We start from the raw sequence: 57671 nt of genomic DNA, 5'->3' as shown, positions 1-57671 counted from the left end.
TTGTTGTAACAGGCAGAAACTGTAAATCTTCAAGCGTTTTAATTTTTGAAACATCAATATTCTGTCCCGCAAAAAGTCTTTTATAAAAAGGAGAATTCTCGCTGATGTAAGCTAAAAGTTCGGCTAATTTTTTTTCCTGAAAAATTTTAATGTCTTCTAAAGAATCTTTTTCTATTGCTGGAATCATTGTAACTTTCTTTTGATTTTTTTTAAATATTTTTCAATTTGTTCTTTTTCAGGCAGAGTGGTAATTTCTTTGGTCAAAGCTTTTTCAAAATTAAGCTTTGCCTGACCGAATTCTTTTATTTGGTAAAAGTACAATCCTGCTTTATAATACACAACCCAATAATCAGGGTTTAATGATTGATAATTATGAAGAAATTCTGGCGAAATCTTTTCTTTCTTTTCAAGGAGAGAGTCTATTTTATGATTTTCAATTCTAAAATTTTGATAATCACGATAAGCCGTTGTTTCTAAAAAAGGATCTTTTGCAATATTTAAATTTTCTTTTTGAAAAGAAACCACAGAATCATTTTTTCTGTTGCCAAAAATTGAATTTAAATCATAACACACAAATTCGCCTAATTGATACGGATTTGCCGAAACCCAGACTAATTTTTCTTTTGGTTTAAAGATAATTCCGTGATGTGCCATTAACTGATTCAGAGCTTTTTCTGAACCATAACCCAATTCGATATCTTTTAAACCGTTTTTATTTCGAAGAATTTTTGATGCAATTTCAGGATTCACTTTTGGGTTTTGCGACAAAAGTTCCTGCATTCTTTCAAAACGGTATTCAGAATGGCTGTTTAAAATCTGTTCCTTATTTCGTTTGTCGGCTGCAAAAGCTTCACCCTGAAAATGGTTCGAACAAATTAATTGATCGCTGTTTGGAACATCGTAAACGTCCATTTTTGTTGGAGAAACCTCAATCAAAATAGCTTTGTTATCATTGGCACTTCCCACCATAATAGATTCAGAAACAAATACTTTTCTTTTTTTTGCAATGGCAACGGCTTCGTCAATATTCTTGGCGTGTTGTAAAATTTCGCGTGTCAAAATTGAAATTGGTGTTTTGGCAATCAGCGGAATTTTAGATTTCGAAGCGTTAATCGTTACCGTTAAACCTTCCTGATTCATTCCCGAAACCGCGCCCACCATTCCCGGCCAGGTAACCATCATAAACGGATAACCCTCTTTTGGATTTATAAAAGCAGCAATTTTATTTTCCGCGAAAGCGTCATTTACATAAAAATCAAAATTGCGTCCCAGAATTAAACTGCCGTCTTCTGATTTTTCATTCCACGCCGCAAAAGAAGAACAGCCAACTAAAGCCAGATCTTGTAAAGCGTGTCCAATATCGTGCGCACCGTGCAGATATAAACCTCTTTGATATTTTGGTGCTATAGTATTAAATTCATCCGATGTATATTCAGAAACGCCGTAAATTTCGGTTTGATATTCTTCGGGAACATTCAAATATAATTTTCGGTTGTACCATCTTAGAAACTGGCGAAGCAGTTTTTGCTGAAAACTTGACGGAATAAAATCGTTTATTTTAGAGAAGAAAATCTGCTGTTGTTTTTTTAAAAGAGAATCTGTTAAAGCTCCGGTGTTTAAACCAATTTCCAGCGGATCGCCTTCGGCGTATAATTCCCAAAGACCTTGTTTGTTTTTTAAAAGAGAATTTTTTCCGGAAACAAAAACCGAATCTGATTTTTTTACGACAATTGGTTTTTGAGAATTGTAACCTGAAAGATCAGGTTTATGACGCATTGATTTTGATGTACCGCAAGAAACGAACAGTTGCAAAAAACCGATAAATAAGAAAAATAAAATTCGGTTTTTCATGACCCTCTATTCAGATTCCGTATTAATTTTAGTTAAGAGATATTCTTTCCCAACAATTTCAGAGCATGTATTTACGGCTCCAATGGTAACACCCAGAACCCCGTGCATGTTAGTACTTTGGCCCGTAAGATACAGATTTTCCAGCTTAGTTTTTACCGGAATCATCGTTTTCATCGGATTATTAGAATCTTTAACATATCCGTACATATTTCCATTATGTCCGCCAATATAATCACGATAGGATAATGGAGTAGAAGTGTGAATTGATTTTATGCAATCTCTAATTCCCGGAAATTTGATTTCGATTTCTTCCAGAAATTTAGCAGCTTTTCGGTTTTTGAAATCTTCATAACTTTCCCCGCGGTCATTTTCTTCGGCAGTTGTGTTAAAAGTATCGGCCCAGGGTTCGACATCTTTGTATTTCATGTACGTTAAAAAAGTCATTCCTTCTGCCCAGATTTCTTCTTTTTTAGAAGCATTCATGGATGCCATATAACTTTTTGGCCACGAACTTTCATCATATTCCTGAGCCGTCCAGACATCATCATTTTTTTTGAAATGATAAAAATTATGATTGATGTATTTAAAACTTTCCGGTTTAAAAACGATATACAAACTAAAAGCCGAAATGACATCTTCGAGATCCTGAATTCGGTTAAAAAAAGCTTTTCTAAAGTTTTCTGAACCCGCCATTTTTAAAGTTGTTTTAGGTTCAATATTCGAAATAAAAATCGAACCCGAAACTTGTGTTCCGTCTTTTAAATCTACAGAAACGACTTTGTTTTCTTCAACATTAAAACGGGTAACTTCTTTGTACTTATAGAATTCTCCGCCGTATTTTTTGAGTTGTTTTAAAAGCTGTTTCGTAATCTGGCTGCCGCCGTTTATGCAGCGCCACGAACTTTGAATATAGGAATTAACAGAAAGTGCATGAACATAAAAAGGCGATTTATCCGGAATTCCTGCGTACAGAAAATTAGATCCGGCAAGCACCGCTTTTAGTTTTTCATTTTCGGTAAATGCATCAATAGTTTCTTTTGCATTAAGCTCCAGAATTTCAGGATCGTATTTTCCTTCCCAGTTTAAATTGTACAGCGGAAAAGCATCGCAGACTGTTTTTAATTTTTCGCAGTAGTTGTAGAGATTTTCTTTTTCCTCCGGAAAGAAAACAGCAAGCTGATTCACGAAATTTTCATAACCCTGTGCATGCGGATATTCGTTTGGATCGTTTTCAAAAGAAATCATATCGAAGCGGTCTTCATCTAATTTTTTTAAATTAAGATGATCGATAATGCCGAGATATTTGAAATATTGATAGAGATTTTGTCCTTTTTCTAAACCTCCGATATAGTGAATCCCAGTATCAAAAATAGTTTTATCGCGAACAAAAGTCTGGAGATTTCCTCCATATTGATTGTTTTTTTCGAGTACACAAACGCTGTAGCCTTCCTTAGCCAAAATGATAGACGAAACCAAGCCGCCTAAACCACTGCCAACAATTACTACATCGTATTGCTTTTTCATTTACTTTTTGTTTAAAACAATTATTCCGTTTTCTTCTGAAATAATCTCAAAACCAGAATTAAGCAGCTGTTTTTTTAAACCGGAACAATTTACTAAAATAACAGATGAAATATTTGCAAAGGCTTTTTCAATTGCAGCAGCATAACTTTCATCAGAAATTAAAAGTACTTCGTGCTGATTTTCAAATGCAGATTCTAATTGATCTACATAAAATATTTTTCTCTTTTTGAGGAAATAATTTGTTTTGGCAACCGATAATTTTTCTTCGTCATTAATAAAAGAAACTATTTTTCGCTGCGGTTCCTGAAGTGTCAATAAAACATCTAATTGCCCGTAATCACTGCTAAGATGTAAAATTTTAGCCTTTGGATTCAGGTGTTTATTTAAGTTGTAATAGATTTCTAAATTCTGTTTCAGATCTTTTTTTACACTGTCGCCAATTTCAATTTCTTTGTAATCGTAACTATTGACCACCATTTTTTTGAAATAATCCGGACCTTCAAGTTCTTGTCTTATCCTGCGGTATTCTGCTTTAAAGAAAGTACTTATTTGTTTCGTTCTTTCGGCATAATTATTTCCAAAAGAAAGATTATCAGGTGCAATTCTTTCTAAAATCGAAACGGTAAGAGCGCTTTTGTGAATTACAAAATCGCCTTTTGGAATGGCCTCTGACGCGCCGTGAATAACAACAGGAATAATATCCAGATTGAATTCTTCGGCTAAAAAGAAAGCGCCTTTATGGAATCTTTTAATAACATTGTTTTCTGAACGTGTGCCTTCCGGAAAAACCATTAAAGAATAGCCTTCGTCTACTTTTTTGCGTAAATGTTCTACACCGCCTTCTAAACCTTCAGAAACGGGATAAAATCCTGCTTTTCTAACAATACCGCCAAAAATAGGAGAGTTGTAAACCCAGTCGCTTACCAAAAAGATAATTTTTGGACTCAGCATTCCCATTGCTAAAATATCAACAAAAGAAGAATGATTGGCAATGATGACAGCTGGTTTTTCGAAAGTTTCGTTATAATTATTAATGACTTTTTTGCGAATAAACGGATTCGAATACAATACTGATTTCATTAATTTTGAAACCACATATCTAAATCCTTTCATTTTTGTTTTGGCGCTCAGCGGTATAATCGGCATAAGCGTAAAACTGAAAACCGACATAACGAAACCGCCTAAACCATAATAGGTAAACGAAATTACACCATGAATAAACGTGCGGAGTTTAAATGGCGGATTTCCTTTTTTAGGACGATTCGATAAAAAGACTTTAAAGAGGATCGGGTAAAAAATAAAGGTGATAATTAACGCGGCAAAAACTCCAATTAAGGAAACAGATGAAATAGATCGCAATGCCGGATGTTTGGCAAAAATCATGGCGCCAATTCCTAAAATGGTAGTAATTACTGCCAGAATAATTGAAGTTCTGTAAATCGCGATTTCATTTTTTCCGTTGGTATATTCCTTTTGCAATGCGCTTGTCATGAAGATGCTGAAATCAACTCCGTGACCAAAAATTAAAGTACAGACAATCATGCTGAAAATATTCATTTGAATGCCAAAAATGCCCATAATTCCTGCCGTTACAATTCCAGTTAAAGCAATAGGAATACAGCTGATGATAACCAATTCGATCCTTCTGAAAAAGAAAAACAGAATTAAAATTACGGCAACAAAAGAATAATTTACAAGCGAATTAAAATCGGTTTTCAGAGTACTGAAAAAAGTTTCATTCATCTGCTGGCGGTCGATTGCAATAATATTTTCTTTGGCGGAAGCCGATTTTACAAAATGATCACGCTGTTCCGGCGTAACTTTTACTAAAGTAGAAATCGTATAAAAACCATTTTTTTCGGTTACAAATTCTTTCAGCTGCAATGCCTGAACTTTTAAATAATCTTCAGTCGAAATAGGTTTAAAATCAAAATCTAAATGATCAAAAAATAAAGAATACGTGCTGGGCTTAAATCCTAGTTTTGAACCTTCGGCAATTAATCCGGCTTTTAAAATTTGTTTTTTATCTGAACTCCAGAATGAATTCCATTTCTGTATTTTTTGCTCTTGTTCTTTCTGCGAAAGCACAATACCGCCAACTGAACTGAAATTCAAGATTTTGTTTTGTTGTTTTTCTTTTGATAAATCGTTAAAAAGCCTGCTGTTGTTTTGAAGCACTTCTTCCATGCTTTTTCCATACGACGCCACATAAATGGTTTTAGAAGTTAAGCTGGTGCTTTCTTCCAATTGCTTTTCAGCCGCTTTAATATCTTTTGGAACAAAATTTAACTGCGACAAATCGTTGTTGAAACCTACATCATTATAAGTAAAACAGCAGATAATGGTAATGATAACGCAAAACCCAATTAAGAATTTATTATTGTGAAATGAAAAATGAGCCAGTTTATCGATTGCATTTTTCTTGTGTTCGAAATTGTTTTCTTTTGGTTTGTATAAATGCGGAACAATCAAAAGCGAAAAAATTCCGGTTGCCATGACAATAACAGCAGCGAAAATTCCGAGATCGTTCAACGCATCCGATTTTACAAAAAGCAGACATAAAAATGCAACGGCAGTAGTAGAACTGCTCATAATTACCGGCATTGTAATGTCTTTGTACAACGTTTTGATGTCGCTGTTGTGTTTGTAATGCGTAAGAATGTGAAGCGAATAATCGATCGTGATTCCTAATAAGATAGAACCAATTCCGAGTGAAATAGCAGAGATTTGTTCTTTAACGAAATATAAAAATGCTACGGCAAATAAAGCCCCAAAAACCGTTGGAAGAAAAATAATTAACGGAATAAATATTTTTCGGTAAAACAAAATCAAAATCAGCATTAAGGTAAACATCGCGATTGAAGTTGTCAATACAATATCACTTTTGATTTGTTTTGCATTGGCTGCCGCAATTAAGGCTGAACCAAAATAGCTTACCGAAGTTTTACCTTTAAACTGGGTATTTAAATTTTCCTGAATCGATTTTAGCTTTTCGGCAAAAATGCTGTTTTTTTCGGTTTCACTCGATGAAATATCTGAAGTTATAAAAAGCAGTAATTTCTTTTTATCCTTTGTCATTACAAAACCATTGTCGAGCGTAAAATCGTCGCCAATATTTAATTGCTGTAATTTTTTTAATGCAATAAAAGAAATCCCAAGCGGATCCTGCAGAATAAAATCTTTTGTAATAAATCCGGATGGAGAAATAATCGATTTATAATTTCCCTGAACCGTTGCGGCAATACTGTCTTTTTGAAGTTTTTCCTGAATTAGGGCATAATCTTTATCATCCAGAAAAAGAGGCAGATTGTTGTAGACAAAATCAATAGTTTCCTGAATATTTTCTTCGTCAATTTTTCCCTGAATTCCTGAAATGTATGGTTTGCAGGATTTAGAAACGCTGTCTGAAAAAACAGAAGCCATTTCTTTTAAATCTTCCGCAGAGCCGTTTTTTTCGAGTTTAAAAATTACGGTGGTTTTATCGGCAAAGTTTAATTGTTTTAAAACTTTTGCAGTTGCGTCGGCTTTGTCGTTTGTTGGAATAAGTTTGGTAATGTCTTCTTCAAACTTAATCTGCGAAGCGAAAAAGCCAAATACCAAAAGCATCAAAACAGCCAGAAAAACCGAAAGTGATTTTCTTCGATTTACAAATAAATGAATGGCGTAGAAATATTGATGCATGGTTATTTATTATTGTTTTTTTGCCACAGATTAAAAGATTAGCTTTAGTTTGTCACCCTGAGCGAAGTCGAAGGGCGTTCCAATTGGATGTGGGCTTCGACTTCGCTCAGCCTGACAAACTGGATGTAAAAATCCTTTAATTAGTGGCAAAACCTTATTTACTATTCGTTTTATTTTTAGAACTAAAAGTGGTTAAAAGCAAATAACTTATTACTCCGGCTGATAGTGCTAAAACGGTTGCTAAAATAAGACTTCCAACGATATATTGAGCAGCATTTTTTTGAATATCGTCGAGTGTGGCCGAACTGTCTAAAATTAACGGCGCATCACTGGATACAAAAAGGCTTCCGGTTTTTAAAGAACCGTAAATTATAAGCGGTATAAAGGGAGGGAAACTAACATTTGACGACAAAAAAGCAATGACTTTATTGAGCCTGAATAAAGCAGCGAAAGTAAAAAGCAGGATGGTTTGAAATCCCCAAAAAGGCGAAATCCCGATAAAAATTCCCAAAGCAATCGCAGCCGATTTTTTGAAATTAGAATCATTGCTTTCTAAAATATCTTCAAGGAAGAATTTTTTAAAACCTTTTTTTTTTGCCCGCCTAAAAAAATCGCGAGGTTTGATATACAATAAAGCATTAGTTACCAAAACGGTATTTAAAATACTGATTCGGGTAAAATCTCTAAAAGGACGGAAATGCGAAACACGTTCAGCCGGATCGTACAAAATTTGAATTGGAATATTTTTTACAACAATTCCTTTCCAGGCAGAACGAACTATGACTTCGATTTCAAACTCAAATTTATTGGTGTAAAATCGTTTTGGAATTAATTTTAAGGGATATAATCTAAAACCTGATTGGGTATCTTCAAGAACAATTCCGGTTTCAAACTTGAACCAGAAATTCGAAAATTTGTTTCCAAAACTGCTTTTCTTAGGAACATTTTCCTGAGTCATGTTTCGGCTTCCAATTAAAAGCGAATTTGGTTCTTTTTGAATTTCTTCAATAAAAATGGGAATATCAGAAGCGAAATGCTGACCGTCAGAATCTATCGTAATGGCATATTCAAAATTTAATTCAATTGCTTTTCTAAAACCATTTCGCAGCGCTCTTCCTTTTCCTAAGTTTTTAGGATGGTGAATTTGAGTCAGCTGCGAATATTGTTTTAAAATCTCGCTGGTTTCGTCTGTAGAACCATCGTTTACGATAATGACATTTGAAGTGAAATCTAAAATAGAATCCAGTACTCTTTTTAATGTTTTCTGGTTATTGTAAGTTGGAACAATAACACAAAAAGAAGTTGAATCGAGCAATTCCTGCTTTGATATAATAGGTTTCATTGAGAATTTTTCATGAGCTTATTTTACAAACTGCTTCTCTTTTTCAGAGAAACTTTTAGATTGTAAAACAAAATCTTTTAGATATTCTTTTAAAGCACCACTCTGTGATGGATAATAAGTAGTGATAAATTTTTTATCTTCTTTAATATTTTTTTTATAACCCGTAATAGCCGGAACATCTTCCTGAATACTCAGTCTGATCATTCGCATTTCAATATTACTCGGATCACTTTTAATGGTTGCTTCAAGAAGTTTCGCGCCTTCTTTAAAGCGTGAAATTTTACTTCCCATTATACTTTCAAATTTAGAATCTACTAAGATTGAAGCGGCTTTGTAAGCCACTAAAATTTTCTCATCGTTGTTAGAAACGCTGGAAAGTTTTTCTGTAAATTCTTTAGCTTTAGCTTCTGATTTTGCAACATCAGGGTAGATTTTTCGGATAGAAGCCAAATCTGGTGTGTTGGCAAAATTTATCCATAGAAGTAGTGATACTAGTAATTTCATAATTATAATTTTTTATACGTATTGCTTAATTTAAGCGCTACGGTGTCGTTAAAATATGTGGTGTTTTTCACCTTTACCAAATCATCTTCTGTGGTTGTAATGTCAAGTTCTAAACGAAGTTCTGGATTCGTTTCCGGATTAATTAATGCCATGAATTTTACATTCGAAAGCGTTTGTATCATCAATGAACTCTGAGTGATAGACTCTGTAAGTTCTTTAATAATCTGAATCATGCAAACACCCGGCATAATTGGGTTTCCAGGAAAATGACCTTTAAAAACCTCATGATTGGCATTAACTAATATACGAATATTAAATTTAGTATCGCCAGTTTTTTCTTGTGAAAGTACTTTGTAAAAGTCTTTTAGAACCATAATTTTATTTTTTTATTTCGTATCAAAAGAGTACGAAACACCTATTTGAAAATTGATATTTGTATTATAATCACCAAATAAATAATGATTATTAGAATCGTTTGTATAATAATCGCTGTCCAGAATATCCAGAAAACCTTTTTTAAATCGAACATCAAAAGCAAGACCCGAAGGCATTCGATAACCAAGACCTAAGTTAAAAGCAAAGTCGTTATAATTTTTTCTTCGAACTAAATTGTCAGTTAAGCGAACATCTAAAGAGGGACCAAATAAAACCTGAAAACCCTGCCCGAATGTAAATTTGTTTATCATCGAAAGAGATAAATAATCCAGTCTTAAATCCTGATACGCCACTTTATTTGTTTCTGAAACAGGGTCATAATAATTTCGTGCAACATTATTAGATCCTTGTATGACGTAAGTTATTTCGGGCTGTAACGCATATTTTTTAGTTAGGTTTATTTCACCAAAACCGCCAAAATAAAAATCAGGCCTGTAATCGGCGTGCATTTCCGAAATTGTCGAAAGGCTTAAACCACCTCTTAAACCGGGTTTAAAAGTTACTTGGGCTTGTATGTTTACGATTGCAAAAAAAAGCAATATGGCAATCGCTGCTTTCTTTTTATACATTATTTTACTTTAAAAGTGTAGCTGATACCAATTTGAAAAACCTGATTTAATATAACATCATTATAGTAATAATTATCATCATTATTAATTCCGTCATAACCATAAATGTCTATCAATCCTTGTTTGATTCTGGCCTCAAATGTTAATCCGTTTGGCAGTGTATAACCAACACCTCCAACAATAGCAAGGTCAAAATTTTCAGGACTGCTGTTTATATAATTGTCATCAATTTTAAAATCTAAAGACGGACCGCCTAAAATGTGAAAACCTTTTCCACCAATATTAAATTTTGCAACCGCACCAACCGTTAAGTAGTTTAATTCATAATTTACATAACGATAATTATAGCCGTTTCCAAAATATTCTCTTCCTTCATCACCTTGTCTTGAATACGTTAACTCAGGCTGCAGCGAAAAATATTTGTTAAACTTAATATTTACCAATCCACCAATATAGAAATCTGTTTTAGATCTATTATCATCAATATTGGTTAATGTTGATACATTTAATCCTCCTCTTAAACCCGGACTAACTTTTACCTGGGCTTGCGATTTTACAAGACCGATAAATAAAACGAATGCAATTAAGGTTATTTTTTTCATTTTTTGATTAGTTTAATTTTATGGTTAGTTTAATATTCTACTCAGACTTGAAATAATTCAACTCAATTTTAAGCTTAATATTTTGATGGATAATCTGAATCTTCTCAGCAAAAATATTGTTTTCTGAATTGAAATACAGCGTAATTTTTTCTTTTGTTTTAGACGAGTGAACGATCTTCTCTAATTTCTGATCTTTTTTGGAGATAAAAATATAATTGTCTCGTTTACCGTCTGCCGATTTATAAATTTCTGCTGATTCGTTTTCAAACTGTTCCTGAATCAAATATTCTTTTTTTAGAAGAAGACGAAAATCTTCTTTTAAAGTATTAATCAATATTTTTCGGTCTAATTCTGAAACAATAGAATTGACTTTAAAGTCTGTTTCAGAGATTTCAAAATCCATTAATTTGTTTCCGAATTCGGTTGTAAAAACGATTCGGTGCGTGGTGTCGTTTATTTTTTTGGCAATAAAAATTCCTGATAATTCATTTCCGTAAACGCTTATGTTGGTTTTATAAACATAATCGGTTTTTGAATCTGAAAAATACGGAACCGCATAAGACGTTTTGTCTAATTTTTTTGGCGTATAGTTTTTTGTGACCGAGCCGCAAGAAACCAAAACAATTGCCAGAAAGCAATTAATTAGTAAAAACTGAATCGTCGATTTTTGCATTGATTACTTTATTTTTAAGTACAATTCTGGTATAATCTTCAGATGATTCTAATAATTTTACCTGAACCACAGTTGCTTCTTCCTTGTCAAAAGTCAGTTCAATTTGTTTGATGTATTTTTTCAAAGTAGCATCTTTCGGAATAAATTTAGCAAGGTTCTGACCTTTCAATTTAAAATACGAAATGGTAAATTCTTTGTCGTCAAACATATTACCGCTCACGCTTCCTACGATTAATTTATTGATTCGAGCAAAAATTTTACTGTCGCCCATATCAACTGCACTTTTCTTTCCTTCGTCGTTAATCAGGATTTTTCCATTTTTAAAAGTAATACTGTAATTGTATGGTTTTTTATACTGCCATTGCAAAAGCGAAGGTTCTTTAAAAACCATTTTTCCCGAAGTTTCAATATCTTTTGATAAAAAATCCAAATGTTTGTACTGAACAAAATCAGTACTTAAGGTTTTGATTTTTTTAGATACAACATTTACGTCTTCTTTAAATTGTGCTATTTCGGCAGCGGTCATTTTTTGTTCCTGAGCAAACAAACCGCCTGAAATAAATAGAATTAGTAGTGCTATTTTAGTTTTCATATTTTAAGATTGTGCTTTAATTTTTTTGCCGCAGATTAAATGATTTACACAGATTTAATAAAATCCGTTTTTATCCGCGTCTTCGCTTTAGCGAATCCGTTTCATCCGCGTTCAATTTCATAAGCATTAAGATTCAAAAGTTCTTCAATTGAAACGACCTGATAATTATTTTGCTGTAAAAATTGCAAAAACTGTTCCAAGACCAAAACAGAGTGCTCGCCTGTATCATGCAAAAGTACAATTCCGCCGGGAGAAACTCGTTTTGTAATTCGGTTTAAAATTAATTCCTGATTTTTGGTCCCGCCATCAAGAGAACGAATATTCCAGCCAATTGTTTTATGTCCGGTTAATTTTAAAGCTCTCCGAATAGAAGGCGTCGTAACTCCGTAAGGCGGACGAAAAAAGTTTATTTTTTTTGAAGTGAGTTTTTCCAGAAGTGCATCGGTTTTTTCGATTTCTTCTTGTATTTGTCCGGCATTGTAAAAATCAAAAAATTTGGAATGACTGTACGAATGATTTCCAACCAAATGACCTTGAGCAATAATTTGTTTTACGATTTCAGGATGCTTTTCAATATTTTTTCCAATGCAGAAAAAAGCCGCTTTGGCATTGTATTTTTTTAGAAGTTCTAAAACCTCTAAAGTAAATTCACTTGGGCCGTCATCAAAAGTCAGCGCAATTTTTTTCTCTTTTTCTAATGGATTATTACAGAACGCTTTTACATGATAATTAGACGAAATTCTCGAAGAACCAAAAGCGTTTATTCCAATCCAAAGAAAAATTACAGCCAAAAAACACCATACATGTATTGCGATATAAAGATTCAGAAGAAACAGTAAAAGCAATAAAAGGATAAAAAATATCGAGATGTTTTTATGCGTTATCATTTTGACAGTAACGTAAAACTATGATTTTTTCCGCTTAATTGGTTGTACAATAAAATGGTTTTGTAAGCCGGTTTTACAGCCTGATTTACTTTTATGATTTCAGGAACTTCCTGTGTTTTTAAAATTTTTGCAGCCATCCAAAAAGCAAAAGCCGAAGCAGTATCATATTCGCCGCTCAAATGTTTGTAATACAAAACAGGAGTTTGTGAGAATGCATTTTCGGCCAGATTTCTATAATAATTTTCGAAATCTGCATTTCCGTCAAAACCTAAAACCAAAGCATCAATATCTGAAATTTCTAAGTTATTAGATTTTAGAAAAGATTTGATTTCAGTTTCAACTTCATTTGCTTCCAGCGTATTTACAATAGCAACATCTAGAAGTTCAGCATAGGTATTGTCTTTTCTTTCATTTTCTAAAACAAAAAAACTGGCACCTTCACCATAAACGGCACCGCTTGTTTTAGAAGTTAACACGTCATAAGGAGACTGATTATCTGCTTTAATGCGTCCGTTTAATTTGAAAAGTGCTGTAGTATAATCACCGTTTTCATCAACACCGCCTACTAAAATTGAATTGGCTTCGTCTTCTTCGATCTGCATTTTAGCATCTAAAAGTGCCGATTCAAAAGAAACCGCACCGTTTACATACGTAAAATTATAACCTTTACATTGCTGTAAAAGTGCAATCTGCGCACCAACTGTATTATGAGTCGATTGAATGAAAGAAGTAGGAGTAAGGAACTCTTCTTTATTATCTAAAATACTTTTCAGGAATTTTTCAGAATCTTCGATGCAGCCTAAACCGGTTCCGGTAATAATGGCATCGACTTTTTCGACATTTGCATCTTTCATGGCTAAGGCCGAAGCTACAATTCCGTTTTTTACACCTTTTGCCATTCTTCGGCTTGCAGCCGGAGAAATATATTCTTTGTATGCCGGCGAAACAATTGCCAGTACATTTTCATCGTGATTAACATTGGCCTCTTCTAAAAAAACAGTATCAAATGTTTTTTGAGTCGAAATACAGCCTACTCCATTTATATATGTTTTTTTCATTTTAGCTTTTTGAAAATATAAGTGTTGAACAGTTTCCTCCAAATCCGAAAGAATTAGATAAAACGTGTTCGATATTTTTATTTATTAAAGAAGTCTGTGGTGTTAAGTCAAATTCTTCCATCTGCGTTTCGAAATTCAAATTTGGATAAACAACATTATTCTGAATTGCCAAAACGCTGTAAACCGCTTCAATTGCCGCTGCCGCTGCTAAAGTATGACCAGTAAACGGTTTTGTAGAACTAAAATCCGGAACTTTTTCTTCTTCGTAAATACGGCGTAAAGCTCTTCCTTCAGATAAATCGTTATTTGGCGTTGCAGTCCCGTGAACGTTGATGTAGTCAATTTCAGAAGGTTTTAAACCCGAAACTTCAAAAGCTTTTTTCATCGCCAGAAAAGCACCGTCTCCATTTTCAGAAGAAGCCGTCTGGTGAAAAGCGTCATTGGCATTTCCGTAACCCGAAACTCTTGCCAGTACTTTTTTATTTTGCTTCTCGACAATTTCATCCGATTCTAAAACCAAAAAAGCAGCAGCTTCACCAAGATTTAATCCTTTTCTGTTATTGTCAAAAGGTTTGTTGTAATCGTCAGATAAAATCATCAAAGTCTTAAATCCGTTGATGGTGAATTTTGACAAAGCATCAGCTCCGCCAACAATAACGCGATCCAGTTTTCCGGTTTTGATTAATCTCGCACCCAGCATAATTGAATTGGCTGCAGACGAACAAGCGGTACTGATTGTCGAAACCATTCCTTTTAAACCCAGTTCTTCGGCAATCTTTTCAGCAACATCGCCGCCGTCGTGACAGGTAATATATTTAACCAATTCCGGTTTTTCGAAATAATCGTAATAATGTTTCTCTGTCATATCCATTCCGCCTACACTAGTAGCCGAAATAAGTCCGGTTCTAAATTCGTTGATAGAGGTAATGCCGGCATTTTCAACAGCTTGTTTTGCTGCCAAAGTACCAATCATAGCGGTTCTCGAAAAATTATTATCGCTGTTTAATTCCAGTTCGCTGATCAGTTCATCGTTGGTTTTTTTAATTTCCCCCACTTTAATAACATCTGCATGAACTGTAGAAATATTGGAGATACGGGAAATCCCGATTTTATTTTCGATTAATGAATGGTAGTTTTCCTCAACCGAATTCCCGATTGCGGAGATAATTCCCATTCCCGTTATTGCAACACCTTTTGCCATTTTAGATTTTAGAGTTTTGATTTTAGATTCTAGAACTTTGTCAAAGTTTCAAACTTTGACAAAGTTGACGGATTTTAAAACAGGTTAGATTTTAGATTTCCTATTGGAATCTAAAATCTGAAGTCTAAAATCTAAAATTATTTCGTTCTGTTAGCGCTGATATACGCAGCCATAGTCTCAATAGACTGGAAAATTGTTTTTCCTTCTTTCGGATCTACTAATTTAATTCCGTAATCTTTATCTAAAATCACGATCAATTCAAGTGCATCAATCGAGTCTAAACCTAAACCATCTCCAAACAAAGGATCATTATCAGCAATGTCTTCAATTGTTATATCTTCAAGGTTTAGAGTTGTGATAATTTTGTTTTTCAATTCTTCTTTTAATGCTTCCATGATTATTTATTATATAATGTATTGATAGTTTCGTTTGTATATTTTGTGTTTTCTTCTTTGCTTATAGTGCAGAGGAAAGCTTTATAATTGTCATTAAAAAATTCTACCCAGCCGCACAAAACGATATCTGCTTTATTCGTATTCAAAAGAATATTAGAATAATTCGACATGAATTCGGTATTAAAGGTGTCAAATATAAAGAAAGAATTTTCACTTTTCAGCTGATGACGGATACTTATTTCGCCCAGACAGATATTTGGCAGCGTATAAACGAAAACCGCCGGACTCGGAAAATAGTTTTCTTTGTCTGAAATGGATTCCTGATATTTTACATCAGTATCTAAACTCGACGATTTATTGGCTAAAACCAAAGCGATATTATTTTCTTTTTCTTCTGAAGTTATCGGACTCAAAAGCAATTCAGATCCTAGAAAAGCCAGTTTGCTCAAAGCATCCATTTTAAAAAACTTTGGATACTGCATTTCAAAACTACGATACGCTTGTTTAGAGAAATCAGCAAAATCTGTCGGTTCAATTTTGAATACAGAAGTTCCGTTCAAAACAATTTCGTTGTTTTGGATGGTGATGTAGGATTGTATGTTGGTTTTATTTTGAGTCATTTAATTAAGTAATGAAAACACCTTGTTTATTTTCTGATTTTCTTTATTTCTTTATCAAAATCTGAAATTATTTTTTGAGTTTTATTGAACTCATCATATTCTTTAATTGCTTTTTTATCTGCTTGGATTTTGGATATTTTTCCTTTTCCTTCTAATATTTTGTATTCATTGAAAGAAAGAAATTTATTAACACTTTCAGCCAATTGTTCCATCGTAAAAGTGTTTTCTCTTTCAATTAAACCTTCTATATAGTCAAAGTAACCTGTAACTGTTCTTTCTAATTGATTAATTTCTTTCTCTTGTAAGTAATTTTTAGCAACAATTACATCTGATTTTATAATTCTTCCTTCTGGAGCATTTTTCCAAGTAGTAAGTCCCATATTATCTTTGGTTTTATTTGCATTATTATGGATAATTTCTGCAGCCGTATTTCCTGTTATAGCAAAATGAAATTTATTTTGAACCATAGCATAAAAACTTTTGGTAACTTCTGAGTTTTTATCATAATCAATACTACATTCTGCAAAAATATCACTTACTTGTTGGTAAATTCGACGTTCGCTAGCTCGGATTGAACGTACTCTACGCAATAATTCTTTGAAATAATCTTTACCGAAAACTGTTTGTCCTTGTTTTAGACGTTGATCATCTAAAACAAAACCTTTGATTATATATTCTTTTAGGGTTTGAGTTGCCCAAATTCTAAATTGTGTGGCTTTCGCTGAATTTACGCGATAACCAACTGAAATTATTACATCAAGATTATAATATTCTAATTCTCTATTAACTAATCTTTCACCTTCTTTTTGAACTGTTCGGAAATTCCGAACAGTTGCTTCTCTTTGTAATTCGTTAGATTCAAACGTATTTGTAATATGCTCACTAATTGTCGATTTTACTACACCAAACAATTCACCCATTGCTTTTTGTGTAAGCCAAACTGTTTCGTCTTGCACAAAAACATCAACTCTGACTTCTCCATTAGGATTGTCGTAAATAATAAATTTAGTTTCCTTATTTTCCATTTCATTTCATCTTTTCAAAAACCACAGCCGTATTACAACCTCCAAATCCAGAAGCTGTTTTCAAAAAATATTCAATATTAGCATCTTCATTTTTTTCAATAACATTTACGGTTTCACTAACTCCAATTTCATCATAACCTTTTGATTCAAAAAGCCTATTTTTATTAGCAGATTCTATTGCAATTACCGTTTCCAATAATCCCGAAGCGCCTAATGTATGACCGTAAAATCCTTTTAAACTATTTACAGGAACATTTTGCAGCCCTAAACGATTTAAAGCAATGGCTTCCATTTCGTCATTATAAGGCGTTGCGGTTCCGTGGGCAGAAATATAATCTAATTTTTCGGCTTCGATTTTTGCCTCTTTCAAAGCATTTTGAATACTTCGAAACAAACCTTCACCAGTTCTTGACGGACCCGAAATATGATTCGCATCGTTTATCGAACTGTCGCCAATCACTTTTATTTTGGCGTTTTTGGCTTCCGCCGAAACTAAAACTGCGGCTGCTGCTTCGCCTAAACTTACTCCGGTTCTGTTTTTAGAATACGGTTTGCAAGGCAGTTCGCTCATCGCTTGGAAAGCATTAAATCCAGACAAAACAAATTCTGAAACTTCGTCGCCTGCCACTACAAAAATATTGTCGTAAAGTTCAGACTGAATCATTCTTTTGGCAATTGAAACTGCTAAAATTCCGGAAACGCAGGCATTTGAAACTACAATGGGCTGTGTTTTGAATCCGAAGAAATCTGAAATGTTTTTAGCTAGAACATCTAAATGTGCGTTGTTGAAACTTTCTTCAGAATCATTTGCTAAAGCCGTAACATTTCCTTTTGTGGTAGAAAGTATAAAAGCTGTTTTTGAATTTAGTTCAACTCCTGATTTTTTGATAATTGGCTCTAAAGCCAAAATCATCATTTTCTCTAAACGGGAATATTTTGTCTCATTACTGATTTTTGAGAAAGCACTGTTTATCTTTTCATTATTAATAATTGAAGCATAAAATGAATTGGGCATTAAAGAAATATCATTATGAAGCTGAATGCCAGAATCACCGCGAAGAATCGCTTCAACATTTGATTCGACATCAAAACCTAATGGCGTGATACAATTGGTTTCTGTAATGTATATTTCTCTTAACATTTTATGATTTTATTCCAGCGTGTTTTTTATGGCACGCAGATTTAACAGATCAAACGGATTTACACAAATTATTTATTTTTAATTCGTGCTAATTTGTGCAATTCGTGTTTTATTTCAACAAGCCGACTTTTCGTTTCCATTCTTCATAAAATGGCGGATTGGTCAGCATTAAATTTCCTTCTTTATCTAAAAAAACCTGAGTCGTCTCGCCAGTACAGGCTACTTCTCCGTTATCGTCAATAATTTTAAAACGGTAAATCATTTTGGCTGCGGGCGTGTCAACAACTGTTGTTTCAATTGTTACTACATCGCCGTAACGCAGAGATAATTTATGTTCGCAGGTCGATTTTACAATTGGCGTTGTATATCCGGTTTTGGCAATATCCAGATAGGTCAATCCGTGTTCACGTCCAAAAGCTTCACGTCCATCTTCAAAATAGGTAATGTAGTTGCCGTGCCAAACAATTCCAAGCGGATCAGTTTCGTTAAAACGAATTCTGATTTCGTGTGAAACGGTTAAATTTTCAGCTTCTTTAAACTGCTCTTTTCTTTTTATCATAAAATAATGCGATGGCTGTTGTGAGAATGAAAAACAAAAATAACAAACTTATTTTTGGGATAATTTCAAGGAAAGAAACGTTGCGTAACAAGACGTCATAAAAAGCATCCAATCCCCAGTTCATTGGAGACGATTTGGCAATAATCTGCATAATGTTGGGCATGGCAAAAACCGGAACCCAGATACCGCCAATTGCCGCTAAAATGATAACACTAGTTGCACCAAACGGAGCCGATTGCTCTTGTGTGCTTGCAATGGTTCCTAATAAAATTCCAAATCCAATGGCAGCAAAACCTGAAAATAAGGCAACGACGCTCATCAATGCTAAATGACCTTCGATGTTTAAAGACGGCAGTCCGATGGATGGAAATAAAAATACTGCAACGGCAACCATCATATAAAACTGAATCATACAGATTACAGAATACGTGATAGTTTTACCAATAATCACTACTAAATTTGAAACTGGATTGGTTCTTAATCGAACAAAAGTTCCCTGTGATTTTTCTTTTACAATATTAATCGATAACGGAATTACAATGAAAAATATCGCAAAAAGTGTCCACGCGGGAACGTTATGCTGCACCGAATTTGGACGAATTTCTTTGTTGTTTATCTTTGGAATTATCTCTTTAAAAGAAATGAAATTTTTCTGCTCAAAATTGGTGCTTCCTTCTCCTAATTGTTTTTCGAAAGTGGTGTAAATTGATTTGGTTTCGATCTGCGAAATCATTTTGTCAATCGAACTCATGACCGCATTTTTGAAACTCATCTGCACTGCCGGATCAAAATACAGTTTTACTTCTTTTTCTTTGATAATGCGCTGCGGTTCGCTTGCCGCTGTACTATCTGCAAAACCTAAATTGCTGACAATTTTTTCGACATTTTGATCTACTTTGGCTTGTAAATCAGAGCTTAATTTTTCGGGAATTATAATTGCCAATTGAAATTTTCCTTTGAAAACATTTTCTCTGGCAACATCTTCACTAATTGTTTTATTATCGATTTGTGTTACAACACTAAACAGATTGCTTTTTTCTAAATTTTCAAAAACAGTTTTCGAAACAGAACCTTTGTCGTTATCCACCAATAAAATTGGAATTTTAGAATCGCTTACGGTTTTAAAAGTGCTGTCCTGAATTAATGTAACGGTAATAACCAAAACCAACGGCATTATAAACAGAATAATCAATCCGCCTAAATCGCGTTTAAGCAGTAAAAATTCTTTTACGATCGACATCCAAATTTTATATAGCATCTCTCAAGTCTTTACCGGTTAATGAAATAAAAACGTCTTCGAGATTGCGGGCATCTTTAACAGAATTAATTAAGGTTGAAGGTGTTCCTTTTGTATAAATCTGGCCTCTGTCAATAATCGCAATCGTGCTGCAGAAATCTTCGGCTTCAGCTAAATGATGCGAAGTATAAATAATAGAGGTGCCGTTTTGGTTTAATACTTTTAAATAATCCATAATCGCATTTTTAGACTGTACATCAACTCCAACAGTTGGTTCGTCTAAAAATAAAACTTTTGGATTATGCAGAATTCCGGCTATCAAATTCACACGGCGTTTCATTCCGCCGGAAAAAGTTCCAACAGGTTTGTCGGCAAATTTTAATAATCCCAAAAGGTCTAAAGTTTCGATTACTTTATCTTTTAAATCTGAACCTTTTAAACCGTACATACTTCCAAAATAATGCAGGTTTTCTCTCGCTGTAAGAGTAGGGTATAAGGCATATTCCTGAGGAACAACGCCTATTATTTTTTTAATTTTTGAAGAATGATGCTGATAGTCTAGACCATTTATGGTAAAATGTCCTGATGTTGGTTTTACCAATCCGCAGAGCATTGAAATCAGGGTTGTTTTTCCGGCACCGTTTGGGCCTAATAAACCAAAAACTTCTCCTTCGTTTATATCCAGCGAAACATCGTTCAAAGAATACTGATCTGCTTCTTTGTACTTTTTCGAAAGGGATTCTATTTTAATTATAGGCTGCAAAATATGTTTAGCTGATCGCTTTTTTTAATTTTTTAAAAAAGATTTCTTCTCTATTGGCAATATCCAAAAGTTCATTGGCAATAGTATTGTAAGCGTCTTCCTTGGCACTTCTGTTTTTATAAATTCGCGAAGCTTCAACGGCAAAATCTCGCCATGAATCGCCAATTTTTGTCATTTCTTTAGAAAGTTCTTTTAGTTCTTCATTACCTAAAACAACCGAAGCTTCCTGTAAAAATGCGGCATAAATAAAACGGAAACCTCCGCCTCCGGTTCCTATTTCTTCCTGCATACGAACCATTTGCGCCAGATAATGATTGGCTTTTTTAGTACCGTGTTTTATAGGCCATTTTCTAATCTGCTTAGAAACAAATTTGATACCGCGAACACCTACAATTGGCATTGGCGCCAGCATATCGCGGCAGGTATTTTTTATTCCTTTAATGATGGCACTTTTTAAATCGACATCTTTTGGAACTTGAATTGGATAATACATTTGGCCGCGCGGTGCAAAAGCACCTTTAGCAAAACGCACTTTGTCTAATTCTTCGTGTGTTAAAGTTGTAACGGTTTCCATTACAGGATCACTCACTAAATAATCTTTATCGGTTTTTCCGTAAACTACTAAATTGTGCGCGTTAAAATGAAAACGGTATTCGTCTGGGAAATAACTTAAATTGTAAACACCGACTTGTAATCCGGTTGGAATATTATTTTTTAAATTTTCGTCCAATGCTTTATTTGCATTTGATACCGATGAAAATTTTTGTCTTTTTATTTTTAGGTTTAAACGGGTTGCTACTTTATTAAAGATTTGTCCAGGCAGAGTTCTGTAGCTGATTGCCGGAGCATAATTCACTTTTATAAAAGGCAGGTATACAAAAAACAGCCCAGAGCCAATACCAAAAACCATCGGTTCGCTGATGTTTAGTCCGCTGTTTTTTAGCAGATTCGACGCTACTCCATTCTCACAATGAGCAGACTGATGATGTGTGAAAGTTAATTCCATTTATTTGGTAATGCTGTTTTTTAATTCGTCAATTGAAATTTCAAAAGTGTCGGCATATTTCTGCAGCACTTTATCGCTTAATGAGGCAAAAACACTTGGTTTAAAATGTCTTTTTACACGCCATTTCCAGAATCCTACATAGCTTGATAAAATAGTAAGATCCATTTTGTTGATTTCCATAAAATAAACAATCGGACTTACTTCGCCATCTAAAACCTGTTGTCTGGCCTCGGCAATACGTTCGTTTATTTCATCGATAGAATTCGATAATGCAATTGTTTTGGGTTCCCAGCCTGTACTTAAGGTTGTGGTATAGTTGCCATTTTCGTCGGTTGCGTATAAAAGCTCTTTGACGTTATTTTTGGTTAAATTGCTGGTGTCTTGTGGTACTTTATCTTTTTCCATATTGCTAATTTAATTTATTAGAAACATACAGACTGAAACTATACATAAACTAATTATTAAAAATCCCAGATTGGCGAAAGCCAGAGTTCGTTGTTTTTTTACAAATAAATAAATCATTTCGATCAGCATTCCTGCATAAAACATCTGGGTTATTATAAACCCCATGATGAATAATCCCAATCCGCCATCGACATGTTTGTGTCCGGTTTCATCGCAAAACTTATGAGGATCATAGGTAAAATACCAAAATGCGAAAAGTAATGCAAGTAAAAGAATCAAAATTCCGATTCGGATTACGAGATGTAAAATGATTTTTTTTGAATTACCCAACCGAAACTGTTTTTTGAATGAACAAGTTAATTTCGCATTCTAAGAGTATCTGGTCTTCGACAGAGCTGCTGCAGCTCATCGTGCATAAAGTGTAATCGTCGCCAGCGAATTTTGAAACTAAATCTGCTTTGGTAATTATCGTGTCGCCGACTTTTGGCAGCGAATGAATTTTTACATTTTTTAAGGCACTGATAAATCCAATTACATTTACGTTTTCATTTTCTGTTCCGTCTTCATCAAAAAAATATTTTTTCCCAACAATAGACGAACAAGTCTGCGCCGTGTTTTCGATTAAACCCGCTTCAATAAAAACATTATCCTGAACAAAAATATTGTCTTCTTTTATCAAAAAAATGGTCTCTACAAAGTTGGCATCAATTTCCAGAATTAAATCTACCATAAGCAATGGTGCCCGGTGCGGTAAATAATTTTGTATGTCAACTACGGGATTCAAAATTCTATATTATTTAGCTAAAACGGTTTTCATCTGTCCGTTTGCAATTTCTTCATTATTTAATGTCGTAACAATATTCACCAAAGTTATTCCTGCAAATTCCTGCAGAATAGTAACTTCAGATTGAATGGTATTGTTTAATTGAGGCAGTTTTTTAATTTCAATTTCTTTAATAGAACCTATATAGCCTGTTGGTGCTGTTTCGTTTCTTAAAAAATATTGATATCCGGTATGTAATGCCACAGATTGTGCCATATGCTCAATTAAACCTGCTTCTAAAAAAATATTGTTTTTTACAAAAATATTATCCTGCTGAATTTTTAAACCAGAAACTAAAGAAGTCTCGGTATAAGAATGCATGGCATCGACCATCACAAAAGGGAACTTTTGCGGCAGTAAATTTTCTACCATTTCTTTTTCTAAAGAAGCCATTGTTTCCATTAGCAAACTGTTAAATAGGCATAAGCGAAAGAAAATCTTCCGCTTTCCGGAACTGATAAAAGAATGTGATCTCCTTTTTTCAGGTTTCCTGAATTCATTAATTCTTCTAAAGCCAGGTAAATTGAGGCAGAACCTACGTTACCTACTCTTGAAAGATTCATGAACCATTTTTCGTCACTCATTCCAATTCCTTTTTCGCTTAATCCTTTTTTTAATCCTTCAACAAAGAAGTTAGATGAAACGTGAGGAATGAAATAATTAATATCTTCAGATTTGATGTTGTTTTTATCCATTGCCTCTTTCATGCTGTCTGCACCTTTGGTAAGGATAAATTCATCTAATAATTTTACATCTTGTTTAATTGAGAAAACAGATTCGTTTAACCATTGTTCTGGTGCATAATCGCTCCATCCTTTGATTTCTCCATTTTCTTGTTTATCTCCTCCGGCGTACATACAGGTTTCTAATTCGTAAGCATACGAAAAAGCTTCCATCCATTCTATTTTAAGAGAGATTGGCCCTTTGGGTTTATTCTCTAATAAAAATGCACCGGCACCGTCAGATAACATCCATCTTAAGAAATCTTTTTTGAATGCAATGATAGGCTGTTCTTCAAGACTTTTTAAGTTTTCGGTTTCGTGATTGTATTTTTGAGCATTCAGCCAGGTTGAAACTTTTTCAGATCCTGTACAGATTGCATTTTTTGAATTTCCAGATCGTACCGAAAGAAAACCAAATTTAAGTGAGTTCATTCCGGCACAGCAGACTCCCGTTGAAGAGTTTAATTCTACTGATTTATTTTTTAGCAGACCATGAACCATCGCAGCATGCGAAGGCAGAAAAATATCAGGAGTTGAGGTCCCGCATGAAAGTACTTCTAAATCCTGAGGCGTAAAATTTTCGTCGAATAACGGTAAAATAGCATTTCGCGTTAATTCGGCATTACTGTGTGTGCTTTTTCCTGTTTTGTCAACAGCGTAATAACGGCTTGTAATTTTGTTATTGCGCAAAATAATACGTCTTGCTTTTGAGGCAGTATCATTGATCAGACCTAAATAGGCTTCCATTTCATCATTCGAAACAGCTTCGTTTGGCAAATATTTTGCAGCTTTTGTGATATATACTTCAAACATAATCTAAAAATAGTCTTCTAAACTCCTTGATAATATTGAGTTTCTCTTTTTATGGTTTTTAACTTAAAAGGGTAGGAAATAAAGTGCAATATATACACTATTGGTGAGATTAACCAAATTGCCAAGAATAAATAAACATTAAATACTTTTAGAAGCTTTTTTCGGTTTTTTTGATTTTTAAAAATAAGGTTTGACCATTTATTGAAAATTTTATTGGCCGTTTTGTCCACCGTCACTAAATACGGACTGATCTTTACTGCCCCAATTTCTACTAATTTTGGCTGTAAATGCTCTAAATTATTCTCGTTAAATGCAGAAAGTATTACTTCTCCAAATTTTGGAGATTCTTGTATGTCTTTTTCTGAAACTCCCGGAAGCGGAAAAATACCTAAATATTTTTTCTTAACTCCAGAGAACATCCATTCTACAATTGTAATTACACTGATTAAATTTCCAACACGATCTACTAAGGCAACATTTCCCACTAATTGTGCGTTTGCTTCTTTTAGTAATGTCTTTATTTTTTCCTGCGCCATAATCCACATGTTTCTTGAACCGCTTATTGTAATTACAGGCGTATTGTTCAGGATTTTTTTGGCTTCGTCACTTTTCAAAAATGAATTGATTGGAATTGACGGCGATAAATACCAAACTTGATAATGGAAAAGAATTAAATCAAATTTTGTATTTAAAATTGCTTCAGGAACTGGTTTTAATGTTGTTGGAATTTGTAAAAACGATTCTGGAAAGGCATCAAAAAACGCATCCTTATTCCACGGAAAGGGAAAAGGCTTCTCGAGCTGGATTTCGTGAAAAGTTACATTTATATTCTCTGAGTTTAAAAACGGTTTTGCGATGTTTTGCGCAATCGTTTCTAACTGTCCTGATTGAGAATAGTAAATAACGAGAACATTTTTCATTTAGGTTTTACTGCTTTGGTTGCGGACAAAAGTAAGTAAATTTATTTAAACGAATTTTCTTGTTTAACGCATTAATGTTTAGGAGTTTTAATTGCCCGCGATCTAAAGGATTAAAAGGGTTTTCACAGGTTTAAAAAAAATAATAACGTTAAACAGAAATACAATGAAGCTCTTATATTCTTACAGATTAAATGGGTTTTCGATGAATGTTTTAAGCAGTTTCTTAAAAAAGCAGATAAGATGCATTATTTATATTGCGTAAATCTATTCCATCAGTTAAATATGTGATTAATTTAAATCATTCCAAAAGTCGAAATAATTAAACCATTGCAGCGGATATTTTTTTACAATGCTTTCTACGCTTGTCACGTATTCTTTTAAAAGTGCTTTTTCGTCGCGGTGTTTTACTGTAGCTTTTCTTGCATAAAGATGATAATGCAGATTTGGTTCTTTCATTACATACACAAACACAACCGGAACTTTTAATCTTGAGGCGATTAAAAATGGCCCTGCCGGGAAATTGGCTTCTTTGCCGAGAATATTTTCAGAAAGAGATTTTGTACCTTCAAAATAACGATCGCCGGTAAAACAAACCAGTTCATTATTAGCCAAAGCTGCATTGATCTCAAAAATATGAGACAAGTCTTCTTTAATAATAATAAATTTTACGGTTGGTTTTTGGGTAACGCTTTCTAAATAATTTTTGATTGCCGAATGTTCTAAATCTGTAGTAACAAGATTGATTTGAAAATCAAGATCGATATCGCCTAAAAAGTGTTCTGCGATTTCAAAATTCCCAACATGCGCGCTGATTAAAACGCCGCCTTTTTTTTCGGCTAAAAGATTTTTTAGAATTTCGATTCCGTCAAATTCATAGGTGAATTTATTTCGCATTCCGGCCGAAATGGAAATTTTATCAATAATGGTCTGCCCAAAAGTATAGTAACTTTTGAAAACCATTTTTTTAGATTTAAAAGCGGAATATTGAAGCCTTTCTTTAAAGTAATAAAAAATCGCGCGGTTGCTTTTTTTTAGAAACAGGAAATAATAAGAAGCAACAAAGTAAAGTAAACCATAAGCAGATTTAACACCCGCTTTCTTTATCAAAAAAACGAATATTCTATAACCTAAAACAGTTCCTTTTGATTTACCATCCCATTGACTCATTAAGCTGTTTTGGCTTTTAATTTGGTTTCAATAAGATCGTAGAAACTTTGGAAATCAGAAATTCCAACAAAATCTGCCTCAACTAGTTTTACGCCAAAGTTAGATTCAATTGAAACTACTAAATCAACATAATCTAAACTGTCTAATCCAAGCGTATCTTTTAAATTAGCATTTGGTTCAATGTCGTCATTATCAACTTCAAATTCATCAACTAAAAAACCATTAATTTTTGCTATAATCTCTTCTTTATTCATCGTTCAATTTAAACTTTTTAACCACCAATGCAGAGTTGGTTCCTCCGAAACCGAAAGAATTGGACAAAAATATGTCAAATTTTTTGTTTAACGTAGTTTTAACTAAATTTAATTTTGAAGCATCTTCGTCTGGATTTTCTAAATTGATGTTCGGGGCAATGAAATCGTTCTGCATCATGATGATAGAGTAAATAATTTCACTTGCTCCAGCCATCCAGCATTCGTGTCCTGTCATTGATTTTGTAGAACTTACGTAAGGATTTTTCTCACCAAAAACTTCAAAAATCGCCTTGGCTTCGTTTGCATCACCAACCGGAGTTGAAGTTGCGTGTGCATTTATATACTCAATATCTGATGCTTTTAGTTTAGCATCATCTAATGCTCTCTGCATTGCTGTAGAAGGACCTTCGACATTTGGTGTCGAAATATGCCCGCCGTTTGATGAAAATCCGTAACCTGAAACTTCGGCGATAATATTGGCACCGCGCGCAATAGCAGATTCGTAACTTTCGAGAATTAAAGTTGCACCGCCGCCACTCGGAATCAATCCGTCGCGTCCGGCATCAAAAGGTCTTGACGCTTTTTCGGGATCGCCTTCACGGTTAGAGAAAACACCCAGTCCGTCAAAACTGCTCATGGCATATTTGTTTATTTCCTGCGCTCCTCCGGTTATAATAATATCCTGAAAACCACTTTTAATTAAAAAATAAGCCAATCCAATAGAATGTGAACCACTTGCACAAGCGGCACTAACGGTTAAATTAATACCACGAAGTTTAAAAATTGTTGAAAGATTCATGGTAACGGTAGAATTCATCGATTTAAAAATCGCACCAGAACCAATAAGAGCAGTGTCTTTTTTCTCGCGGACAATATCTGTAGCATCAATGATAGCTTTAGAAACACTGTCGTTTCCGTACATGATTCCCACTTCGCGAGTTTCAAAAAAAGCATCATCGATATTGGCATTTTTCAATGCTTCGATAGTTGCCATATAAGCATACTCGGTTTCTTCACCAATACTCATACGCTGTCTGCGGGTCAGTAAATTTTTTAAATCAGCTTTAGGAACCATTCCCGTTAAGGCTGATTGAAAACCAAATTCTTTTCGGTCAGAATCAAATTTTATCCCTGATTTTCCATTATACAGCGATTCTTTTACTTCATCTAAAGAAGTTCCGATACAAGAATAAATTCCCATTCCAGTAATTACAACTCTCTTATTCATCGTCTTTCAAAGTAATTTTTTAATCCTTAAAGTGTAATTTTTTTAAACAAAGGCACATAGGTTTTTATCTATCTTTTATTTTTAATCCTGCAATACCAACAATTGTCAGGATTGCAAGTAATTTTCAATGTTAAAAAAAACTTAAAAATAATATCGCAAACATAATATTCTTAAGAATATATTCCGCCATTTATATTAATAATTTCTCCGGTAATGTAACTTGATTTTTTTGAAATCAAAAAGCTTACCAAATCTGCTACTTCTTCGGCTTCGCCAAAACGATTTACTGGAATCAGTTTTAATAATTCTTTTTCATCCAGTTCACTTGTCATATCGGTTTTAATAAAACCCGGTGCAACAGCATTTACTGTAATGTTACGTTTTGCTACTTCTTGTGCCAATGCTTTTGTTGCAGCAACAATAGCACCTTTTGCTGCTGAATAATTGGTTTGTCCTGCAGTTCCTTTTACACCAGATACTGATACAACATTTACAATTCGGCCATATTTATTGCGAAGCATTTTTTGAATAAAAAACTGCGTTACATTAAAAAATCCGTTTGCACTTGTATTCATAACACTATTCCAGTCCTGCGGTGTCATCCACATAAAAAGACCATCTTTTGTAATTCCGGCATTATTTACAATCGCTTCTACTAATTTTTCAGGATTTGCTTCCTGCCATTGTGTAAGAACGTCTTGCACCTGCTCAAAATTGGCAACATCAAAACCTAAAATTTCTCCGGTTGCGCCTAATTTTTGTATTTCTTGTAATGTTTCTTCGGCGGCAGTTTTGTTTGAATGATAATTAATCAGAATATGATAATTAGATTCAACGGCTAATTTTTTACAAATAGCACTTCCAATTCCTCTGGAACCGCCTGTTACTAATACACACTTCATAAGTGAAATTTATTTCTTTTTCTTAGCTGCTGGTTTTGCTGTCGCTTTAGCTGCTGGTTTGGTTGTTTTTGTTTCTTGTTTTGGAGTTTCAACAGGAGCTGCTGCAGGCTGAGGTTTTTCGGCTGATTTTGAAAATAATTCAGCATTTTCAAACCATTGGTTGCTTAATACAGTTCCGTCTGGTTTAAGAAAACCCCATTTTCCTTCATTTTTTACCCTTGCTACTCCATCAATAAAGCCTTTGTCCTGTTGTACAAACATGGCAATAATAGCATTTGTAGTAATGCCGTATTGTGTTGGAATTATTAGTTTTCCTGACTCGTTAATGAATCCCCAGTTGCTTTCTTTTACCGGTGCTAAACCATTTGTACTGAAAACTTCGGCATCATTGTAAGTAGGTTCAATTACAAATTTTCCTTCAGGATTGATGAATCCCCATTTTTTTCCAACTAAAACAGGAGCTAAATTTTTTGAAAAAGCTTTTCCTTTATCATATATAGGTAAAATAGCCCAGTTTCCTTTTAAATCGATATAACCAATTTTTCCATTTTTTTTAGCAAAAGTCAAATCCTGAGTTTCAAAATCCCAGATTTTTTCGGCTCCGTCAACTGGAGTAAATTTCCCGCCGCTTACCAATCCGAAGGTTTTGTCTTTTCTTGCCCAGGTTGTTCCTTTAAAGTAGTTTCCAATTTCAGCATAAGCAGGCTCCACTACTTCTTTTCCTTCTGTATTTATGATTCCCCAGTTTTTGTTAAGTTCTACTCTTGCATAACCATTTTCAAAAGATTTAATCTGATCGTATTTTGGTTCTAAAACAACGGCCATTTTATTGTTAATCAAACCTACTTTATTGTTTTGTCTGATAAAAGCAACACCGTTATTAAAATCGAATAGTTTTTCTGAAGCAGGAGCTTTTTGAATTTCACCTTTTTTATCAATATAAACCCATTCCTTATCTTTTTGTACTACGGCAATTCCGTTGTTAAAATCTTTGGCATCTTTAAAATCTGCCGGAATTACCCAGCTTCCTTTACTGTCAATAAATCCCCATTTTCCGCCGTTTTCTACAGCAGCCAAACCGTCAGAGAAACTTCTGGCCGATTTGTATTGAGGTTCGATTTTAAATGATCCGTCTTTGGAAATATATCCAATTTTAGAATTCTTTTTAACTAAAGCCAGTTCTTGACTATTAACAAATTGAATACTTGCCAGCAGCAAAAAAATAAGTGTCTTTTTCATGATTTTAAAATTCAATGTTTAATGATTAAAAAACTAAAACTCTTTGGGGCGTATTGGTATATCAATTTTTAATTGTTGATCAAATGATCTTTTACTTTTTGAACGAAAGGATACATTACCTGATCTTCCTTAAATGTTGGAATTATATTTCTAATTTCATCGTACCATTTTTTAGAAACAGATGAAATTTTATCTTTTTGTCCTAAATAATCAATTGCCTGAACGATAGTGATCATTTCGATAGCCAGAACTTCAAAAGCATTTTCGATTACTTTTGAGGTAATTACTGCCGAGTTAGTTCCCATACTTACGATATCCTGATTGTCGTTGTTGTTTGGAATACTGTGAACATACATTGGGTTCGACAGCATTTGGCTTTCTGCCGTTGTAGATGTTGCTGTAAACTGAACACCCTGCATTCCGAAATTAAATCCTAATGTTCCTAAGTTTACAAACGGAGGAAGTAATTCGTTGATTTTTGAATTTAATAAATAGTTCAACTGACGTTCTGCAAGCATTGTTAATTTGGTAATAACAATTTTTAGTTTATCCATTTCAAGCGAAATATAATCTCCGTGGAAATTTCCGCCGTGGTAAACGTGCTGGTTTTTTACATCGATAATTGGGTTATCGTTTGCCGAGTTAAATTCGTCTTCCAGAATAGAAGCTACATTATTAATAGTTTCTAAAACCGGTCCTAAAATTTGAGGAACGCATCTTAATGAATAATATTCCTGAACTTTTTCTTTGAAGATTTCTTCGGTATTTTCACCAGAATATAAATGGTCTTCTCTTTTACGGATTAAAGTACTGTCTGAAAGATTTTGACGCATTTTCAACGCAATTTCCTGCTGTCCTTTATGACGTTTAGTCTGGTTTAGTTCTTCTGAGAAATGATCGTCATAAGCCTGAACCAATTCGTTAATTGCACAAGAAGATTTTAATGACCAGTCTAATAATTTTTTAGCATGATAAACATTTACGACTCCAATTCCAGTCATTACTGAAGTTCCGTTAATTAATGCCAGACCTTCTCTAATTTCTACCTGAATTGGTTTTAAACCTTCAATTTCAAAAACTTCAGGAGTTGGTCTTCTTTCACCTTTATAAAAAACTTCACCTTCGCCAATTAACACTAAAGCTAAATGTGACAGCTGTACTAAGTCACCGCTGGCACCAACGCCTCCGTGTTCGAAGATTAAAGGGGTAATATCTTTATTGATAAGTTCAGACATTAGGTTGATTACTGACGGGTGAACGCCTGAATTTCCTAATGAAAGAGTGTTTAAACGAGCTAGAATTGCTGCTTTAGCACAAACCGGGCTTAATGGCTTTCCGGTTCCCGAAGAGTGGCTTCTAATTAAATTATATTGAAGCTGAATTTGATCAGACTCTTTAATTCTATACTGCGCCATTGGTCCAAAACCAGTGTTTACGCCGTAAATTACTTTATTCCCAGAGAATTCTTTTAAGAAATTGAAACTTTCATTAACTCGGTTTACGACAACGTCGCTAATTGTAACTTTTTGATTTCCAAAGATTATGGCCTCAAATTCTTCTAAACTTAAATATTCGTTAATTGTATTCATTAAATCGGTTTTGATTGTGCTAATTTAATTTTATTTATCAAAATAAATGTAGTTATTTTGATGATGGCAAATGTAGGTTAATAATTGATAATATTCTTATTATGACAAAGGAGTTTGTAGATGTTTTAGTAATAGGCGCCGGACCGTCCGGATGCGTATCAGCATCGTATCTTCATAAAAATAATGTTAAGGTAAAAGTTGTAGAAAAACAAAAGTTCCCGAGACTCGTTGTTGGCGAAAGCTTAATTCCGAGAGTAATGGATCATTTTGCTGAGGCAGAATTGTTTGAGGCTCTAGATGCAATGAATTTTGAAAAAAAATTGGGAGCCCGTTTCATTAGAGGTGAAGAAATTTGTGTTTTTGATTTCAGCAAAAAATTTGGCGAAGGCTGGGACTGGACGTGGCAGGTTCCTCGTGCAGATTTTGACAATACAATGGCTCAGGAAGTCGTTAGAAAAGGTGTTGATCTGGAATTTGAAACCGAAGTTCTTGAAGTTTCTTTTGAAGGAAAAAAATCAAAAACAATCGTAAAAGATAAAGATGGAAATCTAAAAGAAATTCACGCCAATTTTATTATCGACTCAAGCGGTTATGGACGTGTACTGCCAAGACTTTTAGATTTAGATACACCTTCAAAATTAGATCCGCATTCTTCTATTTTTACGCACGTAAAAGATATTAATAGAGAAGAAGGGGAAGAAGGAACTCAAATTTCATTTGATATCCTGGAAACTGAAGTTTGGCTTTGGGTAATTCCGTTTTCTAATGGAAACACAAGTTTAGGAGTGGTTGGACCAACAGATTTTATCAATTCTCTTTCTGAAAATAAAGACAATGCCGAGGCTTTGAAAAATGCAATTCAAAAATCGGATTATTATATTAAAAGATTTGCCGGAACAGAATTTCTGTTTGAACCGGTTAAATTAGAAAACTACTCAAGAGCGGTAAAAAGAATGTACGGTGACGGTTTTGCTTTAACTGGAAACAGTTCTGAGTTTTTAGATCCGGTTTTTTCATCTGGTGTAGCTTTTGCAACTGAATCTGGAATGCTTGCGGCAAAATTATATTTAAAAGAATCACAGGGAATTTCTGTTGACTGGGAAGTTGAGTTTACACAGTATATGAAACGAGGTATCGCAGTTTTCACAACTTATGTACAGGAGTGGTATACAGGAAATCTGCAAACGTTGTTTTTCCACCAGCCGGAAAATCCAGAAGTAAAAGAAAAAATATGCGCTGTTTTAGCAGGGTATGTCTGGAATGAAGAAAATTCGTTTGTCAAGAAACACGATCACGTAATAGCCAATATGGCGTATTTACTAAATATGCAAAAAGAACAAAGCCCTGAATGATTAGGGCTTTTTCGATTAAAAGAATAATTTTTATTTCGAGATTCATTCCGTAGGAATGTTTCGTCGGTAGTAGAATGAAATTTGAATTACGGTTATACGTTCCGTAGGAACGTTTGATTTATGGATATGTATATTATTTCCGTAAATTAGATGTCCCTACAGGACATAATGCAAAACGATAATATTTTTTTCTACCGACGAGATATTCCTAACGGTATATATATGTTTTTATTTATACGCTTTTTTTGCAATCAATTTAGACATTGTTTTTGCGGTTTTTGCAAATCCTTCACCAATTCTGGTTTCGTTGCTAAAGTTGCTTCCCCATTGATCTCCTGGAGCTTCTTCACTTGTAATTTCTAATAAAACATTTGATTTATTAGCAGTTTCAACAAATTTTAAATTGGTAGTTACTTTTGCCGGCTGTTTCATAATTCCTGCATCCCAGCCCGGATAAATCCATACTGCTTTTACAATTAAGGTGTAAGGAGTATTTAAACCTTCCTGAAAGTTTAAATCTTTTTTCTCTTTAGTTAATACGATATTGGCAATTTCTAAAAATTTAGGAGTCCAGATCTGATCTTTTGCAGCGATCCATTTTTTCTCCCAAATGTTTCCATTTCCTTTTGCTTTTTGATCTAAATCGGCTTTGTGCTCCTGAACATACTACGCTTCCGATTTTTTTTCTTTCATCATAGTAAAGCCGCTGTAATCAAATTCGGTATTGATTTCTTTCTGATCTTTTAAAAAGTCAAAATTTCCCTGAACAACATTTATGTCCTGAGCAAATGCAGCGCCGGAAATAAGAAATACGGCAAGAATTAGTTTTTTCATTTTTTTTTGGTTTGATTAAAGGTTAGTTTTTTTTCGGGTTAAAAGTAGTTAAAACAATTAATTAAAAAATTTATTGTGCAAACAAAAAGAGGATCCAAATCTGGATCCTCTTTTGAAATTTATATTGAAATTCTGTTACCAGAACTTAACGTATAATGCAATAATAATCAACATTGTAATAACGATTAAAACCGTTGTTTGCGGTTTAACTTTAAACATTCCCGGTTCTGTTTCGAATGCTTTAGGGTTTACTTTTGGACCAGCAAAACTCATTAAGATCATTACTAACATTGTAAAGAAGAATGATAATCCCATACAGATATGGAATGGAATTTCAAAAGCTCCTTTTCCGTTAGGGTAAGCTGTGTATAAAAGAGTATCGTTTCCAAATAAAGCAGGCGCATATTCGTTGAATAAAACAGATAAAACGAAACCTAAAATTACACCCACGATAGCTGCTGCTCCGGTTGTTCTTTTCCAGAACATACCAAGGAAGAACATAGCAAAAACTCCCGGGCTGATAAATCCTGTGTATTTTTGAATGTAAGTGAAACCACCAACACCGCCAATTCCTAAAATATCATTCCATGTAAATAAAACAGCTAAAAGCATTGCAGCAAAAACAGCAAGTCTTCCAATGTTTACCTGTTGTTTTTCACCAGCTTCTTTTTGGATGTATTTTTTATGAATATCTAAAGTATAAATAGTCGAAATACTATTTACTTTTCCAGCCAGCGAAGCTACAATTGCAGCAGTTAAAGCTGCAACCGAAAGTCCTTTTAATCCAGTAGGAAGGAAAGTCAATACAGCAGAATAAGCACCATCTTTTCCGCCCACTAATTGAGGTAAATGTCCGTTTGTATATAAAACATAAGCAGCAATACCAGGAAGCATTACGATAAGCGGCATTAATAATTTTAGCATACCAGCAAATAAAATTCCGGTACGAGCTGTTTGTAAATCTGCTCCAAGTGCTCTTTGAGTAATGTATTGGTTACATCCCCAGTAGTTTAAGTTGATAATCCAGATACCTGCCGCGTACGATAATAATCCAGGGAAAGTTAAGTATTTGTCTATTTCCAGCTGAGACGAAGATGCAGTTGGTTTAGGGATAATCATTTTAAAATGCTCAGGAGCTTCTTTCATTAAAACTTTGAAACCAGCGATCGCATTTTCACCCACTCCAAAATATTGACCCACTGTTGTTAAAGCAATATAAGAAGTTACTAAACCTCCAATAATAAGTACAGCTACCTGAATAACATCAGTATAAGCTACAACCTTCATTCCTCCAAGAGAGATAAACAAAGCAAAAACGGCAAGACCAATCATAATGATATGGAGATATTCACCGCCGGCAAGACCGTTAATTGCAACCGCACCTAAATATAGAATAGAAGTTAAGTTAACAAAAACATATAAAAACAGCCAGAAAACAGCCATAATCAAAGCAGTCGATTCATTATAACGTGTTTTTAAGAACTGAGGCATAGTGTAAATCTTATTTTTAAGATATACAGGAATAAACCAAACAGCTACAATAATTAAAGCAACAGCCGCAAGCCACTCATAAGCCGCAACCGCTATTCCTAAAAAGAAACCTTCGCCGCTCATCCCAATAAATTGTTCTGCAGAAATGTTTGAGGCAATTAATGATGCTCCAATCGCCCACCAGGTTAAATTTCCTTCTGCAAGAAAATAAGCTTTAGCATCTTGTTCGTCTTGTTTACGTTTTCGGTAAACCGTATAACCGTAGACAGAAACTACTATGAAATAAATAATAAAAACCGCATAATCTGCGAGAGCGAGGTTTGACTTCATTGGTAATAGTATTTTAGATAATTAGTATAGGTGATTGTTGTTTTAAAAGTTATAAAATGTTTATTGTGTTGTGTAATCTTGTTAAAAATGAAATATGTGTTTTTATTTTGTTATTTTTTTATCAAAACAAGAACAAAAGTCAAATTTAAAATAAAAACTTAAAAAACAATCATTGTAAATGTGTTATTTACATTTATAGAAGGATTATTATGTTAAATTTTAAATTTGACGATTTCATATTTAATTATTTAGCGGATATTAACTTCGTTTTTATAGTGAATATCGGACTGCTGTCTTATAATTTCGGCACTTTTTTCAGGTGTAATATCTCTTTGAGATTCTCCCATCATTTCATATCCAACCATGAATTTTTTTACGGTTGCCGAGCGAAGCAGAGGCGGGTAAAAATGCATGTGGAAATGCCACTCAGGATGATCCAGGCCATCTGTTGGAGCCTGATGAATTCCTGATGAATACGGAAATGAAGTACTGAATAAATTATCGTATTTGATAGTTAACTGCTTTAAAATTTTCGCGTAAGCGGTAACTTCTTCAGCATTAAAATCAGTGATTTTGCTGATGGCTCTTTTGCTTACAATCATCGTTTCGTAAGGCCAGATTGCCCAAAACGGAACTAATGCCACAAAGTGATCATTTTCGATTACAATACGGCTTCCTACTCTCAATTCGGCCTGAACATAATCTTCTAATAATGTTCTTTTGTTTTTTTCGTAATATGATTTTAAGCTGTTGTGTGTTTTTTCAACCTGAGTTGGCAGCGATGACTGTGCCCAGATCTGTCCATGCGGATGCGGGTTGCTGCATCCCATAACACTTCCTTTATTTTCAAAAATCTGAACGTGATTAATATATTTAATGCTTCCTAATTCTGCGTATTCTTTCTGCCATGTTTTAACAATGTTTTCGATATCAGAAACTTCCATTTCCGGAAGAGTTAAATCATGTCTTGGTGAAAAACATACCACTCTTGAAATTCCCTGCTCAGGTTCTGCCTTAAAAAAAGTATGTTTAATATCTTCCTCAAAAATGATTTCGTCTTGTTTTAAAGCGGCAAAATCATTGTCGAACACAAAACTGTTTTTGTATGCCGGATTATTTACTCCGTTTGCACGAACATTTCCGGGGCATAAATAACAGTTTGGATCATGTTTTGGAAGTGTTTCGGCAGAAATCACCTCGTTTTGTCCCTGCCAAGGGCGTTTTGCACGATGAGGTGAAACCAAAACCCATTCATTAATTAAAGGATTAAAACGTCTGTGTGGATCTTCGTTAATGTCAAAATTTTTCATTGGTTGGTTGGTATTAAAGTAATGTTGTTCCGTTTGAGACTTTTACGTCATAAAATTTTAATTCAATCCCAAATGTATCTAAATAAAGATTCGAAAACTTACGTTTTACCTCATTTTCATGACCTTTTTTAATTAAATTTATGGTGCAGCCGCCAAAACCGCCTCCCATAACACGAGAACCAATGATATTTTCATCTGCTTTTGCAGTGTCTACAAGCATGTCTAATTCAGCACAGCTTACCTCATATTCCTGAGATAAACCATAATGAGTTTCAAAAAGCAATTGTCCTAAAAGTTCTATATCGCCATTGTCGAGAGCTTCGCACGCTCTTATAACACGGTTAATTTCTTTTACAACAAAATGAACTCTTTTAAAAACTGTTGGATTCATTTTACCCTGTATGCTTAAAAGCTGTTCTTCAGAGCAGTCTCTAAAACTTTTAACTTCAGGAAAATTCTCTTTAATAATGGCTAATCCTTGTTCGCACTCTATTCTGCGTGTGTTGTATTCAGATGTAAAAAGAGAATGTTTAACATTACTGTCAAATAAAATAAGTGCATAATCTTTAAAATCAGCATTATGATATTCAAAATCCAAAGTATTGCAGTCTAATTTTATTACTTTGTTTTCGATGCCGTGAACACTCGAAAACTGATCCATTATACCGCAGTTAATACCTACCCAGTGTTCTGCTTTTTGTCCTAATAATGCTATGTCAACTTTTTCAATTTTTAAATCAAAAAGCTGTTTAATTCCGAAGATCATGCCGCATTCTAAAGCTGCCGAAGATGATAAACCGGAACCAACCGGAATGTTGCTGCTAAAAACACAATTAAATCCTTCAAAAATAAATCCCTTGTCTTGTAATTGTTTAATAACGCCGCGAATATAATTTGTCCAGACAGTATCGCTTAGTTTTACTTCCTCGGTTAAATCAATTTCAAAATCTTCATTTAAATCAATTGCGAATATTTTTGATTTTTTTGAATTGTTTTTTTCAAATGCAAAACAAATTACTTTGTCGATTGCAGCCGGCAGAACAAATCCGTCGTTGTAGTCAATATGTTCTCCAATAATGTTGATTCTTCCTGGAGAAAGCACCACTTTTTCTGGTTTAGAACCAAAAGACTTTTCAAAAAAAGCAGTAGTATTTTGTATTAAAATAGCATTCATTATAATTGTAATTGGTTGGTTTTAGTTGATATTTTCGAATTTATAAACGGTTTCCTGAATATATTCTCTGCCTTTCTTTAAAACTGAATCAGGAAAATGTGCCTGATTTGGGGCATCTGGAAAATTTTGAGTTTCAAAACAAATACCGCTTGTTTTATGGTAAACAGCATCGTTTTTTCCTTTCAAAATATCAAAGCAGTTTCCGCCTACATATATGTGTACACTTGGCTGATTCGTAAAAACACTCATTTTTAAATTATTTTTTGAGCTCAATAACGTTGCTGCAACTGTATCTGTCTGGTTTATAACAAACGAATTATCTATAGAAGCCGGACATTTTTTTTCTGCTCTAAAATCAAAATCATGATTTGTAAGCGCTGTAAAATTTCCGGTTGGAATATTTTCATGATTCGTTTCCAGCATTTTATCGGCATTAACAAAAACCTTTTGATCTAAAACACTTGTATTGTGTCCGTCAAGGTTAAAATAACTGTGATGCGTTAAATTTATAACAGTGTCTTCTGTAGAAACAGCTTTATAATCTAATTTCAACTCATTTTCTTCTGTAAGTGTATAGGTCAAATCAATGTGTAATTCTCCCGGATAATTTTCGTCCAGATTTTCACTTAACAGGCTAAAAGTTATCGACGGATTCTCACCTGAGTTTTGATTTGTAACATTCCATACTTTTCTTCCAAAACCTATATTACCGCCATGAAGTGAGTTTCCGTTATTGTTTTTGGTTAATTCGTACGTTTTTCCATTTAAAGTAAAAGTCCCATTATGGATTCGTCCTGCATAACGTCCTACAGTTGTACCGAAATAAGGCGCACTTGGCAGATAATACGATTCTAAATACGAAGAAAGAGAGTCGAACCCTAACACTACATCAACAATTTTTCCTTCAGAAGTTGGAATTTGTAATGAAGTTACGGTTGCTCCATAATTTATAATCGTAACCTTCATTCCCTTTTTATTCGATAATTCAAAAGAGTGAATTTCTCGGTTATCTGGCATGAAACCAAAAGATTTAGAATTAGAAGTTTCCTTTAAATGCGATTTATGTTTTATTTCCATACAAATTTTACCAAAAGTGAAAATTCAAAAATAGAAACATTCTTTGTTTTTACATACCAGTACCTACCAGTTTTTGTATATTGCACAAAATTCTATTTACAGATGAATATCATTTCGATCCAAAATAACATCGGCCTGCCAAAATATAAGCAGATTATTCTTTCAATAGAAAAAGCTATCGAAGAAGAAAAATTGATCAAAGGTGATCGCCTTCCGTCAGTAAACAAAGTCTGTCTGGCTTTTTCATTGTCTCGCGATACCGTTTTACTGGCATATGATGAACTAAAAAAAAGAGGTATCATTTATGCCATTCCAGGAAAAGGATATTACGTTAAAAGCGTTGAAATCACTATAAAGCAGAAGATTTTTTTACTTTTTGATGAGTTGAATATTTTTAAAGAAGATATTTATAATTCCTTTTTAAATAATATTGGCAAAAATGTTCAGGTAGATATTTTCTTTCATCATTTTAACAGTCAGGTTTTTCAAAAGCTGTTAAACGACAGCAACGGAAATTATACTAAGTATATCCTGATGCCTACAAATCTGCAGGATATTGTTTCTTCAATAAAAACCCTACCAGTAGGTGATGTTATTATTCTTGATCAGACCAATCCAGATCTTAAAGCTTATCCTGCCATTTATCAAAACCATCAAAAAGATATTTTTGAAGGATTGCAAAAAGGAAATAAAAGATTAAGCAAATACAAAAAACTGATTTTAATTTTCCCCGGATTTCGTGAACCGCTTGGAATGAAATTGGGCTTTGAAGATTTTTGTACTCAATATAATTTTGAATCTGAAATTATAACTGAATTTACGAACAGAGAAATTACTGCCGGAGATTTATACATAATACCTAATGATCGTGATTTGGTTAGGGTAATTGAAAACGCCCGCGATCAGAATTTGAAACTCGGATCAGATTTTGGAATTATATCCTATAATGAAACACCGCTGAAAAAAATCGCTGCAAACGGAATTACAACTATTTCAACTCATTTTGAAGCAATGGGAAAAATTCTGGCAGAGATGGTTTTAAAAAATAAAAAAGAGCAGATAGAAAATAAGTCTTCATTGATAATGCGAAACTCTTTGTAAAGAATTGATAAAGAATTTTGCTTACAAACTAACTATATCACAAGCAAAGCTGTTTTTGTTTAAAAAATAGTTTATTTATTAATTAAAAAAATAAAGATGTTATTTCTTGTTTTTGAATGTTTATTTTGCTTACATTTGCAAATGTAAATTTTACACTTATTATTGTTACAGCGATTAGTGTTCATAATGATCGCTTCAACAAGGTTAAAAGATAATAATTTTGTTTATTTTTTTTAATAGTAGTTTTATTGAAGAAAAAACCCTGAAAGTTGTGGATTTCAGGGTTTTGTTTTTTTATAAGTTAAGAGAAAAATTATTTAAAAGTTTCTCTTCATATTTTTCTTTATTAAAAGTATAGAGGTAAGATCCTTTTCTGGACGACTGCATATCTTTTTCTTCAAGCTTATTTAGAATTTCAAGAGAATTTATTTTACTGATGAAATTTCTTTTATCTAATTCTTTGCTTAAAATAGCTTCGTATAATTCTAAAAGCTGGCGCATAGTGAATTTTTCCGGAAGCAGTTCGAACCCAATAGGTTTTATCGAAGTTTTGTATCGAAGTCTCTTAATTGCATTATCGACCATTTCGTTGTGGTCAAAAATTAGGTTTGGTGCATTGTTAATAGGAAACCATTCTGCATGATAATTTCTAATTAATTCTGCATTGTGGTTTTCAATATTAATTAAAGCAAAATACGAAACCGAAATAGTTCTTTCTACCGGGTCACGATCAATTTCACTGTAAGCATATAACTGCTCCATATAAATATCGTTAAGACCGGTATATGTATTTAAAATTCTAATAGCAGCATCATCTAAAACTTCGTCACGTTTTAAAAAACCTCCAATCAAAGACCATTTCCCCTTTTCAGGTTCAAAATCCCTTTTAATTAAAAGTATCTTTAGGCCTTCACTGTCGAATCCGAAAATAATACAATCTACCGCTAGTAAAACCTTATCGGCAGAGCTATAACTGTTTAGCATACTCAATATTTTATTGGTAAAGATATAAACTTCCTAAATTGTTTCATAATTCAATAATGTAAATTTTACACTTATGTAAATATACTTATAAAAACACGAAAGCTTTAACAATTGAATCCGGCAATTTTAAAAACATATTGGTTTTCTTTTTTTCTTACAAAATCAAATGCCGAAATCCGAATCAAAGGTAAAAACATTTTAAAGAGAATTGATATTCGTCTTATAATTTTTATTTTAGTAAAATTCTGCCCCTTTAAAATGTTATAAAAGGATTGTTCTTTACGGTTTTTTGTAGAATTTGTAATTTTTAAACTTTTTGTTATTGTTAATTTAAACTTTAAAAACCGTTATAAACAAACGGTTTTTAAAATCATAATTACGAAATCTGTTTTTTGCAACCAGTTGTTTTGTGATTTTTATTTGTTTAAGAGACTTTTTTTTACTTAAATTTACAAATGTCAAATAAACACTTATTTGAAAAATTTAAGAAATAAAAAATCATAAACTAAAAAACTAACACCAACCTGCTGATTTTCTAAACGTCACTAACCACGATAGACTATGAAAAAAACACTACTACTATTGTTTGTTACAATTTGTATACAGACAATTTCTGCGCAGAAAGAACCAATAGTTATTACTATAAAAAATGATCCTGCCGCACCAATCATCAATAAAAATATTTACGGTCATTTTGCGGAACATTTAGGACGCTGTATATATGGCGGATTTTTTGTTGGCGATACTTCTAAAATTCCAAATACAAACGGAGTGAGAAATGATGTTATTAAAGCCTTAAAAGATTTAAAAATTCCAAATTTAAGATGGCCTGGAGGCTGTTTTGCCGATACCTATCACTGGAAAGATGGAATTGGTCCAAAAGAGCAAAGACCTACCATTGTAAATCAATGGTGGGGAGGTGTAACAGAAGATAATAGTTTTGGAACTCACGACTTTTTAAATCTATGCGAAGTTCTGGGTGCAGAACCTTATTTATCCGGCAATGTAGGAAGCGGAACAGTTCAGGAATTTGCCGACTGGATTCAGTATGCCAATTTTGGAGGCAAAAGCCCAATGAGCGATCTGCGTAAAAAAAACGGAAGAACAGAACCATGGAAAGTTAAATTCTGGGGAATTGGAAATGAAGCCTGGGGCTGCGGCGGTAACATGACAGCAGAATACTATGCAAACGAATACCGCAAGTTTGCCACTTTTATGGCAGACTGGAATAATACAGGCGGTATAAATCGTATTGCTTCTGGAGCCAACAGCAGTGACTATAACTGGACCGAAGTTTTAATGAAAAATATTCCGCTTAATATGCTTGGCGGAGTTGGGGTTCATCATTATTCTGTAATTGACTGGAATAAAAAAGGAGATGCGGTTAATTTTTCGGAAGAGCAATATTTTAAAACCATGAAAGAGGCTTTAAAAATGGAAGAGCTCGTAACGAAGCATGCTGCAGTAATGGATAAATACGATCCTGAGAAAAAAGTAGCAATGGTAGTTGATGAATGGGGCGGATGGTATGATGTAGAAAAAGGAACAAATCCGGGATTTTTATATCAGCAGAATACCATTAGAGATGCAGTTTTGGCTGGAGCAACACTTAATATTTTTAATAATCATGCAGACAGGGTTCGAATGGCAAATCTGGCTCAGTGCGTAAACGTGCTTCAAGCGGTAATCCTGACCGATAAAACCAAAATGATTTTAACGCCAACCTATCACGTTATGCAAATGTACAATGTGCATCAGGATGCGAAACTGCTGCCAATAAATTTCAGTTCGCCATTATATACATTTAAAGACCAAACGCTTCCGGCAGTTTCGGCTTCGGCTTCAAAAGATAAAAACGGTGCCGTACATATATCATTGGTAAATGTGGATGCAAAAAGTAAACATAAAATCGAAATAGATACGAAAGATTTGGGTGTTAAAAATTTTACAGCCCATATTATTACTTCATCGAAATTGCAGGATTTTAATTCTTTCGAGAATCCAAATAAAATCAGTCCTGCAGCATTTAAAGATTTTGATATGAAAAAAGGAAAATTAGAGATCAATTTACCTCCTTTTTCAGTTTTGGTTTTAGAAGGAAAATAATTTAAAAAAAGAGAAAAAATCATATAAAATATAGTTAGAAAAGCAGGCTGCATTTTACCGTTTTAAGCATAAAGATGAAATAATCGCATTAAAATAAATGTTATTTAAACGTTTATTTTTTCTTTCAACCATAAAACGCTGTTTTAGTGCAATATCTGCAAAAAAATCTCATAGCTTTTTTGTTAAGTGTTTTTTGTACACTTATAATATTTTATAAGTATATTTGTCACCATTAAAAATAAATTTCGAATGAAAAATTATGTCATAGGATTAGACTACGGAACAGATTCTGTTCGTGCGGTTCTTATAGATACTGAAAATGGGCAGGAATTGGCATCCAATGTTTCTCATTACAAAAGATGGAAAAATAAGCAGTATTGCGACGCATCCATAAATCAATTTCGTCAGCATCCTTTAGATCATATCGAGGGCTTAGAAATTACGATTCAAACCGTTATTAAAGAAAGTAAAGTTGATCCAAAACTAGTACGAGGAATTTGTATTGATACAACAGGATCTTCTCCGGTTCCGGTTACTAAAGACGGAACACCGCTCGCTCTAACAAAAGGTTTTGAAGAAAATCCAAATGCCATGATGGTGTTATGGAAAGATCATACAGCAATAAATGAAGCAAACGAAATCAACGAACTGGCAGTTAGCTGGGGCGGAGAAGATGTTACGAAATATGTTGGAGGAATTTATTCATCTGAATGGTTTTTGGCAAAAATTCTTCATATAGCAAGACAAGACGAAGCAGTTAGAAACGCGGCACACACCTGGATGGAGCACTGCGATTTAATGACGTATTTGTTAATTGAAGATAAAGATTTAAAAACCTTCAAAAGAAGCCGTTGTGCAGCAGGACATAAAGCTATGTGGCACACAGACTGGAACGGATTACCGCCAGTTGAATTTTTAGAAAAATTACATCCGTATTTAGCGCAGCTTCGCGGTAACTTATATGATGAAACGTATACATCTGATTTATCAGCAGGAAAACTAAGCCAGGAATGGGCAGATCGTTTAGGGCTTTCGACAGAAACAGTTGTGGCTGTTGGAACTTTCGATGCGCACTCAGGAGCAGTTGGAGCTAAAATCGAAGAAAATACTTTAGTCCGCGTTATGGGAACTTCAACTTGTGATATTCTGGTTGGTTCTTATGATGAGGTTGGAACAAAAACAGTTAGAGGAATCTGCGGACAAGTTGATGGTTCTGTTATTCCGGGTTTTATTGGTCTTGAAGCAGGACAATCTGCTTTTGGAGATTTATTGGCTTGGTATAAAGAACTATTAATGTGGCCAACAGAACATTTATTAGAAACTTCTTCTGTTTTAAATGATGCTCAAAAAGAACAGTTAAGAGAAGAATTCAGCGATAAATTAATTGTAGAATTGACAAAAGAAGCAGAGAAAATTCCCGTTTCAGAAAGTCTTCCAATTGCTTTAGATTGGATTAATGGAAGAAGAACTCCAGATGCTAATCAGGAAGTAAAAAGTGCTATTTCGAACCTTTCTTTAGGAACAAAAGCGCCTCATATTTTTAAAGCTTTAGTAAACGCAATTTGTTTTGGAGCGAAGAAAATTGTAGACCGTTTTGAAGAAGAAGGTGTAAAAATCGACAGCGTAATTGGAATTGGCGGTGTTGCTAGAAAATCTCCTTTCATCATGCAGACTTTGGCTAATGTTTTAAACAAGCCAATTAAAATTGCGGCTTCAGACCAAACTCCAGCTTTAGGTGCTGCAATTTATGCGGCAGTTGCAGCAGGAATTTATCCAAACGTAATCGAAGCAAGCCAGAAAATAGGAAGTGATTTTGACGGAGAATATTTCCCTCAAACAGACAAAGTAGAAGCGTATCATAAACTGCTTTTAGGATATGAAAAATTAAGTGCTTTTGCAGATCCAAACCTTAAAATATCGCAGCATGAGTTCTCTTTATAAAGATTTAAAACAAGAGTGTTACGAAGCCAATATGCAGTTAAATGCATTGAATTTGGTAGTGTACACTTTTGGAAATGTAAGTGCCGTAGACAGAAAAAATGGTGTTTTTGCCATTAAACCAAGCGGTGTTCCTTACGAAGATTTAAAACCGGAAGATATCGTAATTGTCGATTTTGACAACAATGTAATCGAAGGGACAATGCGTCCGTCATCAGACACTAAAACGCATGCTTATTTATACAAACACTGGCCAAATATTGGAGGAGTTGCACATACACACGCAACCTATTCTGTGGCCTGGGCACAATCTCAATTGGATATTCCAATTTTCGGAACAACGCATGCCGATCATTTAACGGCTGACATTCCGTGTGCGCCGCCAATGGCTGATTCTCTTATCGAAGGAAACTACGAACACAATACCGGAATTCAAATTCTGGATTGTTTCAAAGAAAAAAATCTTTCATACGAAGAAGTAGAAATGATTTTGATTGGAAATCACGGTCCATTTGCATGGGGAAAAAACGCAGCAAAAGCAGTTTATAACAGCAAGGTTCTGGAAGTTGTGGCAGAAATGGCATATCTGACTTTGCAAATAAACCCAAACGCACCAAGATTAAAAGATTCATTAATAAAGAAACATTACAATCGTAAACACGGAAAAGATTCGTATTACGGACAATAATGATTTTAGATTTTAGAGTGCAGATTTTAGATTAAAGAAAATAGAATAAAGAACAAAGAGAAAAGATTTTCGTTAACCGTGGATTTTAGACAAAGAAAAACGATTTGACGATTAAACAAATAAACGATTAAACAACATGATAGATATATCTCAAAAAGAAGTATGGTTTGTAGTAGGAAGCCAGGAATTATACGGTGAAGAAACACTAAGAAAAGTAGCAGAACATTCACAGATTATTGCAAAAGGATTAGATGCTTCGTCTTCAATTCCGGTAAAAGTGGTTTACAAAGATGTGGTGAAATCGCCTTCGCAGATTTTGGATGTTTGTTTAGCTGCGAATTCTGAGAAAAACTGTATCGGAATTATTGCCTGGATGCATACTTTTTCGCCAGCAAAAATGTGGATTGGCGGCTTAAATATCCTTAAAAAACCATTATGTCATTTACATACACAATATAATGCTGAAATTCCGTGGGGATCTATCGACATGGATTTTATGAACTTAAACCAATCGGCTCACGGAGATCGTGAATTTGGTTTCATCATGTCAAGATTACGTAAAAAACGTAAAGTTGTTGTGGGACATTGGGAAGATCAAAGAGTTCAAAAACAATTAGGAATCTGGTCAAGAGTTGTTCTTGGATGGGACGAACTTCAAAACCTAAAAGTAGCTCGTATTGGAGACAATATGCGTGAAGTTGCCGTAACAGAAGGTGATAAAGTAGAAGCACAAATTCGTTTTGGAGTTTCGGTAAACGGATACGATTCTTCAGATGTTACCAAACATATCGAGAAAGTAACAGATAAACAATTAGCTGATTTATTAGCAGTTTATGAGTCTTCTTATAACTTAACAGATTCTTTAAAAGAAGGCGGAGCACAAAGAAGTTCTTTGGTTGAAGCGGCAAAAATCGAATTAGGATTAAGAGCTTTCCTTGAAGAAGGAGGATTTGGCGCTTTTACAGATACTTTTGAAAACCTTGGAGTGTGGAAACAATTGCCAGGAATTGCAACACAAAGATTAATGGCCGATGGTTACGGTTTTGGTGGAGAAGGAGACTGGAAAACAGCAGCAATGGTTAGAGCTTTAAAAGTAATGTGTATTGGCCTTGAAGGCGGAACTTCTTTCATGGAAGATTATACGTATCATTTCACACCTCAAAAATCTTATGTTTTAGGATCGCACATGTTAGAAATATGTCCATCTATTGCTGATGGAAAACCTTCTTGTGAAGTGCACCCATTAGGAATTGGAGGAAAAGAAGATCCAGCTCGTTTGGTATTTAATTCGCCTGCAGGAGACGCGATCAATGTTTCTTTGGTTGATATGGGAACTCGTTTCCGTTTAATTGTTAACGAAGTGGAAGCAGTTAAGCCAATGGCAGAATTACCAAAACTTCCTGTAGCACGCGTTCTTTGGGATTGCAAACCAAATTTAGAAGTTGCAGCAACAGCCTGGATTCTTGCCGGAGGAGCGCACCACACGGTTTACAGCCAGTCAATCACAACAGAATACATGGAAGATTTCGCAGATATTGCCGGAATTGAGTTATTAGTTATAGACGAAAAAACAACCGTAAGAGAGTTTAAAGATAAGATTAATGCTAACGAAGCGTATTTCCATTTGTTTCAGCATGGACTTTAAATTAGTCAAAAGCCGAAAGTCATAAAGTCCGAAAGTTTTAGTTACTTTGGAGAAAAGACTTTATGACTTTTGACTTTAAGACTTTACTAACTTAAAAAATTATCATTTATGAATGTATTAAAACGTTGTATTTTTGGAATCGGTCTGTTAAGTCTGGCTTTGGTTTCAGTTCAATGCAAAAACGATAAAAAAATGGATTCGACAGTTTCAGATCAAAAAGCAGCAGTAACAATTGAAAAATCTTCTTATGGAACAACTTCAAAAGGTGAAAAAGTAGATAGTTATAAATTAAAAAACCAAAATGGGATGGAGGTTGATATCATCACTTTTGGCGGAAGAATTACAGATTTAAAAGTACCAAATAAAGAGGGAGTTTCAGAAAATGTTGTAATCGGATTTAGTTCTTTGGCACAATACGAAAAAGAAAATCCTTTTTTTGGAGCTTTAATTGGAAGATACGGAAACCGAATTGCTAAAGGTAAATTTACTTTAGAAGGAAAAGAATATCAATTAGCGATAAACAATGCACCAAATGCTTTACACGGTGGACCTCAAGGATATTTTAATGTGGTTTGGAAAGCAGATGAGGTTAAATCTGGCGAAACAGCTTCTTTAAAATTATCTTATTTAAGTAAAGATATGGAAGAAGGATATCCTGGAAACCTTAAAGTTTTTGTGACTTATACATTAACAAATGATAATCAGTTAGAAGTTTTATATGAAGCGACGACTGATAAAACAACGGTTGTAAATTTAACACAGCATTCATATTTCAATTTATCAGGAGATTTTACAAAAACAATCTTAGATCACGAATTGACTTTAAATGCAGATAAAATTGTTCCGGTTGATGCGACTTTAATTCCAACAGGAAAATTAGAAGATGTTGCTAATACGCCTTTCGATTTTAGAAAACCAAAGTTAATTGGAAAAGATATCGAAGCTAAAAACGAACAATTAGAAAAAGGAAAAGGTTACGACCATTGCTGGGTATTAAATAATCCGGAAAAAGGAAAAACAATCATTGCAAAAGTATACCACGCACCAAGCGGAAGAGTTTTGGAAGTAACAACTGACGAACCTGGAATTCAGTTTTACTCGGGAAATTTCCTTGACGGAACTTTGCCAACGCCAAACGGAGGAACTTTTGCTCACAGAACAGGATTGTGTCTGGAAACAGAACACTATCCAGATTCTCCAAACCAGAAAAATTTCCCAACAACGGTTTTAAACCCGGGAGAAAATTATAAAACTAAAACTACTTTTAAATTCTCGGTAAAAAAATAGTTTTAGAATTTGTTTATTAGTTCAATTCTCTAAGAAACCTCGAAAAGTAAGACTTTCGAGGTTTTTTTATTTGAAAACTATTTTGTTAGCAAAACTGTTTTTTTAACCTAGTTTGTGTCATTTGATTCTTATATTTGAATTTAATTATCAAACCTAAAATTTAAAAGAGAGGGGCAAAAATTACTTAAATGAAACTCATTACGAATCAAAAAAGCAAATTTAATACAGCAATTTCATTTCTATTTTTTCTATTTTTTCAACAGTCAAATGCGCAAATAACATTGACCAATAATATTGGGACAACTCTTATTAAAACTGATATGTATTCTTGCAAAGATGATGAAAGCTGGTCAAGAGTATTTAAATTATCAGATTTTGGTATAAAACCAAATGAACAATTTATTATTAAATCAGGACAGGTTGGAATTGCAAAATCGGATGTTGGTGCAAATTTGTCATTTTCAGTTTATATTGTTGACGACAGATTTCCTGAGCTTTTTAGAACTTATTTTGAAAAACCATTACTTGGATCTAGAGCCCTTATGCCAACAAAAACCATTCATGGAAATCCAGAATTGATGCAAATAGATTTTGATGAACCAATTATTGTTCCAGCTGGAGTTGAAAAAATTTTGGTAATGGTGGGTAAGGGAAAAGATTATACTAATTACACATCGGCAGAAGTTTTTGTAGCAGGTACGCAGCAAGATAACGGAGATTCTTGGTATTTAGGTTGTGATAAAACGCTTCCTTTTTCCCGTACTACAGATTTAACCATCCCTGTTCCAAATGCAAATTTTTACATCACAGTAACGGGTGAAGTATTTGATTCAAAAAGTTCAGGTTCAGTTACACGCATCTCTCATAACATTTGTGATGATTTAGTGAAGACAGATATGTATGGCTGTTATGGATCAACTTATTATTGGGCTAGAGATTTTAACCTGAAAGATTTTGGCATATCATCTAATGAAGAATTCACTATTACTTCTGGGCAGGTTGGGGTTAATAATACAGCATGGGGGGCCACTGTTAGTTTTAATATTTATAAAATTGACGATAATTTTCCAGCTTCTTTTTCAGAAACGAATTTAATTGGAAGCAGTCAAATTATAGATGTTCCTCCAGCTATAGGTTATAATTCTCAAATAATCCAAATAGATTTTAACACCCCAATTAAAATACCTGCAGGTGTTGAAAAAATACTAGTTGAAGTTAAAAAAGGCAGTAATCCTGTGTTAGGCAGTGGATCACAAGTTGCTTTTATAGCCGGCTCAGCACAAGACAATGGTGTTTCATGGTTTAGAGGCTGTAGTCGTTCGCCTGATATTGGATATAATAAATATTTCTCTACCGTTGATGACGGAATACAAAATGCTAATTTCTACATAAATGTAACGGGAAATGTAAAAAATGTTTCGAACCATTTTGAAATGAATTTTTCAAATATATGCTCAGAATTTTTAAAAGAATTCAGTATTGATGATCAGTCAAAAGTAGCTTCAGTCGAATGGAATTTTGGAGATCCTGCTTCTGGGGCGGATAATATATCTACAGATTTATCTCCTTTTCATGATTTTTCGGCAGATGGAAAATATACTGTCACAGCAAAGGTTACAGGTAAAGATGGAACTGTTGAAAATTTATCGGAAACAATAAATGCAAAAGAACCTCCAAAAGCTTATGGGATTAATAATATCTATGCTTGCGAAGATGTAGCTGGAACAGGTATTTCAAAATCATTCGATGTTTCGGCAGTTATGCAGCAAGTTTTAGGAGGACAAACAGATAAAGATGTTTCTTTTATAGATGGTAACGGAAAGAAATATAGTTCTCTGCCAAATCCGTTCACCAATACGATTAAAGATAGAGAAACTATAACAATAAGAGTAAGTCATAAAGATAATTTATGTTGTTATTCTGAAACTACATTTGACTTAATTGTAAATCCATTGCCAAATTTGTCAACAGTCAGCGATTTAATCGTTTGTGATAACGGAAATAGTTTTGCACAGTTTAATTTAAAGTCCGTTGAAACTACAATTTTAGGAATCTCGACAGACTTAAACGTTGAATTTTATCATCAAAACGGACAAAAAATATCGGGTTCTTTAAATGCAGTTACGAATTTAATCGCAAAAGAAGAAATTATTAAAGTAAGAGCGATCAATACCAATACGAACTGTTATAACGAATCAACATTTAAGTTAATAGTAAGTCCGGTGCCTGTAGCAAATTCTTTGCAGGAGTTAGTAGGTTGCGATGATAATAATGATGGCATTTCGGAATACTTTGATACTTCAAATATTGAATCTGCTGTTTTGGGAAATCAACAAGGAATGAAAGTTTCTTATGTTGACAGCAATGGAAATCCATTAATAAGTCCGTTACCTAATCCATACACAAATATTATTAAGAATCAAGACTTTATAAAAGTCAGAGTAACTAATAATCTAACCAATTGTTATGCAGAAACAGCATTAATTTTAAAAACATCTTCACAACCAAGCATAAATAAACCGTCAAACAAATATGCGTGTGATGAAGGAAATGGTTTTGCAACTTTTGATTTGTCCAATTTAACAGCCGAAATTATAGGAAATCAAACAGGGCTTAAAGTGATGTATTTTGACGCTAACGGAAATTCGTTGCCAAGTCCGCTACCGGCTTTATTTCAAAACACTCACGCAAAATCACAAACAATAAAAATAAGAGTAGAGAATGAAATAAATAGACTTTGCAATTCTGAAACAAGTTTAGACTTATTCGTAAATGATCTGCCAACAGTAATGATTGAAAAAACTTATTTTTTGTGCAATTTGGAAGCTTCTTTGCATGTAAATGTTGCTAATAATTTAGACAGTTATACCTGGAAGTTCAATGATACAGATATTGTTTCAAATACATACGAAGCCGATTTAATTAATGCAGGAAAATATACGTTGACAGTTGGTAAAATTCAAAATGATATTTATTGTGAAAACAAATTTGAGTTCGAATTAGTAAGATCCGTTTTGCCAACAATCAAACAAATAAGATATCAGGAATTATCAGATAATAATTTTATTGAAATTATTCCAACAACAGATGGAAGTCTGGAATATTCTATAGACGGAATAAATTATCAGAATAGCAATTATTTTTCTAATATTCAGGGTGGAACTTATGTGGTATATTTAAGAGATAAAGAAGGATGTGGACAGGATTCAAAAGAAGTTACCGTAATTGATTATCCAAAATTCTTTACTCCAAATAATGACGGATATAATGATTTTTGGCATATAAAAAACACGAGTAAATTTCCAAATTCTAAAATATCAATATTTGATAGATATGGTAAATTAATAAAAGAACTCTTTGCAAATGATCATGGATGGGATGGTTTTTATAATGGAAGTCAAATGCCAGCAGACGATTACTGGTTTAAGGCTAATTTTAATGAAAACATTAATTTTTCGGGTCATTTTTCTTTAAAAAGATAAAATTTAAAAAGAGAAATATTAAGGAGATGGCATTCAAACATTTATTCAAAGCAGTGTTAAACTGGACTTCAAAAAAAGAAGTTTCGTCTTTAAAAATCTATAGTAAGAACCATCAGGTAAAAATTGAAGGAAAACCAATTTTAGAAGTTTCAGCAGCAAAAGCATTCAAAGGAGACCCGGAGTTATATAATCCGGAAGATTTATTGTTAAGCAGTTTGGTTTCCTGCCACATGATGTCATATTTATATATATGTTCTCAAAACGGAATAGAAGTTCTTGAATATTTAGACAACGCAGAAGCAACTTTGGAAGTAAATCCAGACGGAAGCGGGCGTTTTGTTGAGGTAAAATTATTTCCAAAAGTGAAAATCTCAAATTCAGACCAAATAGAATTGGCTTTGAATTTACACTTTAAAGCAAACCAATTATGTTTTATAGCTAATTCCTGCAATTTTCCTGTTTTGCATGAAGCGAGTTGTGAAGTGTTATAAAAAAATAAGCTGACTCAGATTGAGAAAGCTTATTAATTTATTGTTGAGATTTATATCTAAATTTATTTATTGAATAGGTTTTCAAATCTTTGCATCATTTCATCTTTCTCTTTCAACATACGCTCATATAATGAGATTTTCTCATCGTATAATTGAACAATTTTATCAAGAGGATTGAAAGAAGGCTGATAGGTAAATCCAGAAGCAACAGCATTATCTTTGAAATCTTGGAAAGAATAAGTATTCGCAATAACATTTACAGCTTGTTCTTCGTCAAAATTCTGAAATGCTTCAACGGGAATTCTCAATGAAACGGAGATTTGCTTTAATAAATTTTCTTCGATTACATCTTTTTGCTCAAGTAAAGAGATTTTCTTTTGATTCCAATCATCTCCAAGGTCAAAAGCTAAAGCTTCTTGTTTTATTCCAAGCATTTCTCTAAAACGTTTAACGTTTCTTCCCTGATGTATTTTTTGTTCCATAATGAGTATTAATTTCCGGAAAGCTCAAAAGTAGAGCTGTTCGAATTAAAAAATCTGAGTTTCAAAGATAAAAAATATCCTGTAAAATAATCAGATATCAAAAAAATGAAGATTTGGAGAGGTATTAAAAAACGAAAAGCTGTCATTTTTGACAGCTTTTCCGTTAATGTACCCGGAGCCGGAGTCGAACCGGCACGGTTTCCCACAGGTGTTTGAGACCAGCGCGTCTACCAATTCCGCCATCCGGGCTTAGCAGACGAAAAAACAATCAAAAGAGATTATTTTAACGCAATAGAATGAACCAATAATGTGCCCATTCCTTTAACACGGTGCAAATGTAAAAAATAAAATTATAAATTCTAATAAAAAATCTCAAATATTTACTTCCAGTGTTCGATTAATTTTATAAATTTGCAGCTCGTTAAAACGAAGCACACACAACTAACTACATCCGAGACATTTATGCGTACTCTGCCTTATCTTATAAAGATATTGCTGGATTTTTATAAGCGTAACGGAATAAAACAACAAATTATAATGTCGCACCTAGAACCAGAAGCTAAAATTTTTGCTTGTTCACAAAGTGTTTATCTTGCAGAAAAAATTGCAGAACAGTACGGAATTCCGTTAGGAAAAGTAACGATGTCAACGTATAGCGATGGAGAATTTCAGCCGTCTTACGAAGAATCAATTAGAGGGTTACGCGTTTTTATCGTGTGTTCAACTTTTCCATCGGCAGATAATTTGATGGAATTGTTATTAATGATTGATGCTGCAAAACGCGCATCAGCAAGACATATTACAGCTGTTATGCCTTATTTTGGCTGGGCAAGACAGGATAGAAAAGATAAGCCAAGAGTGCCGATTGGAGCTAAGTTAGTAGCAAACCTATTAACAGCTGCAGGAGCAACAAGAATCATGACGATGGATTTGCATGCAGATCAAATTCAGGGATTCTTTGAAAAACCGGTAGATCATTTATTTGCATCTACAATCTTTTTGCCTTACGTGCAGAGTTTAAATTTAGAAAATTTAACGATTGCATCTCCAGACATGGGAGGATCAAAAAGAGCTTATGCTTACTCTAAGTTTCTAGAATCAGATGTAGTAATCTGTTACAAACAAAGAAAAGCTGCCAACGTTATCGACACTATGGAATTGATTGGTGAAGTAAAAGGTCGTAACGTAATCTTAGTAGATGACATGATCGATACAGGAGGAACTTTAGCGAAAGCTGCAGACCTTATGATCGAAAAAGGAGCGCTAAGTGTAAGAGCAATTTGTACACATGCTATTTTATCTGGCGGTGCATATGAAAAAATTGAAAATTCAAAATTAACTGAGTTGATCGTAACAGATTCTATTCCGTTAAAGAAACATTCAGACAAGATTAGAGTAGTGAGTTGTGCACCTCTTTTCGCAGAAGTTATGCACATGGTGCACCACAACAATTCCATTAGTGGAAAATTCATTATGTAAAAGCTATAAGCTTTAGGCAATAAGCCATAAGCTGGTAGAAATTACAAAAAAAGCCTAAAGCGTATGGCCTAAAGCTTACAACAATTAAGAATATTTATTTAATAACTATATTTTTTTACAATGAAATCGATTACAATTAAAGGATCAGAAAGAGAAAGCGTGGGCAAAGTGTCAACTAAAGCCTTACGTAATGCTGGAGCGGTTCCTTGCGTGTTATACGGAGGAAATCAGGCAGTACACTTCTCAGCAGACGCTGCAGCGTTCAAAAACTTGGTTTACACTCCAAATGCACACACAGTTGTGATTGAGCTTGGAAAAGGAAAATCATTCAATGCAATTTTGCAAGATATCCAGGTTCACCCTGTAACTGACAAAATTTTACACATCGACTTCTTCCAATTATTTGATGATAAAGAAATCACAATGGAAGTTCCTGTGAAAATCGTTGGTACATCTAAAGGTGTTCTTGCGGGAGGTGTTTTACGTTTAAACCAACGTAAATTAAAAGTTAAAGCTTTACCAGCAAATCTTCCTGATTTTGTTGAAGCTGACATCACACCACTTGAAATGGGTAACAAATTATACGTTACTAAAGTTGGAAAACCAGAGTACAAAATTATGCACCCAGACAACACTGTTGTTTGTCAAGTAAGAATCTCTCGTGCTGCTATGAAAGCTGCTCAAGAGGCTGCAAAAGCTGCAAAAGCTCCTGCAAAAGGAAAGAAAAAATAATTTTTTTCACTCAATACAAAAAGCCCCAATCGTAAGATTGGGGCTTTTTTTTAGCTTCTAAGTTTCTAAGGTGCTGAGATATCTGTGTGTCATTCTTTGCCGTTAAAATCACAATTATCTAATTGACACATTTTCTAATTCCCTAATTAACCTTACTTTTGCAATCATGATAAAATGGATAACAAAACTGTTTTCATCAACACCAAAAGAAGAGAACACAGAAGATAATATAAAACCGGAAGTTCACGAACACCAAAAAAACAATATAAAAAACGTGAGTAAAAAATATTTAATCGTAGGATTAGGAAACATAGGCGCTGAATACGTAAACACGCGACACAATATTGGATTTAAAGTGTTAGACTTTTTGGCCAAAAAAGAAGGACTTTCATTCGAAACCGTAAAATTAGGTTCTTTGGCTGAATACAAATTCAAAGGCAGAACTTTCTTTCTGCTTAAGCCAAATACTTACATGAATTTAAGCGGAAAGGCTATAAAATATTGGATGGATAAGGAAAATATTCCATTAGAGAATATTTTGGTCATTACAGACGATTTAAATCTTTCTTTTGGAACAATTCGTATCAAGCCAAAAGGAAGCGATGGCGGTCACAACGGACTTAAAAACATCAATTTAGTTCTAAATACACAAAATTATACCCGATATAGATTTGGTATCAGCGATCAATTCAAAAAAGGGCAGCAGATAGATTATGTTTTAGGAGAATGGAATGCTGAAGAAGAAGCAAAACTGCCTGAACGTTTAGAAGTTTCAGCAGAAATTATAAAAACTTTTGGAACGGCAGGTTTAGAAAATACCATGACGACATTTAATGGAAAATAAAGATTTTCAGATGTTTATATTGTAAAAATGTAAATTATCAGTGAATTTAATTCAATTATAACGAAATAGTATTTTCAATTCCAAAGTTAAATGTCTAAATTTGGGATAAATTATTTATAAACCATAAAAATCATATTACCATGGCTTTTGAATTACCACAATTACCTTATGCATACGATGCATTAGAACCACATATTGATGCACGTACAATGGAAATCCATCATACAAAGCACCACAATGCATACACTACAAATCTTAACGCAGCTATTGCTGGAACAGATTTAGAAGGAAAAACAATCGAAAACATCTTAATTAACTTAGATAAATCTAACGCAGCAGTTCGTAACAATGGTGGAGGTTTCTACAACCACAATTTATTCTGGACTGTAATGTCTCCAAACGGAGGAGGATTGCCAACAGGAGATTTATTAGCTGCTATTGAATCTTCTTTTGGAAGTTTCGAAGAGTTTAAAGCAAAATTTGCTAAAGCCGGAGCAACTCAGTTTGGTTCTGGATGGGCTTGGTTAACAGTTCAAAAAGGAGGAAAATTAGAAGTTGTAGGTACTCCAAATCAAGATAATCCATTAATGCCGGAAGTTGCTGGTCACGGTGGAACTCCAATCTTAGGAATGGACGTTTGGGAACATGCTTACTACTTAAACTACCAAAACAGAAGACCAGATTATATTGAAGCTTTCTTCAGTGTAATTAACTGGACAGAAGTTGCAAGAAGATTTGCTTTAGACAAATAAGAAAAAAATAGAATAAAGATTATAGAAAAAAGACGAGTGCCTAAAGGTGCTCGTTTTTTTTGGTCCATATTTTTTTAGAGAGTTTCTTCTATAATCTTTACTCCTCTCTCTTAAAAGAAGAAAATAAAAAAGGTGGAAGAAATTCCACCTTTTTTGCCCCAAATCTACCATAAACTTAACCTACTAATGTTATGGTTTAGTAAATGTATGGTGACTATTTTTATGAAAAAAACTTTTTAGATAAAAAGCAAATATATTCGATAAAGTCAATGTAAGCTCTGTAGAGCGATATCTAATAAGAAGAAAATAAAAAAGGCGGAATTTCTTCCACCTTTTTTGCCCCAAATCTACCATAAACTTAACCT

General features: G+C 33.8%; 53 protein-coding genes, 1 tRNA gene and 1 pseudogene (1 of these 55 only partly in view). 13 read left to right on the top strand and 42 right to left on the bottom strand.

Annotated features, from left to right (window positions below; genetic code table 11):
- From ACTJIW_RS20655 to ACTJIW_RS20490, 34 genes are all read right to left on the bottom strand, one after another.
- Positions 1–187, bottom strand: the 5' portion of a protein-coding gene (locus ACTJIW_RS20655) for a phenylacetate--CoA ligase family protein (protein WP_440714767.1). The gene continues 1103 nt to the left of window position 1, outside the view; only the first 187 of its 1290 coding nucleotides appear in the window; it begins with the start codon at positions 185–187; its stop codon lies beyond the left edge, outside the window.
- The gene (locus ACTJIW_RS20650) at positions 184–1851 is read right to left on the bottom strand and encodes a C45 family autoproteolytic acyltransferase/hydolase (RefSeq protein WP_440714766.1); all 1668 of its coding nucleotides are present in this window, start codon (positions 1849–1851) and stop codon (positions 184–186) included. The genes ACTJIW_RS20655 and ACTJIW_RS20650 overlap by 4 nt, the downstream gene beginning before the upstream one ends.
- 6 nt (positions 1852–1857) lie before the next feature.
- A complete protein-coding gene (locus tag ACTJIW_RS20645; RefSeq protein ID WP_440714765.1) occupies positions 1858–3375 on the bottom strand; it encodes a phytoene desaturase family protein in 1518 nt (505 codons plus the stop codon).
- The gene (locus ACTJIW_RS20640) at positions 3376–7056 is read right to left on the bottom strand and encodes a 1-acyl-sn-glycerol-3-phosphate acyltransferase (RefSeq protein ID WP_440714764.1); all 3681 of its coding nucleotides are present in this window, start codon (positions 7054–7056) and stop codon (positions 3376–3378) included. It abuts the gene before it with no gap.
- A 154-nt stretch (positions 7057–7210) separates the two neighbouring features.
- On the bottom strand, positions 7211–8398 hold the full coding sequence (locus ACTJIW_RS20635; RefSeq protein WP_012023164.1) for a DUF2062 domain-containing protein: 1188 nt from the start codon (positions 8396–8398) through the stop codon (positions 7211–7213).
- Between the two features lie 18 nt (positions 8399–8416).
- A complete protein-coding gene (locus ACTJIW_RS20630; RefSeq protein ID WP_440714763.1) occupies positions 8417–8902 on the bottom strand; it encodes a hypothetical protein in 486 nt (161 codons plus the stop codon).
- 2 nt (positions 8903–8904) lie between these two features.
- Entirely contained in the window at positions 8905–9276 is a 372-nt protein-coding gene (locus tag ACTJIW_RS20625; protein WP_012023166.1) for a 3-hydroxyacyl-ACP dehydratase, read from the bottom strand.
- 12 nt (positions 9277–9288) lie between these two features.
- Positions 9289–9906, bottom strand: a complete 618-nt coding sequence (locus ACTJIW_RS20620; protein ID WP_440714762.1) for an outer membrane beta-barrel protein — start codon at positions 9904–9906, stop codon at positions 9289–9291.
- Positions 9906–10508 (bottom strand): porin family protein, encoded by a 603-nt coding sequence (locus tag ACTJIW_RS20615; RefSeq protein ID WP_012023168.1) that lies wholly within the window; start codon positions 10506–10508, stop codon positions 9906–9908. The genes ACTJIW_RS20620 and ACTJIW_RS20615 overlap by 1 nt, the downstream gene beginning before the upstream one ends.
- A gap of 37 nt (positions 10509–10545) precedes the next feature.
- Positions 10546–11181, bottom strand: a complete 636-nt coding sequence (locus ACTJIW_RS20610; RefSeq protein ID WP_440714761.1) for a hypothetical protein — start codon at positions 11179–11181, stop codon at positions 10546–10548.
- Positions 11147–11773 carry an outer membrane lipoprotein carrier protein LolA gene (locus ACTJIW_RS20605; RefSeq protein ID WP_012023170.1) on the bottom strand — a complete coding sequence of 209 codons (627 nt, stop codon included), beginning with the start codon at positions 11771–11773 and terminating at the stop codon, positions 11147–11149. The genes ACTJIW_RS20610 and ACTJIW_RS20605 overlap by 35 nt, the downstream gene beginning before the upstream one ends.
- A gap of 101 nt (positions 11774–11874) precedes the next feature.
- A complete protein-coding gene (locus ACTJIW_RS20600) occupies positions 11875–12564 on the bottom strand; it encodes a polysaccharide deacetylase family protein (protein WP_440714760.1) in 690 nt (229 codons plus the stop codon).
- Positions 12565–12656: 92 nt separating this feature from the next.
- A complete protein-coding gene (locus ACTJIW_RS20595; RefSeq protein ID WP_440714759.1) occupies positions 12657–13718 on the bottom strand; it encodes a beta-ketoacyl synthase N-terminal-like domain-containing protein in 1062 nt (353 codons plus the stop codon).
- Between the two features lies 1 nt (position 13719).
- Entirely contained in the window at positions 13720–14919 is a 1200-nt protein-coding gene (locus ACTJIW_RS20590) for a beta-ketoacyl-[acyl-carrier-protein] synthase family protein (protein WP_440714758.1), read from the bottom strand.
- Between the two features lie 137 nt (positions 14920–15056).
- Complete coding sequence (locus ACTJIW_RS20585) at positions 15057–15314, bottom strand: phosphopantetheine-binding protein (RefSeq protein ID WP_012023174.1); 258 nt, start codon at positions 15312–15314, stop codon at positions 15057–15059.
- 2 nt (positions 15315–15316) lie between these two features.
- On the bottom strand, positions 15317–15934 hold the full coding sequence (locus ACTJIW_RS20580; protein ID WP_440714757.1) for a 3-oxoacyl-ACP synthase: 618 nt from the start codon (positions 15932–15934) through the stop codon (positions 15317–15319).
- 26 nt (positions 15935–15960) lie between these two features.
- On the bottom strand, positions 15961–16959 hold the full coding sequence (locus ACTJIW_RS20575; RefSeq protein WP_440714756.1) for a virulence RhuM family protein: 999 nt from the start codon (positions 16957–16959) through the stop codon (positions 15961–15963).
- Between the two features lies 1 nt (position 16960).
- A complete protein-coding gene (locus ACTJIW_RS20570; RefSeq protein ID WP_440714755.1) occupies positions 16961–18100 on the bottom strand; it encodes a beta-ketoacyl-[acyl-carrier-protein] synthase family protein in 1140 nt (379 codons plus the stop codon).
- A gap of 109 nt (positions 18101–18209) precedes the next feature.
- Positions 18210–18659, bottom strand: coding sequence for an acyl-CoA thioesterase (locus ACTJIW_RS20565; RefSeq protein ID WP_440714754.1), 450 nt, complete (start codon positions 18657–18659; stop codon positions 18210–18212).
- Entirely contained in the window at positions 18634–19917 is a 1284-nt protein-coding gene (locus tag ACTJIW_RS20560) for an ABC transporter permease (protein ID WP_440714753.1), read from the bottom strand. Before ACTJIW_RS20560 ends, ACTJIW_RS20565 begins: the two co-directional genes overlap by 26 nt.
- Entirely contained in the window at positions 19907–20659 is a 753-nt protein-coding gene (locus ACTJIW_RS20555; protein ID WP_121362688.1) for an ABC transporter ATP-binding protein, read from the bottom strand. The genes ACTJIW_RS20560 and ACTJIW_RS20555 overlap by 11 nt, the downstream gene beginning before the upstream one ends.
- A gap of 7 nt (positions 20660–20666) precedes the next feature.
- Positions 20667–21665: a BtrH N-terminal domain-containing protein gene (locus tag ACTJIW_RS20550; protein WP_440714752.1), complete on the bottom strand. Its 999-nt coding sequence runs from the start codon at positions 21663–21665 to the stop codon at positions 20667–20669.
- A complete protein-coding gene (locus ACTJIW_RS20545) occupies positions 21666–22070 on the bottom strand; it encodes a hypothetical protein (RefSeq protein WP_121362687.1) in 405 nt (134 codons plus the stop codon).
- Positions 22071–22079: 9 nt separating this feature from the next.
- Entirely contained in the window at positions 22080–22400 is a 321-nt protein-coding gene (locus ACTJIW_RS20540; protein WP_012023184.1) for a hypothetical protein, read from the bottom strand.
- Positions 22393–22800, bottom strand: coding sequence for a hypothetical protein (locus ACTJIW_RS20535; RefSeq protein WP_012023185.1), 408 nt, complete (start codon positions 22798–22800; stop codon positions 22393–22395). The genes ACTJIW_RS20540 and ACTJIW_RS20535 overlap by 8 nt, the downstream gene beginning before the upstream one ends.
- Before the next feature lie 63 nt (positions 22801–22863).
- Entirely contained in the window at positions 22864–23295 is a 432-nt protein-coding gene (locus tag ACTJIW_RS20530; RefSeq protein ID WP_012023186.1) for a hypothetical protein, read from the bottom strand.
- A complete protein-coding gene (locus ACTJIW_RS20525) occupies positions 23295–24428 on the bottom strand; it encodes a beta-ketoacyl-ACP synthase III (RefSeq protein WP_012023187.1) in 1134 nt (377 codons plus the stop codon). Before ACTJIW_RS20525 ends, ACTJIW_RS20530 begins: the two co-directional genes overlap by 1 nt.
- Before the next feature lie 17 nt (positions 24429–24445).
- The gene (locus tag ACTJIW_RS20520) at positions 24446–25348 is read right to left on the bottom strand and encodes a dialkylrecorsinol condensing enzyme DarA (protein ID WP_149205823.1); all 903 of its coding nucleotides are present in this window, start codon (positions 25346–25348) and stop codon (positions 24446–24448) included.
- Positions 25349–25636: 288 nt separating this feature from the next.
- A complete protein-coding gene (locus tag ACTJIW_RS20515) occupies positions 25637–26515 on the bottom strand; it encodes an LpxL/LpxP family acyltransferase (RefSeq protein ID WP_440714751.1) in 879 nt (292 codons plus the stop codon).
- Positions 26515–26769, bottom strand: coding sequence for an acyl carrier protein (locus tag ACTJIW_RS20510; protein ID WP_012023190.1), 255 nt, complete (start codon positions 26767–26769; stop codon positions 26515–26517). The genes ACTJIW_RS20515 and ACTJIW_RS20510 overlap by 1 nt, the downstream gene beginning before the upstream one ends.
- Complete coding sequence (locus ACTJIW_RS20505; RefSeq protein ID WP_073408262.1) at positions 26762–27997, bottom strand: beta-ketoacyl-[acyl-carrier-protein] synthase family protein; 1236 nt, start codon at positions 27995–27997, stop codon at positions 26762–26764. Before ACTJIW_RS20505 ends, ACTJIW_RS20510 begins: the two co-directional genes overlap by 8 nt.
- Positions 27998–28167: 170 nt before the next feature.
- Positions 28168–28899, bottom strand: coding sequence for a 3-oxoacyl-ACP reductase FabG (gene fabG / locus ACTJIW_RS20500; protein ID WP_012023192.1), 732 nt, complete (start codon positions 28897–28899; stop codon positions 28168–28170).
- A gap of 9 nt (positions 28900–28908) precedes the next feature.
- On the bottom strand, positions 28909–30138 hold the full coding sequence (locus ACTJIW_RS20495) for a WG repeat-containing protein (RefSeq protein ID WP_073408261.1): 1230 nt from the start codon (positions 30136–30138) through the stop codon (positions 28909–28911).
- A gap of 68 nt (positions 30139–30206) precedes the next feature.
- On the bottom strand, positions 30207–31727 hold the full coding sequence (locus ACTJIW_RS20490; RefSeq protein ID WP_073408260.1) for an HAL/PAL/TAL family ammonia-lyase: 1521 nt from the start codon (positions 31725–31727) through the stop codon (positions 30207–30209).
- Positions 31728–31828: 101 nt separating this feature from the next.
- Here ACTJIW_RS20490 and ACTJIW_RS20485 point away from each other — a divergent pair, with 101 nt between their 5' ends.
- On the top strand, positions 31829–33079 hold the full coding sequence (locus ACTJIW_RS20485) for a tryptophan 7-halogenase (RefSeq protein ID WP_121362684.1): 1251 nt from the start codon (positions 31829–31831) through the stop codon (positions 33077–33079).
- Positions 33080–33307: 228 nt separating this feature from the next.
- On the opposite strand, the pseudogene ACTJIW_RS20480 reads toward ACTJIW_RS20485, so the two are convergent.
- The 5 genes and pseudogenes from ACTJIW_RS20480 to ACTJIW_RS20460 form a co-directional block, all read right to left on the bottom strand.
- Positions 33308–33913, bottom strand: a pseudogene (locus ACTJIW_RS20480) (hypothetical protein).
- Positions 33914–34048: 135 nt separating this feature from the next.
- Positions 34049–35734, bottom strand: coding sequence for a sodium/sugar symporter (locus ACTJIW_RS20475; protein ID WP_121362682.1), 1686 nt, complete (start codon positions 35732–35734; stop codon positions 34049–34051).
- 248 nt (positions 35735–35982) lie between these two features.
- Positions 35983–37044 carry a UDP-glucose--hexose-1-phosphate uridylyltransferase gene (locus ACTJIW_RS20470; RefSeq protein WP_073408256.1) on the bottom strand — a complete coding sequence of 354 codons (1062 nt, stop codon included), beginning with the start codon at positions 37042–37044 and terminating at the stop codon, positions 35983–35985.
- Positions 37045–37057: 13 nt separating this feature from the next.
- Positions 37058–38218 carry a galactokinase gene (galK, locus tag ACTJIW_RS20465; protein WP_440714750.1) on the bottom strand — a complete coding sequence of 387 codons (1161 nt, stop codon included), beginning with the start codon at positions 38216–38218 and terminating at the stop codon, positions 37058–37060.
- 21 nt (positions 38219–38239) lie between these two features.
- Complete coding sequence (locus tag ACTJIW_RS20460) at positions 38240–39295, bottom strand: aldose epimerase family protein (RefSeq protein ID WP_440714749.1); 1056 nt, start codon at positions 39293–39295, stop codon at positions 38240–38242.
- A 102-nt stretch (positions 39296–39397) separates the two neighbouring features.
- Here ACTJIW_RS20460 and ACTJIW_RS20455 point away from each other — a divergent pair, with 102 nt between their 5' ends.
- Entirely contained in the window at positions 39398–40396 is a 999-nt protein-coding gene (locus ACTJIW_RS20455) for a GntR family transcriptional regulator (RefSeq protein ID WP_440714748.1), read from the top strand.
- A 294-nt stretch (positions 40397–40690) separates the two neighbouring features.
- Here ACTJIW_RS20455 and ACTJIW_RS20450 read toward each other — a convergent pair whose 3' ends face one another.
- Positions 40691–41380: an NUDIX hydrolase gene (locus ACTJIW_RS20450; protein ID WP_440714747.1), complete on the bottom strand. Its 690-nt coding sequence runs from the start codon at positions 41378–41380 to the stop codon at positions 40691–40693.
- A gap of 561 nt (positions 41381–41941) precedes the next feature.
- On the opposite strand from ACTJIW_RS20450, the gene ACTJIW_RS20445 reads away from it, so the two are divergent.
- The 7 genes from ACTJIW_RS20445 to ACTJIW_RS20415 all read left to right on the top strand — a co-directional run bounded on the left by ACTJIW_RS20445 (position 41942) and on the right by ACTJIW_RS20415 (position 53017).
- Entirely contained in the window at positions 41942–43486 is a 1545-nt protein-coding gene (locus ACTJIW_RS20445; RefSeq protein WP_440714746.1) for an alpha-N-arabinofuranosidase, read from the top strand.
- Between the two features lie 249 nt (positions 43487–43735).
- On the top strand, positions 43736–45427 hold the full coding sequence (locus ACTJIW_RS20440; RefSeq protein WP_440714745.1) for a ribulokinase: 1692 nt from the start codon (positions 43736–43738) through the stop codon (positions 45425–45427).
- Positions 45411–46112: an L-ribulose-5-phosphate 4-epimerase gene (locus tag ACTJIW_RS20435; protein WP_012023205.1), complete on the top strand. Its 702-nt coding sequence runs from the start codon at positions 45411–45413 to the stop codon at positions 46110–46112. Before ACTJIW_RS20440 ends, ACTJIW_RS20435 begins: the two co-directional genes overlap by 17 nt.
- 136 nt (positions 46113–46248) lie before the next feature.
- Positions 46249–47757 carry an L-arabinose isomerase gene (araA, locus tag ACTJIW_RS20430; RefSeq protein ID WP_440714744.1) on the top strand — a complete coding sequence of 503 codons (1509 nt, stop codon included), beginning with the start codon at positions 46249–46251 and terminating at the stop codon, positions 47755–47757.
- 108 nt (positions 47758–47865) lie between these two features.
- Positions 47866–49044, top strand: coding sequence for an aldose epimerase family protein (locus ACTJIW_RS20425; protein ID WP_012023207.1), 1179 nt, complete (start codon positions 47866–47868; stop codon positions 49042–49044).
- 188 nt (positions 49045–49232) lie between these two features.
- Positions 49233–52526 carry a T9SS type B sorting domain-containing protein gene (locus ACTJIW_RS20420; RefSeq protein ID WP_440714743.1) on the top strand — a complete coding sequence of 1098 codons (3294 nt, stop codon included), beginning with the start codon at positions 49233–49235 and terminating at the stop codon, positions 52524–52526.
- A gap of 26 nt (positions 52527–52552) precedes the next feature.
- The gene (locus ACTJIW_RS20415) at positions 52553–53017 is read left to right on the top strand and encodes an OsmC family protein (RefSeq protein ID WP_012023209.1); all 465 of its coding nucleotides are present in this window, start codon (positions 52553–52555) and stop codon (positions 53015–53017) included.
- 62 nt (positions 53018–53079) lie between these two features.
- Here ACTJIW_RS20415 and ACTJIW_RS20410 read toward each other — a convergent pair whose 3' ends face one another.
- Entirely contained in the window at positions 53080–53499 is a 420-nt protein-coding gene (locus ACTJIW_RS20410) for a helix-turn-helix domain-containing protein (protein ID WP_012023210.1), read from the bottom strand.
- 169 nt (positions 53500–53668) lie between these two features.
- Positions 53669–53748: transfer RNA gene (locus ACTJIW_RS20405), tRNA-Leu, on the bottom strand.
- Positions 53749–54036: 288 nt separating this feature from the next.
- Here ACTJIW_RS20405 and ACTJIW_RS20400 point away from each other — a divergent pair.
- The 4 genes from ACTJIW_RS20400 to ACTJIW_RS20385 all read left to right on the top strand — a co-directional run bounded on the left by ACTJIW_RS20400 (position 54037) and on the right by ACTJIW_RS20385 (position 57306).
- Positions 54037–54978 carry a ribose-phosphate pyrophosphokinase gene (locus tag ACTJIW_RS20400; protein ID WP_012023211.1) on the top strand — a complete coding sequence of 314 codons (942 nt, stop codon included), beginning with the start codon at positions 54037–54039 and terminating at the stop codon, positions 54976–54978.
- A 120-nt stretch (positions 54979–55098) separates the two neighbouring features.
- On the top strand, positions 55099–55710 hold the full coding sequence (locus tag ACTJIW_RS20395; protein ID WP_026727205.1) for a 50S ribosomal protein L25/general stress protein Ctc: 612 nt from the start codon (positions 55099–55101) through the stop codon (positions 55708–55710).
- Between the two features lie 166 nt (positions 55711–55876).
- Complete coding sequence (gene pth / locus ACTJIW_RS20390; RefSeq protein WP_440714742.1) at positions 55877–56554, top strand: aminoacyl-tRNA hydrolase; 678 nt, start codon at positions 55877–55879, stop codon at positions 56552–56554.
- A 140-nt stretch (positions 56555–56694) separates the two neighbouring features.
- The gene (locus tag ACTJIW_RS20385) at positions 56695–57306 is read left to right on the top strand and encodes a superoxide dismutase (RefSeq protein WP_012023214.1); all 612 of its coding nucleotides are present in this window, start codon (positions 56695–56697) and stop codon (positions 57304–57306) included.
- Positions 57307–57671 lie beyond the last annotated feature (365 nt).

Source organism: Flavobacterium sp. 22659 (assembly GCF_052044235.1).
GTDB lineage: Bacteria > Bacteroidota > Bacteroidia > Flavobacteriales > Flavobacteriaceae > Flavobacterium > Flavobacterium johnsoniae.
Note: the sequence above shows the minus strand (reverse complement) of the source record. Positions and strands in the feature narration are given on the sequence as shown.

Coding starts and splice junctions, on each gene's coding strand:
- ACTJIW_RS20530 (WP_012023186.1), bottom strand. CDS start 23,295: ATGGAAACAATGGCTTCTTTAGAAAAAGAAATGGTAGAAAATTTACTG.
- ACTJIW_RS20400 (WP_012023211.1), top strand. CDS start 54,037: ATGTCGCACCTAGAACCAGAAGCTAAAATTTTTGCTTGTTCACAAAGT.
- galK (WP_440714750.1), bottom strand. CDS start 38,218: ATGAATGCTATTTTAATACAAAATACTACTGCTTTTTTTGAAAAGTCT.
- ACTJIW_RS20505 (WP_073408262.1), bottom strand. CDS start 27,997: ATGAATAAGAGAGTTGTAATTACTGGAATGGGAATTTATTCTTGTATC.
- ACTJIW_RS20420 (WP_440714743.1), top strand. CDS start 49,233: ATGAAACTCATTACGAATCAAAAAAGCAAATTTAATACAGCAATTTCA.
- ACTJIW_RS20595 (WP_440714759.1), bottom strand. CDS start 13,718: ATGAAAAAAACATATATAAATGGAGTAGGCTGTATTTCGACTCAAAAA.
- ACTJIW_RS20635 (WP_012023164.1), bottom strand. CDS start 8,398: ATGAAACCTATTATATCAAAGCAGGAATTGCTCGATTCAACTTCTTTT.
- ACTJIW_RS20560 (WP_440714753.1), bottom strand. CDS start 19,917: ATGCTATATAAAATTTGGATGTCGATCGTAAAAGAATTTTTACTGCTT.
- ACTJIW_RS20580 (WP_440714757.1), bottom strand. CDS start 15,934: ATGACTCAAAATAAAACCAACATACAATCCTACATCACCATCCAAAAC.
- ACTJIW_RS20625 (WP_012023166.1), bottom strand. CDS start 9,276: ATGGTTCTAAAAGACTTTTACAAAGTACTTTCACAAGAAAAAACTGGC.
- ACTJIW_RS20550 (WP_440714752.1), bottom strand. CDS start 21,665: ATGGAATTAACTTTCACACATCATCAGTCTGCTCATTGTGAGAATGGA.
- ACTJIW_RS20640 (WP_440714764.1), bottom strand. CDS start 7,056: ATGCATCAATATTTCTACGCCATTCATTTATTTGTAAATCGAAGAAAA.
- ACTJIW_RS20455 (WP_440714748.1), top strand. CDS start 39,398: ATGAATATCATTTCGATCCAAAATAACATCGGCCTGCCAAAATATAAG.
- ACTJIW_RS20565 (WP_440714754.1), bottom strand. CDS start 18,659: ATGATAAAAAGAAAAGAGCAGTTTAAAGAAGCTGAAAATTTAACCGTT.
- ACTJIW_RS20490 (WP_073408260.1), bottom strand. CDS start 31,727: ATGAATACAATTAACGAATATTTAAGTTTAGAAGAATTTGAGGCCATA.
- ACTJIW_RS20435 (WP_012023205.1), top strand. CDS start 45,411: ATGAGTTCTCTTTATAAAGATTTAAAACAAGAGTGTTACGAAGCCAAT.
- ACTJIW_RS20585 (WP_012023174.1), bottom strand. CDS start 15,314: ATGGAAGCATTAAAAGAAGAATTGAAAAACAAAATTATCACAACTCTA.
- ACTJIW_RS20425 (WP_012023207.1), top strand. CDS start 47,866: ATGAATGTATTAAAACGTTGTATTTTTGGAATCGGTCTGTTAAGTCTG.
- ACTJIW_RS20575 (WP_440714756.1), bottom strand. CDS start 16,959: ATGGAAAATAAGGAAACTAAATTTATTATTTACGACAATCCTAATGGA.
- ACTJIW_RS20395 (WP_026727205.1), top strand. CDS start 55,099: ATGAAATCGATTACAATTAAAGGATCAGAAAGAGAAAGCGTGGGCAAA.
- ACTJIW_RS20650 (WP_440714766.1), bottom strand. CDS start 1,851: ATGAAAAACCGAATTTTATTTTTCTTATTTATCGGTTTTTTGCAACTG.
- ACTJIW_RS20460 (WP_440714749.1), bottom strand. CDS start 39,295: ATGGAAATAAAACATAAATCGCATTTAAAGGAAACTTCTAATTCTAAA.
- ACTJIW_RS20510 (WP_012023190.1), bottom strand. CDS start 26,769: ATGAATAAAGAAGAGATTATAGCAAAAATTAATGGTTTTTTAGTTGAT.
- ACTJIW_RS20610 (WP_440714761.1), bottom strand. CDS start 11,181: ATGCAAAAATCGACGATTCAGTTTTTACTAATTAATTGCTTTCTGGCA.
- ACTJIW_RS20495 (WP_073408261.1), bottom strand. CDS start 30,138: ATGAAAAAGACACTTATTTTTTTGCTGCTGGCAAGTATTCAATTTGTT.
- ACTJIW_RS20630 (WP_440714763.1), bottom strand. CDS start 8,902: ATGAAATTACTAGTATCACTACTTCTATGGATAAATTTTGCCAACACA.
- araA (WP_440714744.1), top strand. CDS start 46,249: ATGATAGATATATCTCAAAAAGAAGTATGGTTTGTAGTAGGAAGCCAG.
- ACTJIW_RS20645 (WP_440714765.1), bottom strand. CDS start 3,375: ATGAAAAAGCAATACGATGTAGTAATTGTTGGCAGTGGTTTAGGCGGC.
- ACTJIW_RS20620 (WP_440714762.1), bottom strand. CDS start 9,906: ATGTATAAAAAGAAAGCAGCGATTGCCATATTGCTTTTTTTTGCAATC.
- ACTJIW_RS20535 (WP_012023185.1), bottom strand. CDS start 22,800: ATGGTAGATTTAATTCTGGAAATTGATGCCAACTTTGTAGAGACCATT.
- fabG (WP_012023192.1), bottom strand. CDS start 28,899: ATGAAGTGTGTATTAGTAACAGGCGGTTCCAGAGGAATTGGAAGTGCT.
- pth (WP_440714742.1), top strand. CDS start 55,877: ATGATAAAATGGATAACAAAACTGTTTTCATCAACACCAAAAGAAGAG.
- ACTJIW_RS20470 (WP_073408256.1), bottom strand. CDS start 37,044: ATGAAAAATTTTGACATTAACGAAGATCCACACAGACGTTTTAATCCT.
- ACTJIW_RS20525 (WP_012023187.1), bottom strand. CDS start 24,428: ATGTTTGAAGTATATATCACAAAAGCTGCAAAATATTTGCCAAACGAA.
- ACTJIW_RS20570 (WP_440714755.1), bottom strand. CDS start 18,100: ATGTTAAGAGAAATATACATTACAGAAACCAATTGTATCACGCCATTA.
- ACTJIW_RS20445 (WP_440714746.1), top strand. CDS start 41,942: ATGAAAAAAACACTACTACTATTGTTTGTTACAATTTGTATACAGACA.
- ACTJIW_RS20440 (WP_440714745.1), top strand. CDS start 43,736: ATGAAAAATTATGTCATAGGATTAGACTACGGAACAGATTCTGTTCGT.
- ACTJIW_RS20475 (WP_121362682.1), bottom strand. CDS start 35,734: ATGAAGTCAAACCTCGCTCTCGCAGATTATGCGGTTTTTATTATTTAT.
- ACTJIW_RS20615 (WP_012023168.1), bottom strand. CDS start 10,508: ATGAAAAAAATAACCTTAATTGCATTCGTTTTATTTATCGGTCTTGTA.
- ACTJIW_RS20605 (WP_012023170.1), bottom strand. CDS start 11,773: ATGAAAACTAAAATAGCACTACTAATTCTATTTATTTCAGGCGGTTTG.
- ACTJIW_RS20450 (WP_440714747.1), bottom strand. CDS start 41,380: ATGCTAAACAGTTATAGCTCTGCCGATAAGGTTTTACTAGCGGTAGAT.
- ACTJIW_RS20485 (WP_121362684.1), top strand. CDS start 31,829: ATGACAAAGGAGTTTGTAGATGTTTTAGTAATAGGCGCCGGACCGTCC.
- ACTJIW_RS20545 (WP_121362687.1), bottom strand. CDS start 22,070: ATGGAAAAAGATAAAGTACCACAAGACACCAGCAATTTAACCAAAAAT.
- ACTJIW_RS20520 (WP_149205823.1), bottom strand. CDS start 25,348: ATGAAAAATGTTCTCGTTATTTACTATTCTCAATCAGGACAGTTAGAA.
- ACTJIW_RS20590 (WP_440714758.1), bottom strand. CDS start 14,919: ATGGCAAAAGGTGTTGCAATAACGGGAATGGGAATTATCTCCGCAATC.
- ACTJIW_RS20415 (WP_012023209.1), top strand. CDS start 52,553: ATGGCATTCAAACATTTATTCAAAGCAGTGTTAAACTGGACTTCAAAA.
- ACTJIW_RS20515 (WP_440714751.1), bottom strand. CDS start 26,515: ATGAGTCAATGGGATGGTAAATCAAAAGGAACTGTTTTAGGTTATAGA.
- ACTJIW_RS20385 (WP_012023214.1), top strand. CDS start 56,695: ATGGCTTTTGAATTACCACAATTACCTTATGCATACGATGCATTAGAA.
- ACTJIW_RS20410 (WP_012023210.1), bottom strand. CDS start 53,499: ATGGAACAAAAAATACATCAGGGAAGAAACGTTAAACGTTTTAGAGAA.